We start from the raw sequence: 56530 nt of genomic DNA on the forward strand, positions 1-56530 counted from the left end.
GCGGTGCTCTTCGGCGACTGCGACCCGGGCGGGCGGCTCACCCAGTCCTTCCCGGTCTCCGACGAGCGCCACCCGGTGGCGGGCGACCCGCGCCGCTACCCGGGCGCCGACGGCGTCGAGGAGTACAGCGAGGGCATCCACCTCGGCTACCGCTGGTACGACGCGGCGGGCGTCGCACCCCTCTTCCCCTTCGGCCACGGGCTGTCGTACACGTCCTTCGGCTACGAGGACCTCGCCGTGCGCACCGAGCACGGCGGGCTCTCGGTGTCCTTCACCGTCCGCAACACCGGCCACCGCACCGGCACCACGGTCGCGCAGGTCTACATCGGCCCCGCGCCTCACCTGCGCCTCGACCAGGCCGAACGCGCGCTCGCGGGCTACCGGCGCCTGGAGCTGCGCCCGGGCGCGTCGCGCCGGGTCACCGTGACGCTCCTGGCCCACGCGCTCTCGTCCTGGGACCCGACCCGGCACGGCTGGGTCCTGGGCACCGGCCGCCGCCGGGTGGAGGTGGGCGCCTCCGCGCGCGACATCCGGCTCACCGGCCACGGGGAGGTCCGGCGGTGAACCGGGGCGGGACAGACGGACAAGCCGTCGCGGCGGGCTGAGCGGGTAGGCTTCCCGGCGTGCGCCAAGGGGGGCGCACGCCGGGCGTCGGCCCGTCGCGATCGGGAGGAAACGGGCGTTGCACATCCAGGAGTGGCTGGAGAACATCCCCGCCGTCAGTGTCTACCTCCTGGTGGGGCTGGTCATCGGTTTGGAGAGCCTCGGCATCCCGCTGCCGGGCGAGATCGTCCTCGTCAGCTCCGCGCTGCTGGCGTCCCAGCAGGGCCACATCAACCCGGTGATCCTCGGCGCCGCCGCCGTGGTGGGCGCGGTCGTCGGTGACTCGATCGGCTACGCGATCGGCCGCAAGGGCGGCAGGGGGCTGCTGGCCTGGCTCGGCGCCAAGTTCCCCAAGCACTTCAGCGCGGGCCATGTCGCCATGGCCGAGAAGTCCTTCCAGAAGTGGGGCATGTGGGCGGTCTTCTTCGGCCGCTTCATCGCGCTGCTGCGCATCTTCGCGGGCCCGCTCGCCGGTGTGCTGCACATGCCGTACTGGAAGTTCCTCATCGCCAACGTGCTCGGCGGCATCTGCTGGGCGGGCGGCACGACGGCCGCGATCTACTACATCGGCGTGGTCGCCGAGTCGTGGCTGAAGAACTTCTCGTACGTGGGTCTGGGCCTGGCGGCCGTGCTGGGCGTGGTCTCGATGCTGGTCGTCAAGAACCGCGCGAAGAAGGCGTCGGCGGAGATGGAGGCGGCCGCCCCGGCGGCGGCCGAGAACGTGCCCGCCGCGGAGTGAGCCCGGCCGCCCGACGCGTGCACCGCCGGCTCACGGCGTGGGCCGCGAGTCTGATCAGCCCCTGAGGATCCTGGTCAGCGCCCGGCCGAAGACCAGCCGTCCGGCCCGGGCCGTCACCGGGTCGAGCAGGTGCGGCAGCCGCCACACCCGCAGGTCCTCGCGCCACACCAGCAGCGCCCCGGTGCCCTCGGGCCCGGGGCGCACCTCCATCTCGGCCCAGCCGGTCACCACCCGCCCGCGCTTCTCCAGCCGGCAGCGCCCGGTCCCTTCCCCCTCGGGCGGCTGCCACTCCACGACCTCCATCGGGTCGTCGAACGCGAGGCGCCCGACGCCCGTACGGGCCACGAAGACCGTGCCGACGCCGGTGGGCGGGGGAGTGCTGACGGTGATCCGGGTCAGGGGCACGCTTCCCGTGTGGCGCGGCCAATCGGTGAGCCGCAGCCAGACCTCGGCGGGACCCGCCTGCGTACGCCGGTCGATCCGGAAGAGTGCCATCCGCTGATCGTACGGGCCACCCGGGCGTACGTCCTCGCGGTCCGTCGCCTACCGTGCCCCTGGGTGCGACGAGAACCGTACGAAGGAGTGGCGCATGGCGGAGCAGGCGTTGGTCGTGGGTGTGGGCGGGAAGAAGCCGCAGGTCGACCCGGCGGCATTCACCGCGCCCACGGCCGTGGTGCTCGGCGAGGTGACCCTGGCCGCGGGGGCGAGCGTCTGGTACCACACGGTGCTGCGGGCCGACTGCGGCCCGATCGTGCTCGGCGCCGACAGCAACATCCAGGACAACTGCACGGTGCACGTGGACCCCGGCTTCCCGGTGACCGTGGGCGAGCGCGTCTCGGTCGGGCACAACGCGGTGCTGCACGGCTGCACCGTCGAGGACGACGTGCTCATCGGCATGGGCGCGACCGTCCTCAACGGGGCCGTGATCGGGGCCGGTTCGCTGGTCGCCGCGCAGGCGCTGGTGCCGCAGGGCATGGTCGTTCCGCCCGGCTCGCTGGTCGCGGGCGTGCCCGCCAAGGTCCGGCGCGAGCTCTCGGCCGAGGAGCGCGAGGGCATCAAGGTCAACGCGCTGATGTATCTGGGCCTGGCCAGGGACCACCGCGAGGCGCACGGCGGCTGAGCGGTTGGGGCGGGACCCGGCCTGAGCCAAAGATCACAGGTCTCCGCGCTGACCAGCGGAGTCGGCGGTGAGTACCGTGTGCGGGTGCCGAAGAACAGAAACACGTTCTCCTCGCTGACCGCCTGGCGGCGCCGACTGGCCGCGGGCGCGGTCCAGCGCGGCTGGCAGTGGGTGCAGCAGGCGGGGGCGATCACCGCCGAGCACCCCGGGCGGCTGCGGTTCCGCCGGATCGGCGCCGGCACCCGGCTCGCGTTCCCGCAGGGCACGGTCTTCGGCGAGCCGTGGATCGAGCTCGGCGATCACTGCATCATCGGCGAGCAGGTCACACTGACGGCCGGGATGATGCCGGGCCTCGACCTCGGCGCCGAGCCGATCCTCACCCTCGGGGACGGCGTGGTGCTCGGCCGGGGCAGCCATGTCATCGCGGACACCACGGTGGCCATCGGCTCGAACACCTACTGCGGCCCGTACGTGTACATCACCTCCACCAACCACAGCTACGACGACCCCCACCAGCCCGTGGGCAAGCAGTGGCCCCGGATGGAGCCGGTGGAGATCGGGCCGGGCTGCTGGCTCGGCACCGGCGCCGTCGTCCTGCCGGGCGCCCGGCTCGGCCGCAACGTGGTCGTGGCGGCGGGCGCCGTGGTCCGGGGCGAGGTGCCCGACCACGCCGTGGTGGCCGGGGCGCCCGCCCGGGTGGTACGGACGTGGGACCGCGAGAACGGCTGGCAGCCGCCGCTGCGCACGCCGGCCCCGGTGCCGATCCCCGAAGGGGTCACTCCGGAACAGCTGCTCGCCGTCGCGGAGTTGGCGGCGGACGAGGCCTAGGGCCTGTCGTCGTATGCGCGCGGGCGGTCAGCCCGTGGCCAGCAGCAGTGTGCCCAGCAGGGCGATGCCCGCGCCCGCCGCCTGCACCCCGCGCAGCCGTTCCTTGAGTACGCCCCGGGCCGCCAGCGCCGTCACCACCGGGTAGAGCGAGGCGAGCACGGCCGCGACGGTCACCGGGCCCTGCTGGGCGGCGATCGCATAGGTGCCGTTGGCGGCCACGTCGGCCAGGCCCACGAAGGCGAGCGCGGGCAGCGCGGCGCGCACCACGCCCGCCCCGCCCTGCGGCAGCGCGGCCGCGCCGCGCTTCACCGACACGTACAGCGCCGTACCGCCGACGGCGACGTTGGTGACGCGCTGGACGAACAGCGCCAGGAACAGACCGGTGACCGTGGTCGACGCCTGCGAGATCAGCGCCATCACCGCGCCGAAGCCGAACGCCGCGAGCAGGGTGAGCACGATCGCCTGACGCCGGACCGGCGCGCCCCGGAACTCCGGGCCGCCCGCCATGAGGATGCCGAGCACGGCCACGGCGATCCCGGCGAACTGGAGCACTCCGGGCCGCTCGCCCAGGACCAGGCCGACGCCCACCGGCACGGCCACGCCGAGCGAGCCGAGCGGCGAGACCACGCCCATCGGGCCGAGCGCCAGCGCCTTGTAGAAGCTCAGCATCGCGACCGGGCCGACCGCGCCCGCCGCCACCGCGAACCAGAGCCCGGGCCCCGCCTCGTGCCAGCCCCCGGTGGCCACCACGACCGCGCCGAGGACGGCCACGGCGATGGTCTGCGAGACGACGACCACGGTCAGCGCGGGGACGCGCCGGGTGAGCAGCCCGCCGCCGAAGTCGGCCAGCCCCCACAGCAGGCTGGTGGCCAGGGCGAAGAGTGCCGTCATCAGAGTGCCTCGCAGTACAGTGCGGTGAACGGTTCGGTGCACCGGACCGTAGTTCACTATATTAAACTTGTCATCCAAAATATTAGCCTGCCGCCCTGGGTGGCCCCCATCATGGACGGAATGTGTCGGACCTCGATCTGCTGACCCAGTCCCTGGCCCGCAACGTCAAGCGCTGGCGCACCGAGCGCGGTTTCACCCTGGACGCGCTCGCCTCCCGCGCGGCGGTCAGCCGCGGCATGCTCATCCAGATCGAGCAGGCCAGGACCAACCCCAGCGTCGGCACCGTGGTGAAGATCGCCGACGCGCTCGGCGTGAGCATCACCACCCTGCTCGACTACGAGAGCGGCCCCAGCGTGCGGATCGTGCCGCCGGACCAGGCCGTCCGCCTCTGGTCCACCGAGCGCGGCAGCTCCAGCACCCTGCTCGCGGGCACCGAGGCCCCGGGGCCGCTGGAGATGTGGCGCTGGCATCTGATGCCCGGCGACGGCAGCTCCTCCGACCCGCACCCGGCGGGCACACACGAGCTCATCCATGTCACCGCGGGCACCCTGACGCTCGTCGTGGACGGCGCCGAACACCCCGTCCCGGCGGGCCACTCGGTCTCCTTCGAGGCCAGTACGAGCCACACCTACCGCAACGACGGCACCGAGCCGGTGGAGATGACCATGGCCATCTCGGTCCCGTTCGAGCGCTGAGAGCCTCGTCGGGGGCGGGTGGTGCCGCGGGGGCTCGTGGTCCGTACCACCGGTTCGGGCCGAGTGGCGCGAACTGGCCATCCATGCGCCGGAGTCGGACCGATCGGCGCGCTCCTGTGCGAGAGTGGCCGATGCGGGGAAGACAAGTGCGCAGAGGGTAACCACCCTTCCGCAACCAGGCACGCCCGCCGGTGGGGGGATTCATGGGACATCTCGTCACGGCCGCCGAACGACCTTGTCCGGCGCCCGACCGCCAAGGCCGTGAAAGGCCATCACTGCACACCCAGGCCGCCAAGGCGCGCGGCGGGGAACTCCCCGCGTCGGTCCAGCGCCTGATCGCCGCCGAGAACGCCTCGACGGTTCCGGTCGCCGCCTTCCAGTCGGCGCTCTAGCCGGAGGCCCCGCGCCATGGACCGGTCGCCTCCGGCGGTGTCGCAGGTCGTACTGAAGATGCACAGCCGGTGCGACCTGGCGTGTGACCACTGCTATGTGTACGAACACGCCGACACCAGCTGGCGCGGCCGGCCCAGGGCCGTCTCGCACGAGATCCTGGCCGCCACGGCGGCCGGGATCGCCGCCCACGCCCGGACCCACCGGCTGCCCGCCGTCCATGTGGTGCTGCACGGCGGCGAACCGCTGCTGGCCGGGCCCGCGCTGCTGAGACACGCGGCCGAGGAGCTGGGGCGCGCCCTGCGCGGCGTCAGCGCCCTCGACCTGCGCATTCACACCAACGGGGTGCTGCTCGACGAGGAGTTCTGCGAGCTCTTCCGGGAACTCGGCGTCCGCGTCGGCGTCTCGCTCGACGGCGACCGGGCCGCCAACGACCGCCACCGCCGCTACGCCGACGGCCGCAGCAGCCACGCCCGGGTCATCGACGCCGTCACCCTGCTCGGCAGCCCCCGCTACCGGGAGCTGTTCGCCGGGCTGCTGTGCACCATCGACCTGGCCAACGACCCGGTCGCGGTGTACGACGCGCTGGCCGCACTGCGCCCGCCGCGCGTCGACTTCCTGCTGCCGCACGCCACCTGGGACCACCCGCCGCCCCGCCCCGGCGGCTCGCCGACGCCGTACGCGGACTGGCTCGACGCCGTCTACCGGCGCTGGGACGGGCAGGGGCGCCCGGTCCCCGTACGGCTCTTCGAGTCCGTCCACCGCACCCTGCGCGGGGGCAGCAGCCTCACCGAGTCCCTCGGGCTCGCCCCCGCCGACCTGGTGGTCGTCGAGACCGACGGCACCTTCGAGCAGGCCGACAGCCTCAAGACGTCCTACGACGGCGCCCCCGCGACCGGGATGAACGTCTTCGAGCACAGCCTCGACGACGTGCTCACCCACCCCGGGATGCTGGCCCGCCAGAAGGGCATCGAGGCGCTGTGCGCGCAGTGCACCTCCTGTCCCGTGGTCGCGTCCTGCGGCGGCGGCCTCTACGCCCACCGCTACCGGACCGGAACCGGCTTCGACAACCCGTCCGTGTTCTGCCCCGACCTGATGGCGCTGATCATGAACATCCGCAGGCAGGAGTCGCTCCCCGAGCACCCGGCGCACGCCCGGGCCGGTGAGCCCGTCCCGGCACAGGAGTCCGCCCGGCCCGAGCCCGAACAGGCGCTGGAACCGGCCGACTTCGAGGAGCTGGCCGCCGGACTCGGCGGCGCCGACACCGTCGCCCGCCTCGCCCTGGCCCAACTCGACCTCAACCGCGGGCTGCTCGCCGCCGTCGGCGGCCGCGCCGACCCGAAGGACCGCCGGGCGACCGCCGCCTGGGAGCTGCTGCTGGACCTGGACGCGGCGGCGCCGCACGCCCTGGAGGCCGCCCTCGCCCACCCCTACTTCCGGCCCTGGGCGCTGGGCGTCCTCGGCGGCCGGGAACCCGGCGCGCTCGCGGGCGGACTCGCGGAGCTGGCGGCGTCGGCGGCGCTGCGGGCCCGGCGCGCCGACACCGTGGTCGTACCCCTGCGTGAGGGCACCCTGCGGCTGCCCGGCATCGGCCGGGCGCTGCTGGGCGGCGCCGAGGAGGCCGAACTGACCGCTCAGGCCTACGGCTTCACCGTACGGGCCGGGGGCCGGCGGATACAGATGGGCTGGGGCGAGGGCCTGGACGGGCGCACCCCGCACTGGCAGCCCGTACGGCTCTTCGAGGCGGGCGGCTGGACGGTCGCCCTGGAGGACACCGACCCGCTGCGCGACCGCTACCCCTGGCCGGCCGAGGAGCGGCTGCCGGCGTCCGGGGCGCGCGCCTGGGCCGACGCGCTGGCCGGAGCCTGGTCCCTGATCCAGCGCCGGCTGCCGGCGTACGCCCCGGGCATCGCCGCCGGACTGCGCTCCATCACCCCGCTGAGCCCCCGGGCGGGCGGCGACACCAGCGCCACCTGCCGGGACGCCTTCGGGGCCGTCGGCGCGGCCCGCCCGGCCGCCCCGGCGCCGCTCGCGCTGCTCATCGTCCATGAGTTCCAGCACGTGAAGCTGGGCGCGGTGCTCGACAGCTGCGATCTGTACGACCCGCAGGACACCGACCGCTACTACGCCCCCTGGCGCGACGACCCGCGACCGCTCGGCGCCCTGCTCCAAGGGGCCTACGCGCATCTGGCGGTCACCGACTTCTGGCGGGTGCGGCGCTCCACGGCGGAGACCCCGGCGGCGCGCGGACGGGCCGAGCGGGAGTTCGCGCGCTGGCGCCGGCAGACCTCGGAGGCGATCGACACCCTGGCCCGCAGCGGCGCGCTCACCGGCCCCGGCAAGCGCTTCGTCGCCGGCATGGGGGAGACGGCCGCCGCCTGGCGGGCGGAGCGGGTGGCACCCGAGGCGCTCGCCGCGGCCGGCGACTCCGCCCGGCGCCACCGGGACGCCTGGCGGGCCCGCAACGCGCCGCGCGGGTGACCGACCGCCCCCGAAACGGCGCGTACAGGCGGTTCCGCCATGGATCGCTCGCTTTCTACACTGGGGACCCACCCACTCGGACCGGGAGGGAGCGGTGCTGCACTCAGCCGCGCGGGGCGGGGGGCACGAGCCGAGGCCGTACTTCTTCCTGAGTTACGCGCACACGCCGAAGAACGATCCCCGGGACAAGGGCCCCGACCTGTGGGTGCAGCGTTTCTTCCGCGATCTGTCCGCCCACGTCATGCAGCTGACCGCGCTGCCGGACGGGGTGCCCGCCGGGTTCATGGACCAGCATGTGCGTCCCGGCGAGGACTGGCAGGAGCAGATCACCGAGGCGCTGGCGCACTGCCGGGTCTTCGTGCCGCTCTACTCGCCGCGCTACTTCCTGAGCGAGCAGTGCGGCCGGGAGTGGTTCGCCTTCGCCGGGCGCGACACCCTCCACCAGTCGCGCAGCGAGCACCGCTCACCCCCGGCGATCATCCCCGCGCTCTGGATCCCGGTCCTGCCGCACCAACTCCCCGAGGCCGCCCGCAGGTTGCAGTTCGTCCACGCGGACTTCGGCGAGGAGTACGCCGACGAGGGCTTCTACGGGATGATCAAGCTCAGCTATCTGCGCGACCACTACGAACACGCCGTCTACCGGCTGGCCAAGCGGATCGTGAGCGTCGCCGAGCGCACCAAGGTGGCCGACGGCGACCCGCTCCAGGACTACGCCACGCTCACCTCCGCCTTCGGCCCCGTCCCCGGGCCCGGCCGCGACCTGGAGGTGACCGTCCTCGCCTGCTCCCGCGACGGACTGCCGCGCGGACGCGGCCCCGACTGCTACGGCCCCCGGCCCAGCGACTGGAACCCCTACCACCCGCTCTCCGCGCGGCCGCTGGCCCGCCACACCGCCGACCTCGTGGTCAACCTCAACTACTCCGTACGGCTCGCGGAGTTCGAGGAACGCGCCGACCGGCTGCTGCGACCCGGCCCGCCCGACGCCCCCGGACTGCTGCTGCTCGACCGCTGGGCGCTGGACTCCCCGCGCCACCGGGAGCTGGTCCGGCTGCTCTGCGCCGAGCCCCGGCCCTGGCTCAGTGTGATGGTGCCGTGGAACCGCGCGGACCCCGAATCGCCGCCGCGCGAGGCCGAGTTGCGCCATGTCGCCGACGAAGTGCTCGGGACCAGGCTGCGGCAGAGCCCCGGGCACCTGACGCAGGGCGGCGGGCTGCCTACTCTGGAAGCCTTCAGCCAGGAGCTCCCCAGGGCGGTCCGGTCGGCGGTCAGGCACTACGAGAGCGCCGCGCGCACCGGACGGCCGGCCGGGCCCGGCAGTCCGCTGCCCCACGTCCTGCCGGACGGGGTCGGGCTCGGCCGGGCCGCCCGCGGCCGCACCGGGGACCAGCGAGAACAGCGCGCCCCCGGGAAGAGACAGGCCGACCAGGTGGAGGGCCCCCCAGATGGCCGAGAACCGTGACGGAACCGTCATCACGTTCTACTCGTACAAGGGCGGCACCGGACGCACGATGGCGCTCGCCAACTGCGCCTGGATCCTCGCGGCCAACGGCCACCGGGTGCTCGCCGTGGACTGGGACCTGGAGGCGCCCGGCCTGCACCGGTTCTTCCACCCCTTTCTGAACCTGCGCGACCTGGAGGCCACCCCGGGGCTGATCAACCTGATCACCGAGTACCAGGAGGAGGCCCGGCGCCCCGGCGAGCGGGCCGCGGACTGGCACCGCGCCTACGCGCGCGTGCGCCCGCACGCCGTCACCCTCGACTGGTCCTTCCCCAGCGGCGGCAGCCTGGACTTCCTCTCGGCGGGCCGCCGCAACCGCGACTACTCCTCCGTCGTCGGACGGATGGACTGGGACCACTTCTACGAGCACTCCGGCGGCGGCCAGTTCTTCGACGCCATGGGCGACGACATGCGCCGCCACTACGACTTCACCCTGATCGACAGCCGGACCGGCCTCAGCGACATCGCCGACATCTGCACGGTCCAGATGCCGCAGGTCCTCGTCGTCTGCTTCACCCTCAGCGACCAGAGCATCGACGGCGCCTCGGCCGTCGCCCGCTACATCGAGGAGCGCTACCACCAGCGGGGCATCCGCATCCTGCCGGTGGCGACCCGTATCGACGACGGCGAGAAGGAGAAGGCCGACGCCGGACGGGCCCTCGCCCGCGAGTGCTTCGAGGGCTTCCCCAGCGGACTGACGGGCGAGGCGGCCGACCTCTACTGGGGCTCGGTGGAGATCCCCTACCGGCCCTTCTACGCGTACGAAGAGGTGCTGGCGACCTTCGGCGACCCGCCGGGGATCGGCAGTTCGCTGCTGTCCGCCTGTGAACGGCTCACCTCCGTGCTCACCGAGGGCCAGGTCACCGGGCTGCCCCCGATCGACGAGTCGCTGCGGCTCGCCCACGTCGCCGCCTTCACCCGGCGCCGGCCCTCCTCACCGGCGAACATCGTGCTCAACCACGTCTCCGAGGACCGGATGTGGGTGGACTGGATCACCGCCGTCCTGGGCACGGCGGGCTTTCGGACCTTCCCGGTGGACGTCCGCGCCCCCGGCTCCGCGCTGTTGGAGGAGGAGCCCGGCGAGGAGGCCCACCGGGTCCTGCACATCGCCTCGCCGCCCTACCTCAAGTCCCGTGCCGGGCGCGGGCTGTGGGACAGCGGACCGTTCCAGGACCGGGCCGGCGGCCGCCGCCAGGTGCTGCCCGTGCGCGTCGGCGACGTACGGCTGACCCCGCCGCCGGGCGGGCTGCGGGCGGTGGACCTGGTGCGCGTGGACGAGGCCGAGGCGGCGTCCGCGCTGCTGGGCGCGCTCGGCCGGGGCGAGGCCGCCGCCGCGCTCCCGTGCGCCCCCGACCGGCCCCGCTTCCCCGGGAACGCGCCGCGCGTGTGGAACGTACGGCCGCGCAACAGCTGGTTCACCGGCCGCACCGACCTGCTCGACCGGATACGCGACCAGCTGCGCGGCGACAGCCGCTCCGCCCAGCGGCTGCCCCAGGTCCTGTACGGACTCGGCGGCGTCGGCAAGACCCAGGTGGCGCTCGAATACGCGCACCGCTTCCGGGCCGACTACGACCTGGTGTGGTGGATCGAGGCGGAACGGCCCGACCTGGTGGTGGCCTCGCTGGCGCAGCTCGCCGCCGAGATGGGGCTGCGCGCGGGCGACGTGGTGGCCGAGGGCGCCATGGCGGCCCTCCACGAGCTGTGGCGCGGTGAGCGCTATCCGCGCTGGCTGCTGATCTTCGACAACGTGGAGGACCCGGACGAGGCGCTGCGCCGGCTGCCCCAGGCCATCGGCCCGCTCCCCGGCTCCGTCTACGGGCACCTCCTCGCCACCTGCCGCAACAAACCGGCCACCCAGCGGGTGGAGATCACCCAGGTCGAGGTCTTCGACCGGTTCGAGAGCGTGGAGCATCTGACCTGGCGGGTGGCGGGCCTGCCGCCCGAGGACGCCGACCTGGTCGCGGCCGCGGTCGGCGACCTGCCACTGGCGGTGGAGGTGGCGGCGGCCTGGCTCGCCGAGACGGCCACCCCCGTGGACGCGTATCTGGCCCAGCTCGCGGAGCGCAGCACCACCGTCCTCTCGCTGGGCTCACCCGAGGGGTACGGGCTGCGGTTCAACGCCACCTGGACCCTCTCCATCAGCAGGCTGCGCGAGGAGTCCCGGGCGGCGGTGCGCCTGCTGGAGATCTGCTCGTTCTTCTCCGCCGAACCCGTCTCGATGCGGCTCATCGGCAGCGACGCGTTGCTGGACGCGCTGCTGCCGTACGACGCCGATCTGCGCGAGCGGTACATGCTGGGCCGGGTCATCCAGACGCTGCACCGGTTCGCCCTGGCCAGGGTGGACCCGGCGGACAGCAGCATCCAGGTGCACCGCCTCGTCCAGGCGGCCGTGCGCGAGGCGCTCACCGCCGAGGAGCAGACCGAGACCAAGCGGGTGGTCCACCGCATCCTGGCGCAGGCCCGGCCGACCGAGGGCGTCGACCGGGACGACCCGGTGAACGACCCCAAGAGCTGGCCCGCCTTCGAGCTGATCTGGCCGCATCTGAACGCCTCCGGCATCGCCGACAGCGACGACTCCAGGGCCCGTGAGCTGATGATCGACCGGATCCGCTATCTGCTGGCGCGCGGCGAACTGGAGAGCGCCCGGGCCTTCGCCACCGAACTGGACCGGCTGTGGACGCGTCGGCTCGGCGAGGACTCACTGCAGACCCTCAACGTCCGCTTCGAGCTGGCCAACGCCCTACGGGCGCAGGGCAGGTACCAGGAGGCGCTGGCGATGGACGAGGACACCCTCGCCCGCCAGCTGCGCCTGTTCCACGACGACCACCCCGCCGACGACCACCCCCGCGTGCTGGTCGTCACCGGCAGTCTCGCCGCCGACCTGCGTGCCGTCGGCAGGTTCACCGAGGCGCTCGAACGCGACCTGTGGGTCTACCGGGGTATGCGCGGCCTCTTCGGAGACTCCCACCGGCGCACCCTGACCGCCGCGAACAACCTCGCCGTCGACTACCGGCTGACCGGGGACAGCGAGGCCGCGCGGCGGCTCGACGAGCGGACCGTGGAGCGCCGCGCCATGCTGCTCGGCGACGAGCACCCCTACACCCTGTTCACCAAGGCCAACCTGGCCGGGGACCTGCGGGAGACCGGCGAGTACGCGGTGTCGGTCGAGGTCCTGCGGGAGGTGGTGGACGGTCTGCGTCGGGTCCTGGACCCGCACGCCCCCGAGGTCCTGCGCGCGGTCAAGAGCCTCGCCGTCTCCCTGCGGAAGGCCGGGCACCCGCACGAGGCGATGCGGTTGACGGGCGAGGCGTACGAGCGGTTCCGCGACCGGTACGGACCCGTCTCGCCCGACACCCTGGCCTGCGGGGTCAGCCTCGCCGCCGACCTGGCGGCCACCGGGGACCCGGGGCACGCCCTCGACCTGGCGCGGCAGATGCTGCACGGCTACCGGGGCACGCTGGGCGAGTCCCACCCCTACAGCCTGGCGTGCCGGGCGAACGTCGTCGTCCATCTGCGGGCGACCGGCGGCGCCGAGGAGGCGGCCGAGGACGCCGAGGAGGTCCGTGACGCCCTGGAGCACGCCCTCGGCCCCCAGCACCCCTTCGCCCTGTGCGCGGCCGTCAACCTGGCCAATGTCTACGGCGACCTGGGCCGCGCGGACCTGGCCGAACGGTGGGAGTACGCCGCGCTGGAGGGCCTGCTGGACAAGCTCGGCCCCTGGCACCCGGACGTCCTTGTCTGCCGCTCCAACCTGGCGATCACCCTGCGGGCGGCGGGCCGGGGCGAGGACGCGGCGGGAATGCGCGCGGCGGTCATAGAACCGGCGGCCGAACGCCTGGGAGTGGACCACCCCATCCCCGAGGCGGCACGGTCCTGGATCCGCTTGGACCGGGATATCGAGCTCCATCCGGTGTAGGGGCAGCACTGTGGCTGATCCGCGTGACGGTCGTCGGCTGCGCTCATGACGCTCGTGGGCTGCGCGGACTGTCCCGCAGGCCCGCACCCCCCAGGGGCGCGGGGAACTGCGCGACCAGCCAGGGCCGGTCCGCAGCCGAAAAGACCGCACTCCCGCGAAGCGTCACGCGGGGAACTGCACGCCCGGCCACGGCGGGCCCGCAGCCGAGACGACCGCCTCAGAATCGGTCCACAGCCCAGCACAAGGCCCGAGTGAACACCGCGAGCGCCCCGAAGTGCGCAGCATCCCGCGGCACTTCGAGCCGCGCGCCCGGAATACGCGAGGCCAGCCACCGGGCGTGCGGCGCGGGGGCGAACACATCCTGCGCGCCATGCCACAGCAGCACCGGCGTACGGATGTCCTCCGGCCGGAACGCCCACGGCGCCGCGAACGCCAGGATGTCGTCGACCCACCCGTCGGCCGAACACCGCAGCCCCTCCGCGAAGTTACGCACCAGCAGCGCCCGGATCGCCGCGTCGCTCAGCACCTTCCGGTCCGGCCCCGGCACCATCGCGTGCATCGCGCTGACCGTGGCCCGGGGATCCGCCCGTATCTCGTCCGCCCGCTCCTCGAAGACGGCCGTCACCGCCTCCGGCCCGCCCGCCGCGATGGTGTACGCCCGGACGTTGTCCTCGGTCATGCCCTCGAACCAGTCGAGCCCGTCAGCGTCACGCGGCGCCAGTGGTACGAGCGCCACCGTGCCCACCACCCGCCCCGCCGGCAGCGCGGCACACGACAGCGCGTGCGGCGCGCCGCCCGAGCGCCCCACCACGGCGAACTCGCCTATGCCCAGGGCGTCGGCGATGGCCACCACGTCCTGCGCCGCGTGCACGACCCGCCGCCCCGGCCAGCGGTCGGAGTCCCCGTACCCGGGGCGGTCGAACGTGAGCAGGCGCACCCCCATCCGGTAGAGCACGGTGCTGCGGGGGGCCGGGCCGAGCCTGCTGCCCGGAGTGCCGTGCAGCAGGAACACCGGCCTGCCCAGGGGGTGCCCCCGGCTCTCGACCGCCAGGTTCCGGCCGTCCGGGGTGCGGATGAGCTTCGGCAAGGGGCGCCTCCCGTAAGTCCGTTCGGCCCGGGGGATGGCGCCAGTATGAGCGCGCCGGAACGCCCGGTACAGCGGACGACGGGGTATGAGGCGGGGATGCAAGGCGCCCGTAGGCCGGGTCGGGGCCGGGGGCGGGCGGAACCTGGGGCGCGTTCAGCTCAGCTTCGTGCGGGCTCAGCCCAGCTTCGGTATCTCGATCGCCGGGCACCGGTCCATGACCATGTCGAGCCCCGCCGCCCGCGTCCGCTCGTACGCCGCGTCGTCGATCACCCCGAGCTGGAACCAGACCGCCTTGGCGCCGGCCGCCACGGCCTGGTCGGCCACGTCCCCGGCCAGCTCGCTGTTCACGAACACATCCACGACGTCCACCTTGAAGGGAATCGCGTCCAGCGACGCGTACCCCTGCTCACCGTGGACCGTCTCGGCCTTGGGGTGCACGGGCACGATCCGCTTGCCGAACCGCTGAAGCACCGCCGCCACCCCGTACGCCGCGCGGCGCTCGTTGGACGAGAGACCCACGACCGCCCAGGTGTCCCCGGTCTCGGTCAGGATCCTGCGAATGGTCTCCTGCTCGGTGCTCACTCCGTGCCTCCTGCGGACCACAGGTCCGTTAGTTGTGCTCCTCTCCCGCAGAACGAGCGACGGCCTCCGGGAATTCCCGCTCGTCAGGCACCGTTTTCCGGCACCGTGCCCACTGCCAGCACGTTTCCTTCGCTGATGTATCCGTCGGGCCCGTCGAGCGGATGGTCCGCCGCGTCCGGGTCCGCGAGGCGGTGCCACTCGTCGCTCAGCCCCAGCGCCAGGGCCTGCTCGGCGAGCCGGGCGCAGGTCGGTGCGTAGAACGCCCTGGCCTGCGGGGTCAGCGGGGCGAAGTGCTCGATCAGCACGGTCCGCTGCCGCACCTCGACCAGGCCTGCGGCCCTCAGATGGCGGTAGAGGTCACGGGTGCGCAGTAGCTGGGCCGCGTATCCGGGGGTCCGTCCGGCCGCACGGAAGAAGTCGGAGAAGAGATACGGGTCCACCGGCCGGGCCGTGATCAGATGGGCGTCCAGGTCCTTGACCGCGATGGTGCCGCCGGGCCGCACCACTCGTCTCAACTCACGCAGCGCCAGGGCCAGTTCGGAGTCGCTCAGATACTGCACGGTGTTGGCGCACCAGACCGCGTCGAACGTGTCGTCCGCGAAGGGCAGTTCCAGCAGATCCGCGCGGCGGACGTCCACGGGGCACGCCGGGGACCACTGGGCCAGCCGCTCGCCGGCCAGCGCCACGTTCTCCTCGGCCAGGTCCACCGCCGAGACCCGCCCCGCAGGGCCCACCAGATCGGCCAGCCGGGGCAGGAAGTCCCCGCCGCCGCAGCCCGCGTCCAGGACATGCGCCCCCGGCTCGATGCCCGCCTGCCCGAGCAGACCGAGATAGACCTCCCGGCACGCCTCGAAGTGGGCGTCGACAATGGTGTGGTGGGTGAAGCCCAGGCCGGTGGAGGTGGTGAACCCCCAGGCCCGGTGGTCCTCGGTCAGCATCAGCGCACCTCCGTTTCCGCCGTGGACGCTTCCAGCTCCTCGATGAGGGCCTCGAGCTCGGCCTGGACGGCATCCGGTGCCTCCAGCGGCGGCAGATGTCCCGAGCGCGGGACGACCACCAGCCGCCCCTGCGGCAGCGCCTCGACCGTGGCCCGCGTGTCCGCCTCCGTCACCAGGCCGTCCTCCTCCCCGAGGATCACCACGGCCGGGATGTCGGTGCCGCGCAGCACGTCCATGGCGTCCGGCCGCCCCGAGATGGCCCGCTGGGCCCAGGCCAGCGACGCGGGAGCCGCCCGGGCCACGGCGCCGCGAACCCGGTCCACGACCTCCGGGTGCTCGGCCCGAGTGGTGACGCCGACCAGCTGGGGAGCCGTCGCCTCGATCACCGCCGGGCCCTTCACCGGATCCGCCATGAGGGCCACGAAGCCCTCCCGTGCCGTACGCGCCGCCTCGTCGTCCGCCTCCGCCCGCGTGGACACCAGGGCGAGCGCCAGCGCCCGGCCGGGGTGCCGGCGCAGGAAGGCCATCGCCACATAGCCGCCCATCGACACCCCGGCCAGCACCGCGCGCTCGACGCCGCGCCGGTCCAGCTCCCGGGCCAGGTCGTCGGCGACCGTGTCCAGCGAAGGGGGCCCGTCGCCTAGCGGAACGGCGCCGAAGCCACGCTGGTCGGGAGCGATGACGAGGTGGCCGCGCCGCTCCAGCGCCTGTCTCTGCGCGTCCCACATCGAGGAGTCGAGCGCGAGCGCGTGCAGCAGGACCACGGGCGCCTTGCCGTTCGCCGCCGTCATCGCGCCGTGCTTCCGCTCTCGGCGTCCGCGACGAACCTGGCCGTGTGCGCGGCCGGTTCGGGCTCCCGCAGCCAGGCCAGGGAGACCGGCGCGGGCGGCAGGTCGGAGATCGGGATGACCTTCATCAGCGGCGGCGCGACGGCCTCCAGGGACTGGAACGTCAGATGCACGGCATCGGTCCCGGAGAGCGTCCCCATCAGCCCCTTCACCGTGCCCATCTCGTACGCCCGCCGGATCCTGCGGCCCTTGGGGGTGCGCGGCGGCACCACTTCGTCCCACACGTACTCCGGGAAGGCGCCGGGGCAGCGGAAGCCTTCGTAGGCGGCGACTTCCTCCACCGACACGGACGCGTGCGTGGCGAGCGGGTGGTGGGCGCCGACGATCACCGCGCGCGGGTCGAGCGCCACCGGCCGGCTCACCACCAGGTCGGGCTCCTGGAGTCCGTACTTGACGATCATGACGTCCAGCTCCTTGGCCCGCAGGCCCCGGAACGGGTCGGCCACGTCGTAACCGACCAGCTCGACCTCGCTCTCGTCGCGGCCCGCCGCACGGACGATCGCGGTGGCCAGGTCGGGCGAGCCATGGATGCCCAGGCGGATCCGCGGCGTGGCCGGGGCGCCGTCGGCGGGGGAAGTGGCGGTGGGATCAGTCATCAGGTGTCTCCTCGGTCAGTGCGGCGAAGGCGCGGAGCCGGTCGGGACGGGTGCGGTCGACATCGACGCGGAGCGCGGCGAAGGGCGCGGTCGCGCCGGTGAGGCCGGGGACGGAACGCAGGGTCAGCCGGTCGCCCGGCGTGATCAGGCCGTCCAGGGCCGCCTCGACCACGAGGTGGTTGAGGTGGACGAGCGCCTCGGGCACGGGAACCCCCGAGGCGGCCAGATAGAGGTCGCGGTGGCTTCCGGCCCTCGGCGGGGGGCCGGACGGCGGCGCGGCCGACCGGGGCGGCGCGTGCCGGTGCGGCCCTGGTGCACCCCGACTGGCGGTCGGGGCCGGGACCGTGACCGTTCTCGGCGGGCCCACCGGGAACGCGGCCGTGGACTGGAACAGCTTGAGCAGGCGGCGCAGCCCCGCACTGCTCCCGGCCGGTGCCGGGCCGCACCAGCCGACCGACCCGTCCTCGGCCAGGCGGTCGAATGAGTAACGCCCCAGCAGGTTCGCGGGGTTCCCGGCCAGGTACACCGTTCGGGTGAATGAGCGACGCCAGGCCGTCGCCGCGTCGGGAGTGAGCCCGAGAGCGAAGGCGGACGCGTCGCGGATCCAGGCCGCGGGGTCGAAGTGCCGCACGACCGCCACCGCCTGGACGGCGTCGGCGTCGGGCCGCTCGGCCACCCGTGTGCGCGCCGCCAGGAGCGCGGCCAGATCCGACTCGCCCTCGGCGGGCGCCAGTTCGGGACGGATCCGCTGGAGCCGACGGAAGGCCTCGGCGTGCAGCCGCTGCTGGGTCAGGGGCACGGCGAGGCGCGCGGACGGAACCCGGTGCCCGGTCACCGCCACGGGACGACTCGCCGGGGGAGCCGGGTGAGGGGTCAGGGGCACAGGAACACCCCACTCAGCAGATCGCGCGCGGGTGCGGTCCGGCGCCGCCCGAGCAGGCTGGTGGTGAGGCGGTACGGGTCCACATAGGTGTGGTCACGGCGGTGGACGCCCAGCCGTTCGGGCAGGTCCGCGTCGGCCGTGTCGGGCGCACCGGCCAGCAGCCGTCCGGCGCGCCCGAGGCACTGGTGCAGCAGATCGGGCCGATGGGACTGGGACTGGCCCGGGCCCAGCGTCGCGATGAAGTAGAGCCGCATGCCCAGCTGGATCGCGGCCTCGTCGTGGTCGGCGGCGGCCGCCTCGATCAGCGAGGCCGCGTCCAGGCCCCGCCAGCCGCCCGCCCGGGCCGAGCGGATCTCGCCGTCCACGGGCACCCGCCCGACCGGCACCCGGTGGACCACCGGGCCCAGCGGCGCGAGCACGCGCGCGAGGAGCTGGTAGTCCGGGTCGAGATCGCGGTCGTACAGGAACACCAGCTCGTCGTAGTCCGGCGCGAGCGGCAGGAGTTCGCGCAGTGCGCAGGCGAGGTAGTTGGGGCGGCCGTCGGCCGTGACGATCTGCCGCAGCGGCAGGCCGTGCCGCGTCAGGTCGAGGTAGACCGGGCCGCCGAGCCCCCGGTGGTCCAGGCACAGGCCACGCGCGCGTAGCCGCTCCAGCGTCTCCTCCAGGCCGAGGCCCGGCGGCTGGTGGGCGAGCAGCCCGGGATCGTACAGCCCCAGGCGGGCGTACTGCCCGCGCCACAGTTCCAGCACGCGGGTGGCCGCCGGGTGCACCCAGCCGTGGTGCTCGACGGCGTCGGCGTACGGCCGCAGCGCGGCGGCCGGGGCCCGGTCCGCCGCTGCCCGGTGGCGTACGTACAGCGAACCGATGTCGTCCTCGGTCAGCTCCGCGTAACCGGTGTCCCCCTGCGTCCGGTCCAGGAACTCCCAGAAGGCCAGGGTCTGTTCGGTGAGGTGGTACGTGGAGTGGCTGAACCGGTAGTCGACGTCCGCCAGACACGCGGTCGCCCGGTACATGACGTCCGTCCAGAACAGCCCCTTCAGGTGGGACGGGGTGAGCGGCTTGGAGGGCGTGATCGTGACCGGGGCCAGCAGCACCCGGCGGCGTGTTCCCTCCACGGGCCGGGAGCCGGGCGGGGAGACGGCGGCGGGGGCGGTCACGGGCGCCCGCCTTCCGCCCGGGAGGCGGCACGGCGACAGAAGGACGTCACGAGGGCGCTCCTTCCGCCGCCGCGAGGGCGCCCAGGAGGACCTGGCGCGGCAGGGGCGCCGTGCTCGCCGGAACCGTGGCACGGGGCGCCTGGGCCACCCGGTGCCGGAACTTCTCGTCCCCGAACACCTCGTCCGGGGTGCTCAGCCCCATCAGGACGCGCGTCAGCCCGCGCCACACCGTGCCGTCCTGGGTGGCGGCCGCCCGGATGGACGTGTTGGGGCAGCCGGCGTCGGCAGGCGGCAGCGGCCGGCCGTGCACGACGGCGCTCCAGCGGCCGATCCGCTCCCGGTCGACGCTCGCCGCGTGCTCGTACCACGGCCGCAGCAGCACGTCGGCGAACTCGGCGGCGGCCTCGGACCGCTGGCCTGCGGGGTGCGTGGCCAGCGTGTCGGCGAGGCCGAAGGCCTGCGCGAGTGCCAGCGACATCCCGCGCCCGTAGAGCGGGTTGGTGACGCAGGCGGCGTCCCCGACCGGGAACAGGCCCGCCACGGGCGGGCGTACGGCGGTGGCGCGCAGCGCGTTGGCCGGGCCCGCGATCACGTTCACGGCGGAGATGGGCGCGCTGACGGCGTCGTCGAGCCAGGCGGTCAGGCCCGGAGTGGCACGGGCGACGGCCGTGAAGGCGTCGGCCTGGCGCAGCCGGTCCAGTTCCGTGTCGCCGGGCAGGGTGCCCAGGGCGATCGCGAAGGTGCCCGCGTCGCCGGGGTGCAGCACGCCCGCGTAGTGGCCGAAGATGTCACCGGCCGCATGGCCCCGGCCCAGCGGGCCCGGCAGCGAACTGCTTCTGAGCCGGTAGAAGCGCGTGAAGCCGCGCAGCCCACCGGGACTGGTCAGGTCCGCGGCCACCGGAACCCCGGCGTCCGTGAGCCAGCCACGGGCGGCCGCGCGGCGGCCGGTGGCGTCCACGACGACATCGGCGGCCAGATGGGTGCCGTCCGTGGTGACCACACCGCGCACCGACCGCCGGTCGGCGCTCAGCCGCAGCCCGCGCACGGTCGTGCCGTGCCGGATCTCGACCTGCGGCAGGGCCTCGACCGCGCGGTACAGGACGAGTTCGAGCGTGGTGCGCCGGCAGCCGAGCGCCACCAGCATGTCGTCCCCCACCTCGCGCGCGCGGTCGGTCGCACCCTGCGGCAACGCGCGCGTGAGGTCGAACATCGGGGCGCCGGCGGCGACGAGGCGCTCCAGCACCTCGGGCGCGCGAGTGCGCAGAGTGCGCACACCGAGCGAGGTCAGCGTGTGGGAGTGCTGGGCCTGCGGCACGGTCGGCCGCTGCCAGCGGGTGTGCAGATCGGCCATCGCACCCCGGGGCGGCGGGGCGGAGCGCTCCAGGACCACGACCCGCCGACCGGACCCCGCCAGGGCGAGCGCGGAGGCCAGGCCCGCGACACTGCCCCCCACGACCAGAGCATTCGCCATCTCAGCGCCGCCGACCGTGGATGAAGAACACCCGGCGCACATCCGCCTCCTGGCGCGGCGGGACCGGATCCGGCCAGCGTCCGAAGTCCGCGCCCGGTTCGCCCGGTTGCAGCGCCTGCACCGAGAACCCGAAGCTGTCGAAGAGCGCCTCGGGCTCATCGGTACCGAAGAGCCAGGGGCAGCCCCACCCCGCGAAGATGTCCAGCAGACCACGCATATGAGGGAGCGTCAGGGCTGCCGAGTTGACGATGTCGGCGGCTATGCGGCTGCCGGGCGCCGAGATCGCGGCGACGCGCTCCAGGATGCGGTGGGTGTCGTGTTCGGGGATGTAGTAGAGCAGCCCTTCGAGCAGCCAGGTGGAGGGCAGGGCGGGGTCGTAGCCGGCGGCGATCAGGTCCCGCTCCCAGTCGGGCGAGGTGAGGTCGACGGCGACCGTGCGGTGGTCGGTGCGCGGCTCGACACCCGCCAGCCGCTCCTTCTTGTACGCCAGCACCGCGGGCCGGTCGACCTCGTAGTAGCGCAGCCCCTCGGGCCAGTTCAGCCGGTAGGCGCGCGAGTCCATCCCCGCCGGGGCGAGCACGATCTGCGTCATCTGAGGGTCCCGGGCCGCCTCTTGGAGGTAGTCGTCGAAGAACCGGGTGCGGATCGCGTTGTAGTCGGGCGTGCTGGGGAGCGTACGGGAGGCGTCCGCCGGGAACGTCGCCTTCCGGATCTCCGCGAGCAGCTCCGGGCCGATCTCCCCGCAGAGCGCGTCCGCGTACGGATCCTGATAGATGCGATCGGGCCGACGCGTCTCCGCGGCGCGCAGGGCGGCGGTGAGCAGGGCGGTGCGTTCGACGGCGTCGAGCAACTCGGTCACGGGCTCTCGTCTCCTTCGGTCGGATGGGTGGAGTGCGGGGCCCGCAGCGGGGGACGGGGCCGCGCCTGGAGGGTCAGGAACCCTTCCCGTCGGTGAGTCGTTGCCAATGCGCCGGGTCTTGGCGGAAGAGCCGGTCCTTGACCTGGGTGGGGCGTACACCGGTCGCGACGGTGGCGTGCCAGTCGTCGAGGAAGGCGTCCGGGTGCAGCCGCAGGGCTGTGGGGGCGCCCAGGCGGAGCCGGGTGCGCGCCTGGTGGTAGCCGGGGGATTCGCGAGCGAGGGCGTGGTCGAGGCGCGTCAGGAAAACGTCGGTCTCGGCGTCGCTCCACGGGATGGCCGGGGCGAGGGCGAACTGGTAGGCGGGGGTGCCATGGTGGTCGGGGGTGACCACCCGGCAGGCGGCGTTGCGTAGTTCGAGGCCGCCTGCGGTGAGGGCGGTGGTGAGGGCGCGCAGGACGTGGGCGTCGCGCAGGCGTTCTCCGGCAACGTTGGAGAGGGTGCTGCGGCCGGTGTATTCGAGGCGTGGCACGCCGTCCTCGTGGTCGACGACGCGGACGACGTCGCCCACGGCGTAGCGGTAGAGGCCGCCGACGTGGCTGAAGACCGTGTGGTAGTCGCGGCCGGGCTCCAGCTCGTCCGGTCGCAGGGTGGGCGTGTCCGGGGTGAGGTCCTGGTCGGCGTCGGCGAACTCGTACAGGGAGGCGGTGACGACGAGGCTTCCCGCGGTCGGGTGCCGGTCGAGGGCGACACCGGTGGGGCCCTCCGAGGCGGCGACGGGGGCGGGCAGGAGCGTGACGCCCGGCCCGAACTCCTCGCGCAGCCGGGGGAGATAGAGCGAGGCCAGGCCCGTGGTCCAGCAGAACAGGGCGCGCATGTGGGGCCAGATGTGGGCAGGCCGTACTCGACCGAAGTGCGCGGCGAGGCGGTCGAGTTCATGGGCACGCTCGGGGTTGGGCGAGCGGAACGGATGCCCGCCCAGGGTGCCGTCGCGCACCTCCCGGACGATGCGCTCCCACCAGAGGTTCAGCTGGTGGGGGAGGGCGGCGACCATGGCGGGGTTGATGCCGATGATGCAGCGGATGTCGCTTTCGACGGCCATGCGCAGGCGGAGGTACGTCTTGTCGAGGTGGGCGTCTGGGGCGAGGGGTGTGGGGAGGGTGGCCCAGGGGGCGTGGGTGCCGGGTTCGGCGGAGAGGGGTTCGCCGAAGCGGGTGCCGAAGTCGGCCTGGCTGGCGCCGATGTGGGGTTTGCCGGAGGCGGTGGTGGGCGGGGTGGTGAGGGGGTCGTGTTTGAGGTTGAGGACGGCGTCGGGGCGGGCCAGGACGTCGGGGAAGTGGGTGATCAGGGGGGCCCAGGCGGCGTAGTAGAAGGGGAAGAAGGTGGTGTGCATGAAGCGGGGGGTGACGGGGATCTTCTTGTGGCTGCCGGTGGTGCCGCTGCTGGTGAAGAAGAGGGCGGGCCTGTCGGCGGTGAGGACGTTGTCCTCGCCGGCGGCGGCGCGTTCGATCCAGGGGGCCAGGGCGCTGTAGTCCTGGACGGGCACGGCCTTGCGCCAGTCGTCCAGGGTGCGCACGCGTCCGAAGTCGTGGGCGCGCCCGTAGGCGGTGTCGGCGTTGAAGGCGAGCAGGTCCGCGAGGACGCGCCGCTGCTGTGCGCCGGGGTCGGTGAACGCGGCGCGCAGCCTGTCCCGCTCGGCGAACACCCGCGCCCGGTACCGCCCCACCCGCTCCGGATCCGGCCAGGACCGACCGTCCCCGAGGGGCTCAGACGTAGTCATGGCAGACCGCCTCCCGTACGGCGTCGGCGGTCAGCTCGGGGGAGCTCTGCTGCTCCACGACCGTCACCGGGAGGGAGCGGATCTCGTCCCACATCAGCTTTTCCAGGTCGGTCTGGTACCGCTCGAACGACGTCCGGTTCGGGCGCTCGCCGTAGTGTTCGAGGGAGTTGAGCCGCGTTCCCCGGCGGCTGCGGCGCCAGGCCTCCTGCGGCGCGACCTTGAGGAAGACGACGTGGCGCGGCTGCGGGAAGGAGCGCCACCAGTCGTACATGGGGTTCTCGCGCACTCCCGCGAGGCGGCACTTCGCGAGGATCTTGTAGTAGTACGAGTCGACGAGGAGTGGCTGTCCGTCGGCGGCGTCCGCCGCCGTGAGGAGCTGGTCGCGCAGGTGCACCACGGCGGTCTGGAGCATGCTGGCCATGAAGTCCGGCGAGTAGGCGCCGTCCGGGGCGGCCACGTCCTTGACCACATCGCGCCGCAGCCGGCCGATCAGCGCGTGCCGGTCGGCGAGGAAGCGATCGTCCACCGAGACGATCCGCACGGGCTCCGGGCCTCCCGCGAGCCTGGACATCGCCGATGACTTGCCCGCGTAATCGCCTCCCAGGAGGACGGAGAATAACGGGAGGTTTGATGACATATCGGGTTGCTCCTTACGAACCGGCGCACTCTCTGCTGTGGCACGACTCCTCCCCGCAGCCTGCGTGAGGTGCCTATAGGGAGAGTTGAGGATCAAGGGGGAGGGGCGAACGAAGGTTCAGCTGGTGTCCACCGGGTCGTCGCTTGGGTCGTCACCTGGGAGTCCACTCGGTCGTCGCCCGGGTGTGCCGTCCGACATCCATCAGGCTGTGCCCGGGTATGCCGTCCGAGGCCCGCCGGCCCGGCCCGGGACCGCGCCCCTCGCCTCCCGAGGCTGCCCCGCGCCCCCCGTGGCTGGTGACATCCGTCACCCGCGCCCACGGGACGACCCCCGGATCCTCGCCCTCGGGCCGTGGCCCGGCCGCGACCCGCAGGTCGAGGGCGCGCCACCGCATAGGGTGGCCGTATGCAGGAGCAGTACCGGACGATCGCCCGCGAGGGCGTGCACGAGACCGAGGTCAACCGATCGCGGTTCCTCTGCGCGCTCGCGCCCGCCGCGACCGAGCAGGAGGCGCAGGACTTCATCGCGCGCGTCCGCGCGGAGCACCCGACGGCGACCCACAACTGCTTCGCGTACGTCATCGGGGCCGACGCCTCCGTACAGAAGGCCAGTGACGACGGCGAGCCGGGCGGCACCGCCGGAGTCCCGATGCTCCAGATGCTGACGCGCCGCGAGGTGCGGTACACCGTCGCCGTCGTCACCCGCTACTACGGCGGGGTGAAGCTCGGCGCCGGCGGGCTCATCCGCGCCTACGGAGGAGCGGTCGGCGAAGCCCTGGACGCGCTCGGCACCGTGGTGCGCCGGCGCTACCGGCTGGCCACCGTCACCGTCGACCACCAGCGCGCGGGCAAGCTGGAGAACGACCTGCGGGCCACCGGCCGCGCCGTGCGCGAGGTGCGCTACGCCGAGGCCGTCACCATCGAGGTCGCCATCCCCGAGGCGGACGTGGAGTCCCTGCGGCGCTGGCTCGCGGACGTCACCGCGGGCACCGCGACGCTGGAGCTCGGCGGAGAGGCGTACGGGGACGCGTGAGCGCTGCGAGCCGTACCGGTAAGGCAGTTGCCACCCGGGATGTCCGACCCCACCGATACCCTCGGGGATCATGAGATTCCTGCACACGTCGGACTGGCACCTGGGACGGTCGTTCCACCGGGTCGCCCTGCTCGACGCCCAGGCCGCGTTCCTCGACCACCTGGTGGCGACGGCGCGCGAGCACGACGTGGACGCGGTCCTCGTGGCAGGCGATGTCTACGACCGGGCCGTGCCGCCGCTCGCGGCCGTCGAGCTCTTCGACCGCGCCATCCACCGGCTCGCCGACGAGGGCGTGCCGACGGTGATGATCTCCGGGAACCACGACTCGGCCCGGCGGCTCGGCGTCGGCGCGGGGCTCATCGAGCGGGCGGGCATCCATCTGCGCACCGACCCGGCGGCGTGCGCCACCCCGGTGCTGCTGTCCGACGCCCACGGGGAAGTGGCCTTCTACGGGCTGCCCTACCTCGAACCGGCCCTGGTCCGCGACGAGTTCAAGACCGCCAAGGCGGGGCACGAGCAGGTGCTGGGCGCGGCCATGGAGCGGGTCCGGGCGGATCTCGCGGCACGCGCGCGAGGCACCCGGTCCGTCGTCCTCGCCCATGCCTTCGTCGCGGGCGGCGAGCCGAGCGAGAGCGAGCGGGACATCACGGTCGGCGGGGTCGCGGCCGTGCCCGCGGGCGTCTTCGACGGCGTCGACTATGTGGCGCTCGGCCATCTGCACGGCAGCCAGACCCTCTCCGACCGCGTGCGCTACTCGGGCTCCCCGCTGGCGTACTCGTTCTCCGAGGCCATCCACCGCAAGTCGATGTGGCTGGTCGACCTCGGCGCCGACGGAGCCGTCGCCGCCGAGCGGATCGACTGCCCGGTCCCGCGCCCGCTCGCGCGCATCCGGGGCCGGCTCGACGATCTGCTCGAAGACCCCGCCCTCGAACCCCACGAGGACGCGTGGGTCGAGGCGACCCTCACCGACCCGGTCCGCCCGGACGACGCGATGGCCCGTCTCGCGGTCCGCTTTCCGCACGCGCTGAGCCTGGTCTTCGAGCCGGACCGCGCCCCCGAGGACCCGCTCGCCTCGTACGCGCGACGCCTCCAGGGCCGCACCGACCAGGAGATCGCGGAGGACTTCGTGGCCCATGTGCGCGGCGGCAGCGGCCCGGACGAGCGGGAGCGTGCGGTGCTGCGCGGCGCCTTCGACGACGTACGGGTGGAGTCGGCGCTCACCCGGGACCACGCGCGCGAGGGCGCGTCCGCGCGCGGCGCCGGGCGGGAGGGGGCCCGATGAGGCTGCACCGGCTGAGCGCCACCGGCTTCGGCCCCTTCGGTGACACCCAGGAAGTCGACTTCGACGCGCTCTCGGCCGCCGGGCTCTTCCTTCTCCACGGGGTGACCGGAGCCGGCAAGACCTCCGTCCTGGACGCCGTCTGCTACGCGCTGTACGGAGCGGTCCCCGGCGCCCGCCAGAGCCCCGGCGCCGTCCTGCGCAGCGACCACGCGGCGCCCGACACCGTCACCGAGGTCCTGCTCGACCTGACCGTCGCCGGCCGGCGGCTGGAGATCACCCGGCGCCCCCAGCAGAACCGGCCCAAGAAGCGCGGCAGCGGTTTCACCACCGAGAAGGCGCAGACCTGGCTGCGCGAGTACGACGCGGCGACCGGCGACTGGGAGGCGCTCAGCCGCTCCCACCAGGAGGTGGGGGAGGAGATCGGGCAGCTCGTCGGGATGAGCCGCGAGCAGTTCTGCCAGGTCGTCCTGCTGCCGCAGGGGGACTTCGCCAGGTTTCTGCGCTCCGACGCCGAGGCGCGCGGCAAGCTGCTGGGCCGCCTCTTCGACACCGGCCGTTTCGCCGCCGTCGAAGAGCGCCTGGCCGAGCTGCGCCGCGCCGCCGAACAGCAGGTCAGGGCCGGGGACGCGCGGCTTCTCAACCTCGCCCAGCGCATGGCGCAGGCCGCCGGGGACGGCCCGGACGCGCGCGACTGGCCACTGCCCGACCATCGCCCCGGGGATCCGGGCCTCGCCGAGGCCGTCCTTGAGTGGGCCGCCGTCGCGCGCGCCGGGGCCCGCGAGCGGCTCGCCGTCGCGGAGTGCGCCCTGGCCGCGGCCGAGAGCCGCCAGGCCGCCGCCCGTATCGCGCTCGACGACGAGCGCCGCCTCGCCGAGCTCCAGCGCCGGTACGCGGACGCCCGCCGCCGCGCCGACGAGCTGGCGGCGGCCGAGCCCCGCCGCGCCGCCGTGAGGGAGCGGCTGGAGCGGGCCCGCAAGGCCGACCTCGTCGCCCCCGCCCTGGCGCTGCGCGCGGAGACCGAGCGCGAGCACCACACGGCGGCCGCGGCCCGCGAGCGCTCCCGCGCCCTGCTCCCCGCCGACCTGGCCGAGGCCGGAGCGGAGCAACTCGGCGCGCTGGAGCGGCAGATGCGCCAGGAGCTGGGCGCGCTCGACGCCGCCCGCCGGGCCGAGGCCCGCAGCGCCGAGATCACCGCCGAGCGCGCCGAGCTGGAGCGCCAGGCCAGGGCCGACGAGCAGCTGCTCCTCGACGCCGCCGGCTGGCTGGCCTCCTGGGAGGGCGAGCGCAGACGGCACCAGGAGCGCGTCGAGGCCTCCCACTTGGCCGCCACCCGCACCGAACAGCTGGCGGGCCGGCTGGAACCGGCCCGGCGGCGCCTGGCGGCGGCGCGCGAGCGCGACGCGCTCCAGCTGCGGGTGGCCACGGCCGAGGAACGGCAGAACTCCGCCCGGGAGCAGGCCAACACCGCCCATGAGTACTGGCTCGCCCTGCGCGAGGAGCGGCTGCGCGGCATCGCGGCCGAGCTCGCGGCAGGGTTGCGCGACGGTGAGGCGTGCGCCGTGTGCGGCTCGCCCGAGCACCCCGCCCCCGCGCGCGCCACCACCGGCCAGGTGGACCGTACGACGGAGGAGGCCGCCCACGAGGCCTACCGGCAGGCCGAGGAGGCCCGCGCCGAGGCCGAGCGCGCCCTCGCCTCCGTACGGGAGCGGTTCGCGGCGGTGAGCGCGGAGGCGGGCACGGAGCCGCTCGCCGTGCTGGACGGCCAGGTGCGGGAGTGGGAGGCGGAGTTCGGCGAGAGCCGTGCGCTGGCCGCCGGGCTGCACGCCGCCCGGGAGGCCTTCGAGAGCGCCGAGCGCGAGCACGAGCGCCGTCTGGCGCAGCAGCGCGAGGCCGACAAGCGCGTGTCGGCGCGTACGGCACGGCGCGAGGAGATCGACCGGGAGCAGGCCGGTCTGGAGCGGGAGTTGGCAGCGGCCCGGGGCGAGGCGCGCACGGTCGCCGAGCAGGCCGCGCTGCTCGATCACCGGGCCGGGCTGCTCGCCGCGGCGGCCGAGGCCGTCCGGGAGGTCGAGGTGAGCGCCCAGCGGCTCAAGGACGCCGACGGACGCCTCTCCGAAGCCGCCTTCCGCGCCGGGTTCGACACCCCTCGGGCAGCGGCGGACGCCTTCCTCGACGACCGGCAGCAGAGTGAGCTCCAGCACCGGCTCGACGACTGGCAGCGCGAGGAGGCGGCCGTCGCCGACCGGCTCGCCGAGCCCGACACGGTCGCGGCAGCCGCCCGCCCTGCCGCGCGCACCCAGGAGGCCGAGGCCGCCCACGCGCGCGTGGAGCGCGCCCTGCGCGAGGCCGCCTCGGTGCTCGCCGCCGCGCGCGCCCGCTGCGCCGAGCTCGGCAGGCTGGGGCGCGAGGCCGCGGCGGAGACACGCCGGATCGGGCCGTTGCGCGAGGAGTACGACCGGGTGGCCCGCCTCGCCGGGCTCACCGCGGGCACCTCCGCCGACAACGAGCGCAAGATGCGTCTGGAGTCGTACGTACTGGCCGCCCGTCTGGAGCAGGTAGCGGCGGCCGCGACGGCCCGGCTGAGCCGGATGTCCGGCGGCCGTTACACCCTGGTGCACTCCGACGCCCGGGGCGGACGCGGCCGCTCCGGGCTGGGTCTGCATGTGGTCGACGCCTGGACGGGCCGGGAGCGGGACACCGCCACGCTCTCCGGCGGCGAGACGTTCTTCGCCTCGCTCGCGCTGGCCCTGGGCCTGGCCGACGTGGTCACCGACGAGGCCGGGGGCGTACGCCTCGACACGCTCTTCATCGATGAGGGCTTCGGCAGCCTCGACGACCAGGCCCTGGACGAGGTCCTCGACGTCCTGGACTCGCTGCGCGAACGGGACCGCAGCGTCGGCATCGTCAGCCATGTCGGCGATCTGCGCCGCCGCATCCCCGTCCAGCTGGAGGTCGTCAAGGAGCGCGACGGGTCGCGGGTGCGGCACCGGAACGCGGGGGCGGGGGACTGAGGGCCTGTCTTCGGGCCCCCGCCCGCCGTGAAGTCCCGCTCCCGGGCGCTCAGCGGCCTATCGCGCGGCGGGGCAGCGGCGAGGAGTAGACGACGCTGGTCGTCACCGACCCCAGCGCGCCGATCTTCCCGGAGATCTCCTCCAAGTGGCTCATCGAGCGCGCGCCGACCTTGATCACAAAGCAGTCGTCGCCCGTGACGTGGTGCGCCTCCATGATCTCGGGAGTCGCCTCCACAAGGTCGTGGAACGGCTTGTAGTTGCCGTTCGGATACCGCAGCCGTACGAAGGCGAGGATGCCCCGGCCGAGCCTCTCCTGGTCCACGACCGCCGTATAGCCCGAGATCACCCCCGCCTCTTCGAGCCGCCGCACCCGCTCCGTCACGGCGCTCGGGGACATGGCGACGGCGCGGGCCAGCTCCGCGAAGGTGGCCCGGCCGTCCCGCTGGAGGGCGTCCAGGATGCGCCAGTCGGTGGCGTCCGGGGAATACTCGGTCATGGCTGCCAGACAACAGTGAAATCCCCGGCGAATCAAGAGATGTTCCGGGGATCGGACCTTCCGACGGTTGATCATGAGCCGTAGATTTCTGGCCATGACAACAACGCAGCTCGCCACCGCCGCCAACCCCGTCCTGCGCGTCGCCCCGGCCGCGCCCGCCGACGCCGCCGCCTACTTCCGCGCCAGCCTGGTCTTCCACGCCGATGTCTCCGACGTGGCGTCCGTGCTGGCCCAGGGCGGCGAGCCGGGCTTCGTCGTCCTGGACTCGCGCTCCACGGAGGCCTGGGACCAGGGCCACGTCCCCGGCGCCGTGCACCTGCCCACCGCGCTGATCGCCGAGCAGGCCGAGCAGCTGCTCGACAAGTCCGTGCCGGTCGTCACCTACTGCTGGGGACCCGGCTGCAACGGCGCCACCCGTGCCGCCCTCGCCCTGGCCGAACTCGGCTACCAGGTCAAGGAGATGCTCGGCGGCTTCGAGTACTGGGTGCGCGAGGGCTTCGAGTTCGAGACCTGGGAGGGCCGCGAGACGCGCGAGTCCGACCCGCTGACCGCGCCCGTCGGCGCGGACAACTGCGGCTGCTGAGGCACCGGCCGCGGCGGCGACCCTGCGAGGCCACGGGGGCGGTGGGCCGGGCGCGGGCCCCCGCCCCCGTGTTGCCGAAGCCGCCCCCATAGGGGCCCCGCCCCGTGTTGCTGAAGCCACCCCCGCGGGCCCCCGCCCCCGTGTTGCCGAAGCCGCCCCCACGGGGCAGCCGTCAGAGCTTGGACAGCTCGTCCACCAGGTCGTCAAGGCCCAGCGGGCCCTGCGACAGCGCCGCCATGTGCCAGGCGCGGGCGTCGAACGCGTCGCCGTGGTGCTTCTTGGCGTTCTCGCGGCCCATCAGCCAGGCGCGCTCGCCCAGCTTGTACCCGATGGCCTGGGCGGGCACGGACAGATACCGGGTGAGCTCGCTCTCCACGAAGTCCGCGGGCCGTCCGCTGTGGTTGCCGAAGAACTCCTGCGCCAGCTCCGGCGTCCACCGCTCGCCGGGGTGGAACGGCGAGTGCTGCGGGATCTCCAGCTCCAGGTGCATGCCGATGTCGACGATCACCCGGCACGCCCGCATCATCTGCGCGTCCAGATACCCGATCCGCCGCTCCGGGTCGGGCAGGAAGCCCAGCTCGTCCATGAGCCGCTCGGCGTACAGCGCCCAGCCCTCGGCGTTCGCGCTCACCGTGCCGATGGTCGCCTGGTAGCGCGAGAGCCGGTCCGCCACGTGCCGCCACTGCGCGATCTGGAGGTGGTGGCCCGGAACGCCCTCGTGGTACCAGGTCGAGACCAGGTCGTACACGGGGAACCGGGTCTCACCCATCGTGGGCAGCCAGGTGCGGCCGGGGCGCGAGAAGTCCTCCGAGGGGCCCGTGTAGTAGGGCGCGGCGGCGCTGCCGGGCGGCGCGATGTGCGACTCCACCTTCCGTACCCGCTCGGCGAGTTCGAAGTGGGTGCCGTCCAGGGCCGCGATCGCCTCGTCCATCAGCGCCTGGAGCCACTCGCGGACCTCTTCCACGCCCTCGATGTGGGTGCCGTGCTCGTCGAGGTGGGCCAGCGCCTCCCAGGGACCCGCGCCCGGCAGGATCTTGTCGGCCTCGGCCTTCATCTCCCCGAGGATGCGGTGGTACTCGGACCAGCCGTACGCGTACGCCTCGTCCAGGTCCAGCGTCGTCCCGTTGAAATAGCGCACCCAGCGGGCGTACCGCTCACGGCCCACCGTGTCCGGCGCCCCGGCGATCGCGGGCGCGTACACCTCGCTCAGCCAGTCGCGCAGCGCGACCAGCGCCTCGCCCGCCACGCGCGCGCCCTCGTCCAGTTCGGCGCGCAGGGCCTCGGGGCCGGGCGCCACGAACTCCTGGAACCAGTTGCGGTCCGTGCCGATCCACTCGGAGAGCTGGCCGACGAAGGTCGCCGTGGCGCGCGGGCCCGCGAACAGCTTGCGGTCGAGTCCCAGCTGGAGCGAGGCGCGATAGCCCTCCAGGGCCGCCGGGACGGCGGTGAGCCGGGCCGCGACGTCCGCCCAGTCCGCCTCGTCGGCGACCGGCATCATGGTGAACACCTGGCGCACCGAGTGGACGGGCGAGCGCAGGTTGCTGATGGAGCGCAGGCCCTCCTGTGCCTCGTGCACGGCGAGTTCGGACGTCAGGCGCTCCCGCAGCAGTCTGGCGCAGCGCCGCTCCGCGTCGCTGTCGGCGCCCGGTGTCCGCTCCGCTTCGTCGAGCCGCGCCAGCGTCGCACGGGCGAGCGCGGCCACGGCCGCCTGCCCGGCGGGCGTGAAGTCCGGAAGCAGCCGGGCGCTCTTGCGCACACCCAGATAGGTACCGGTGATGGGGTCGAGTTCGATGAGCGCGTCGACATGGGCGTCGGCGACCTGGCGGGGCAGCACGCTGCTGGAAGTGTCTGGCATGGACCACATACTCGTACGCGCACGGGCCCCGCGTCACCAACAGGCGACGTTCAGCCACCGGAGACGGAAGGGGAGAGAGGGGACGAAGCGGAAGTTGACACCGGTGTCGACGAGGGGGGCAGCAGAGGTCCGCACTCCCACTGCTGGAAGATCAACCGCGTCTCCACCCGGGCGACTTCGCGCCGCGAGGTGAACTCGTCGATGACCAGCCGCTGGAGATCGGCCGTGCCCGTCACCGCCACGTGGACCAGGTAGTCGTCCGGTCCGGCGAGGTGGAACAGGGCTCGCGACTCCGGCAGCGCCCGGACGCGTTCGACGAACGGACCGATCAGTTCACGCCGATGTGGTCGCACCTGTACGGACAGGAGTGCCTCCAGGCCACGGCCCATCCTGGCCGGGTCGAGACGGAGCTGGTGGCCCAGGATGACCCCGGAGCGGCGCAGCCGGGTGACCCGGTCCAGGCAGGTGGAGGGCGCCACCCCCACCTGGGCCGCGAGATCGCGGTAGGTGGTCCGGGCGTCGTTCTGCAGCAGGCGCAGAATGTCCAGATCCACCGGGTCCAGTACGACAGAATCGGCCATTGGCCGAACGTAGCACGGACCTTGCCGCTCATTTCCGGTCATGGCGCCACTGTGCCGCCATGGACACCGACACGCAGGACCGCGCTCAGGCCGCACCCCGTGCCCTGGCCACCGAAGCCGTCCACGCCGGCCGCGACGACCTCGCGGGACTCGGACTGCACGCCGCGCCGATCGACCTCTCGACGACCTACCCCTCGTACGACAGCGCGGCCGAGGCCGCCCGGATCGATGCCTTCGCGGCCACCGGAACGCTGCCCGACGGGCCCCCGGTGTACGCACGCCTGGACAACCCCACCGTAGGCCGTTTCGAGACAGCGCTCGCGCGGCTGGAAGGCGCCGAAGGCGCCGTGGCCTTCGCCAGCGGCATGGCCGCCCTCTCCGCGGTGCTGCTCGCCCGGGCCTCGGCGGGCCTGCGGCACGTGGTCGCCGTCCGGCCGCTGTACGGCTGCAGCGACCACCTCCTGGACGCCGGACTCCTCGGTACGGAGGTGACCTGGGTCGACCCCGCGGGCATCGCCGACGCGCTGCGGCCCGACACCGGTCTGGTGATCGTGGAGACCCCGGCCAACCCGACCCTCGCCGAGGTGGACATCCGGGCCGTCGCCCACGCGTGCGGCTCGGTGCCGCTGCTCGTCGACAACACCTTCGCCACGCCCGTGCTCCAGCGGCCACGGGAACTGGGCGCCAAGATCGTGCTGCACAGCGCCACCAAGTACCTGGGCGGCCATGGTGACGTCATGGGCGGCGTGGTCGCCTGCGACGACGCGTTCGCGCGGCAGCTGAGGCAGGTGCGGTTCGCCACCGGTGGCGTCCTGCACCCGCTCGCCGGCTATCTGCTGCTGCGGGGCCTGGCGACGCTTCCGGTACGGATGCGGGCGGCAGCCGCAAGCGCGGCGGAGCTGGCCCGGCGCCTGACCGACGACCCCCGGGTGGCCCGGGTGCACTACCCGGCGGTGGGCGGGGCGATGGTCTCCTTCGAGGTGCACGGCGACCCGCACGCCGTGATCGCGGGCGTCTCGCTCATCACCCCCGCCGTGAGCCTCGGCAGCGTCGACACCCTCATCCAGCACCCGGCCTCCATCAGCCACCGCATCGTGGCCGAGGGGGACCGGCGGTCCGCCGGGGTGAGCGACCGCCTGCTGCGGCTCTCGGTCGGACTGGAGGACGTGGAGGACCTGTGGAGCGATCTGAGCGCGGCGCTCAGCGCTCGGCCTGCTCGAACGACGACCGCGCGAGCGACGGGTCCTCGAACGACGACCGCTCGAACAGCGGACGCTCGAACAACGGCCGTTCGCACCCTTGCGGATCGTCCGACGGACGGTCGAGCGAACGGCGGTCGACCGACGGACGCACCGCCGCGCGAGCCTTCGGCAGCCGCGCGGTGACCACCAGGGTGCCCTCCTCGATCTGGTAGTCGAGGGGCAGCCCGAGGCCGCGCATCGCCGCCACCATCCCGGTGTTGGAGGACTGCGTCACCGCGTACACGCTCTCGCAGCCCGCCTCGACCGCCAGCGTCACCAGGCGCTCCAGGAGCTCGGAGCCGACGCCCCGGCGCTGCCAGTCGTCCTCGACGAGCAGCGCCACCTCGGTCTCGTCGCCGTCCCACAGCAGATGGCCGAGGGCGACCAGCCGGCCCGAGGCGGTCTGGGCGGCGAGGGTGCGCCCGTACCGGGGGCTGAGCAGGTGGTTGAGGTAGCGGTCGGCGTCGCCGACGGGGCCGTGGTAGCGCAGGCTCAAGGTGCGGTCCGAGCAGCGCTCGTGCATGGCCTTGGCGGCCTCGACGTCGTCCTGACCCGCCCGGCGGATGGTGATCTCGTTGCCCTCGGGCAGGGTGAGGACGTCCTGGCTGCGCGGGATGCGCGGGCCGAGCCGCGCGTCCAGCTCGACCAGCGCGCGCGCCCGCGCGAACTCGGTCGGGGTGAAGGGGAGGTGGGGCCGCTCGACGGTGATGACCCCGCCGCTCGGGTCGCGCAGCCGCATGGCGGTCGACTCCAGTACGCCCTCGACCGGGGCCGTCTCCCCGGTCGGGCGGCCGGAGAGGGACACGGCGGGCAGTGAGTGGATGGTGCACCGGCCCAGCAGCTGCCGCAGCGCCAGCGGCAGTTCCGCGGCGTCCAGCGCGGTGCGGGTGGCCAGTCCGAGCACCCGGGTGGGGCCGTCCACCAGGTCGTGCGCGTCCGCGCGCTCCAGCCAGATGTCGGCGCCGCCGGCCGCCGCGATCTCCCGGGTGAGCCGGGCGGCAGGGAGATCGGCGGGGGCCCGCAGCAGGAACTCGTCGACCGTGCCGTCGGCCAGCGGGTGGGTCTGGAGGGTCAGGATGTCGACCCGGCTGTGGGCGAGCGCGGTGCACAGGGCGGCCAGGCTGCCCGGCTCGTCCCGCACGGTGGCCCGCATCCGCCACAGCGCGGTCTCGCGCGCGACCGGGCCGTCGTCGGCGGTCTCGTCGGGGGCGGCGTCGGCGGGGCCGGGCGCCGCGCCCGTATCGACGGGGGCGTCCGCCGGGGGTGCGTGGCTGTGGCGGCGGGCCCACCAGGTGTGGAACGCCGCCGTGGCCACCAACGCGACCGCCGAGGCGATCAGCAGGAACGGTCCGTCGGGGCCATGGGCGACCGTGTTCGCCACGACGTCGGCCACTGCCACGGCCGTGAACAGCGCGGCCAGCTCGATCAGGTCCCGCCGCCAGTGGTGGCGGCGGGCGCTCTTGCGGGAGGCGGTCAACTCAGGCATCTCAGTCATGCCTTCACTGTGGCCGAGCGGTGTTGCGTGATCACGAACGCTTTGTGACTGATGGGTTAAGTGTGATTCTGGCGCTTTTTTGGCCGTTTCTTACGGTTTGTGGCGCGGAACGACCGCCTCACTGCCACAGTCCGTACGCCATCGCCAGGGACACGCGCCACTACTGGCCCACCAGCCCCGGCTTGAGCACCTTGGTGAAGAGTACCGAACCGCCCTGGGCGCGCAGCCGCACCGTCAGCTCGCCGCTGGCGCCGTCGATCTCGATCTCGCCGAAGTTCGGCGGGGTCTCCATGGGGGAGGCGTTGGCCTTGGCCGGGGCGTGGACGAAGACCTGGTCCGGACCGAAGGTCGCGTCCAGCGCGTTCGCCGGGAACCCGCCCGCGGCCAGCGGACCCGACACGAACTCCCAGAACGGGGCGAAGTCCTTGAACGCGGCCCGCGACGGTTCGTAGTGCTGGGCGGCCGTGTAGTGCACATCGGCCGTCAGCCACAGCGTGCCGGTGATCCGGCGGTGCTTGATGAACCGCAGCAGCTCGGCGATCTGGAGCTCGCGCCCCAGCGGCGCACCCGGGTCGCCCTGCGCCACGGCCTCGTAGTTCGCCGGGCCGTCGGAGACGACCAGGCCGAGCGGCATGTCCGCGGCGATCACCTTCCACACCGCCCGGGAGCGCGCCAGCTCCCGCTTCAGCCACTCCAGCTGCTCCGCGCCGAGGATGCCCACGGTGTCGTCGGCCTGCCGGCCGGGGGAGTTGGCATCGCGGTACGTACGCATGTCGAGCACGAACACGTCGAGCAGCGGGCCATGGCGCACGACCCGGTGCACACGCCCCTCCCGGCTGCCCGGCCGCAGCGTGGACACGGGGAAGTACTCGCTGAAGGCCCGCAGCGAACGCGCGGCCAGCACGTCGACGTTCTTCTCGGTGTAGCGGGCGTCGTCCAGGATCTGGCCGGGATACCAGTTATTGCGCACCTCGTGGTCGTCCCACTGGACGATGGAGGGCACCTGGGCGTTGAACCGCCGTACGTTCTCGTCGAGCAGGTTGTAGCGGAAGTTGCCCCGGTACTCGTTCAGCGTCTCGGCGACCTTGGACTTCTCCTCGGTCGTGATGTTCCGCCACACCCGTCCGTCGGGCAGCGTCACGCTGGGCAGGATCACCCCGTCCGCGTAGATGTTGTCGCCGCTGGACAGGAAGAAGTCCGGGTTGAGCCGCCGCATCTCGTCGTAGACGCGGAAGCCGCCGATGTCCGGGTTGATGCCCCAGCCCTGCCCGGCGATGTCACCGGACCAGAGGAAGCGCACGTCCTGGTGGCGTGAGGCGGGCGCCGTGCGGAACGTGCCGTACACCGGCTTGCCGGTACGGCGCGGGTCGTCGGGGTCGGCGAGTGTGACCCGGTAGTGGATCTGCTCACCGGCCGGCAGTCCGCGCAGCTGCGTCGTACCGGTGAAGTCGGTGCCCGGGCCGAGCAGCGAGCCGTGCCATCTGCGCGGGCGGCGGAACGATTCGGTGGCGGAGGTCTCCACGACCATCCGGGCGGGCCGGTCGGACCGGGCCCACACGAGCCCCGACGACGCCGTGATGTCACCGGCCTGCACACCCCAGTCGGCGCTCGGCCGCCCGGCGAGCGCCAGCGCGGGCGCGGCCGTGGCGAGCCCGGCGGGCAGAGCGAGCCCGGCCGAGGCGGCGAGTGAACCCTTCAGTACGGTACGGCGGTTGGGCGAGGGGATCCGAGGGCGGTACGGCATCGAGGCGCCTTCCTGGGACGTGGGACGGGCAGAGCGGGAGGACCCGGTGCGTCCGGATCCGTGCCATGCCTACTGCCCGGCTGCGGCGCGGGCGCGAACCCCAGGTGAACAACCGGAGGTTGGGCCCCGGACGGCCGGGGGCGCGTCGGCCTAGGGCGAGCGGCCGGGGACCAAAGGACGATCGACCCGATGATCTTGAGTGGGTACGGTGCGGGAGTGGTCGCAGTGGTGGTGACCCGGCACGTCAGCGGCAGCATCAGCGACAACATCAGTAACAGTGAGAGCACAGGGAGCGCCCATGCCCGTCGGAGGCCGTTCACACATCCGTATCGCCCGTCCGTCGCGCGATCTGGCCGCGGCGGAGCGCTTCTGGGTGGAGGGCCTGGGGCTCGACGTCGTGTGGCGGCACGACGCGGAGGGCGTGGCCCCCGGCGAACACGCGCTGCTGATGGTGGGCTGGCCCGACGCCGACTGGCACCTGGAGCTGGTCCACGAGCCGGCCGCCCTCGTCGAGCCCCGGCCGACCGAGGAGGACCTGCTGGTCATCTACGCGGACGAAGAGGTTCCACAGGATCTGGTGGCCCGGCTCGAGGCGCACGGCGGCAAGCGGGTGCAGTCGCCCAACCCATACTGGAACGAGTGGGGTGTGACGATCGAGGACCCGGACGGGTACCGGCTGGTGCTCTGCATGCGGGGCTGGTCCAACTCCTAGGGCCCGTGGCCCCATCCGCCGCACCCTAGGCGCCGTCCGCCCGTACCGCCTCCGCCAGGAGTCGCACCCCGCGCGCGATGTCGGACGGGGTGAGATGCGCGTACCCGAGCACCAGTGAGACACCGTCGTCCGCTTCGGCCGCCCGTGAGCTGTAGTACGAGAGCGGGCGCACGGCCACGCGCGCGTGGGCGGCGCGTTCGAGGAGGCGGGGCTCGGAGCCGTAGTGCTGGGGCAGCCGGGCGATGATGTGCAGCCCGGCCGCGATGCCGCTCACCTCGGTGCCGGGGAAGTGTTCGTGCAACGCGTCGACCAGTGCGTCCCGCCGCTCCCGGTAGGCGCGTTGGCACCGGCGCAGCTGTCGGTCGTACGCGCCGCCGGTGACGAAGTCCGCGAGCAGTGCCTGGTCGAGGGCCGGGTTGCCGAGATCCATGGTGCGTTTGCGGGTGACGACCGAGGCCGTGAGCCGCTCCGGAGCGAGCAGCCAGCCGAGCCGCAGCCCCGGAGCGAGCGACTTGCTGACCGACCCGGTGTACGCCACATGCTCCGGGTCGAGCCCCTGGAGGGCCCCGACCGGAGCCCGGTCGTAGCGGAAGTCGCCGTCGTAGTCGTCCTCGACGACGAGCCCGCCCACCGCCCGCGCCCAGTCGAGGAGTTCGGTGCGGCGCCGCGCGGAGTAGGCGATTCCGGAAGGGAACTGGTGGGCCGGGGTCGTCATCGCGACCCGCACCCCGCTCGCGTACAGCGGGGCCATCGCCAGGCCCTCCTCGTCCAGCGGCAGCGGCCGTGTCCGTACGCCGGTGGCCGCGAACAGCGCGGTGTGTTCGGGGCTGCCCGGGTCCTCGACGCCCACGGTCCGCTCGCCGCGCTCCCCGAGCGCGAAGCCGAGCAGCGTCGTCGCCTGGGCCACGCCTGAGCACACCACGATCCGCTCGGGGTCGGCGACCACACCGCGCCGCCGGGCCAGCAGCGCGGCCAGCGCGGTCCGCAGTTCCGGCAGCCCGCGCGGATCGGGGTAGCCGAGCGAGCGGTGCGGCAGCCGCTCCAGGACGCCCTTGTGCGCGGCGGCCCAGGCGGCACGGGGGAAGAGCGACAGGTCAGGGGTGCCGGGCAGGAAGTCGACCAGGGCGCCCGGGTCGCGCGGAGCCAGGTCACGCGCGCGTGGCGCGTCGGCGGCGCGCGCCGCACCGCCCACCCAGGTGCCCGCGCCCCGGTCGCTGCGCAGATAGCCCTCGGCGGTGAGCTGCTCGTACGCCTCGGTGACAAGGCCGCGAGAGACGCCGAGGTCGGCGGCGAGCTCACGGCTCGACGGCAGCCGCGTCCCGGCCGCGAGCCGCCCCGACCGCACGGCCTCCCGGAACGCCGACTGGAGCATCCGTCCGCGCTGCCGGGCCGGCGCCGCGGCGGCCGGAATCAGCAGTTCCCAGGCCGCGTTCCAGGACGGCCGCGCGTCGTCGCCCTCCGGCGCGGAGGGCGAAGTGGTCCCCGATGACGTCATGGAAGTGGACCTTAAACAAGACCACCGGGCTGCCTAGCGTCGGGCCCATGAACGTGTCACAGCTGCGGGGCGCGGCGTTCGCCGCCGTCGCCTGCTTCCTCGTCGGCGGCTCCTTCACCGCCAACAGCGTCCTCGGCGACTATCCGCACGCGGGCGGTCAGGCCCTGCGGTACGGCCTGGCCTGCCTGCTGCTGCTCCCGCTGCTCGGCCGGGGCGGCGCCGCCCCGCTGCGGGGCCTGCGCGCGGGGCAGTGGGGCCGGCTGGCGCTGGTCGCGGCCGTCGGGATGGTCGGCTTCAACCTGGCGGTGCTGGCCGCCGAGCGCACGGCCGAGCCCGCCGTGCCCGGGGTGTTCGTCGGGTGCGCGCCCATCGTGGTGGCCGTCCTGGTGCCGCTGCTCGACGGGCGGCGGCCGACCCGGCCGGTGCTCTGCGGGGCGCTGCTCGTGGCGGCCGGGGCCTTCACCGTGCAGGGCTGGGGCCGTACCGACGCGGTGGGCATCGCCTGGTCGATGGGCGCGCTGCTGGGAGAGGTGGGGTTCGCGGTGCTGGCGGTGCCGGTGCTGCGGCCGCTGGGCCCCCGGCTGCTCTCGGCGGCCGTGTGCGGTGTCGCGGCCGTCGAGTCGGCCGTGTTCGCCCTGGCCCTGGACGGCCGTGCCGCGCTGCGGCTGCCGGACGCCGGTGAGACGGCGGCCCTGGTGTGGCAGGCCGCCGTCGTCACCGTGGTCGGCTTCGTCTGCTGGTACATGGGCGTGCAGCGGATCGGCGCCGAACGGGCGACGCTCTTCTCCGGCCTCATCCCGGTCTCGGCCGCGCTCACCGCCCCGCTGGTCGGCGCCGGGGCGTACGGCATCGCGCAGGCGGCGGGCAGTGCGCTGGTCGGCGCGGGGGTCGCGCTGGGCGCCGGGGTGCTGTGCCGGCGCCCCGGGCGCGGCGGGTCAGCGGCTGGTGTCGAGGATGACGCGCGCGACCAGGGCGGGGTCGTCGTTCATGGGGACGTGGCCGCAGCCGGGCAGCCGCACCAGCCGGGCGCCGGGCAGGGTGTGCTTGGCGCGGACGCCCTGGCGGCGCAGCAGCAGCCGGTCCTTGGCGCCCCAGGCGACGGTGACCGGGACTCCGGCCACGTCGTCGGCGAACCGGACGTCGATGCCGGCGGCCAGGGTCTCGTCGAAGCCGGTGGCGTTGCGCAGCGCGAGCGTCTCGGCGACGACGGCCTCGGGTGAACGGCGCCCGGGGCGCGCGTAGATGGTGCTCGTGAGCGCCGCACGCCCTGGAGCGCTCCTGGACAACCGCTCGATGGCGGGCAGCGGCAGCAGTTTCGCCCCCTGCCGCATCGCGGTCAGCGTCGCGAAGGCGTAGCGGCGCTCGGCCTGGGTCCAGAACCCGGCGGGGGAGAGGGCGGTCACCGACCGTACGAGCTTCTCGCGCCCCAGCTCCAGGGCCAGCAGCCCGCCCAGGGAGTTGCCCGCCACATGCGGCCGCTCGACGCCCAGTTCCTCGCAGAACGCGCCCAGCACCGGCACGACCGTGGACAGGTCGTACGCGAGGCCCTGCGGCAGCGCCGGGGACTCGCCGAAGCCGGGCAGGTCCACGGCTATGACGTCGCGTTCGGCTGCCAGGACGTCGAACACCGGGTCCCAGGCCTGGCGGTGGTGGCCGATGCCGTGCAGCAGGAGCAGCGGGTCGCCGGAACCGGCCCGCCGATAGGAGACGGTGACGGTGTGGCTGCCCCGGGGGGAGCCGATCGTGAAGGAGACCTCTTCGGCCATGCTGCTGCTCCCGGTGGTGGACGGACGGCGCCGCGGGACGAGGGTAGACACGCTGTCAGCAACAATTACCCTTCAGTAGCTTGGAGTTCAAGAGGCGGGACCCGGACACCGCGCAGGGGGCGAAGAATCGAACAGCGCGGGTTCTCCTTCTGGACAGCCGGTTGCCGGTCGGCTGGGATGGAGCGGTGACTTCCCCCACCGCCGCCGATCTCTTCGAAGACCACAGGTCCGTTCTCATGGGCGTGGCCTACCGCATGCTGGGCCGGGTGACCGACGCCGAGGACGTGGTGCAGGAGGCGTGGCTGCGCTGGTCGGCGCGCGACCGCGACGGTGTGCGCGACCCGCGGGCGTTCCTCGTACGGATCACCACCCGGCTCGCCATCGACCGGCTCAGACAGATCCAGGCGCGCTGCGAGGCCTATGTGGGGCCCTGGCTTCCCGAGCTGATCGCGACGGATTTCGGGCCCGTGGTGCCCGACACCGTCGAACAGGCCATGCTGGCCGATTCCGTCTCGCTCGCCGTACTGGTCGTCCTCGAATCGCTCTCGCCGCTGGAGCGGGCGGTGTTCGTGCTGCGTGAGGCCTTCGGTTTCCCCTTCGCGGAGATCGCGGCCACCCTGGACCGCTCGGAGCCCGCGGTGCGCCAGCTCGCCGGGCGCGCCCGGCGCCATGTCGAGGAGCGCAAGCCCCGCTACGACGTCGACCCAGCCCACCGCCGCGACCTCACCGAGCGGTTCATGGCCGCCGCGGGCGGCGGCGACCTGGACTCCATGCTCTCCCTGCTGGCCCCCGACGTACGGTTCATCGGCGACAGCGGCGGCAAGTCCAAGGCCCCCACGCGGATCATCGAGTCCGCCGACAAGGTCGGGCGCTTCCTGTTCGCGGTGTCGCAGGAGGGCGGCCCCGACGGCGACTTCCGCATCACCGAGATCAACGGCGGCCCCGCCGTACTGGTCCTCCACGACGGCAAGCCGGACAGCGTCCTCCAGCTCGACATCCTCGACGGCCGCGTCCACCGTGTCTACGTAGTACGGAACCCGGACAAACTCACCGCGCTCTCCTGTGGGGAGTACGTGGACCAGTCGCCCGGTTAGTCCCACGCGCCCCAGGGGTCGCGACCCCCGTGCCCGGATCCGGGCACGGGGACTTTGCTGCGCCCTGTTCACCGGACCGCGAACGTCGTGTGAACGCTCTGGGCCAGGGCTCGGATTCGTTCCGTAACGGAACGAGGATTGGTCTTGACCAAGGGGGTGTGCCGCCCTATGGTCGCAGAGTTAGTGCAGGAACCTTTAATAAACAAGGGCGCAGAAAAGCCGCCGGGGCACGGCGATTGCGGAGGACAGGGTGGGGACCACGCAGCTGGAAACGGTGCCGGAGCCGAAGTACTGGCACCTCAAGACCGTGCTGAGCGAGGCGCTCGACTCGGACTTCGCGGTGGGAGAGATCCTGCCCAACGAGCGTGAGCTCGCCGCCCGTTTCGGTGTCGCGCGCGCCACGCTCCGCCAGGCTCTGGAACAGCTCGAACTCGAAGGCAGGCTGCAGCGCCGCCGTGGCGTCGGCACGACCGTCGCGCCGCCGCGCGTGGGCGTCTCGGTCGGCACCGAGCAGCACGACTGGCCCGGCACGGCCGGTGACGCCTGGCAGGCCGTCGACTGCGCCGTGGGCGCCCCGCCGCTCGCGGTGGCCCGGCTCTTCGACGCCGAGGCGCTCGACGAGGTGCACACCGTCCGCCGGATCCGCACCACGCACGGCCAGTCCGTCGCCGCCGAGCTCCTCTACGTACCGGCGTCCTCCGTGCCGGACCTCACCGCGATCGACGCGCCCTCCGGACCGGCCCGCGCCCGCAGCGTGCTGCGCGAGCTCCAGCGCCTCGACCTGGAGGGCCAGGACCGCGCCGTGGAGCTCGGCTCGGCCCGCGCCGACGACGCCAAGGAGCTCGACCGGCTGCCGGGCGCGCCCGTCCTCGTCGTCACCACGCGCTACTTCTCCCTCGGCCGGACCGTCGCCGTCTCGGTGGCGACCTACCGCGCCGACACCTGCCGCCTCACCTTCGGCGACTCGGGTGACGTGCAGATCAGCCACGACGGCCACCGCCAGGCTTCCTGACACCCGTCCCGCCCGCCGCCCCGGCCCGCCGCTCTCGTCAGCGGCGGGCCGTTCGCATCGGGCGGCCGGCGGGTCGCTTACGTGCGGGTGGTGACAGGCCGTGCGTCCGGGAGAGCAGCGGGTGCGCCGCGTCCGGGAGGACAGTGTGTGCGGCGCGTCCGGGAAGGCAGCGGGGCCGGCCGCGGAGAGAGGTCCGGCCGCGGATGATCGGCCCGCGTGGCCCGCTCGCCCGCTCAGCGCCGAGCCGTCACCGTGCCCTCGACCGCGAACAGCTGCTCCTCCACATGGTCGAGCGCGAGCCGCAGCGCACCCGTGGCCACCGCCGCCTCCCCGAGGAGGGAGAGGGCCACGCGCGGCGGCCGCAGGCAGTACCGCGCCAGCTCCTGGCGCAGCGGTTCGAGCACGCCGTCGATCCCGGCCGCCCAGCCGCCGACGACCACCAGCTCGGGGTCGAGCGCGAGCACCAGGGCCGCCACGTCGTGGACCAGCCGCTGGATGAACCGCTCGACCGCCTCCTGCGCGCCGCTGTCGCCCCGCTTGGCCAGCGCGAAGACATCGGCGACCGCCTGCTCGTCCAGCGGGTGCAGCGGCTCCCCGGTCGTCGACAGCAGCTTCTCCGGTGTCACGTCGCGGCCCAGCAGGTGCAGCGCACCGATCTCGCCGGCCGCGCCCCCGAAGCCCCGGTGCAGCCGCCCGCCTATCAGCGACCCGGCCCCCGGGCTCAGCCCGGCCAGCACGAAGACGATGTCGTCGGAGTCGGTCGCCGCGCCCTTCCAGTGCTCGGCCACGGCGGCCGCGTTGGCGTCGTTCTCGACCAGCACCGGGCAGCGGAACGACCGGCGCAGCCGCTCGCCCAGGGCCAGCCCGGTCCAGTCGGGCAGCGCCGTCCCCAGCCGTACGGTGCCGTCGGCCTCCACTATGCCGGGGCTGCCGACCCCGACGGCGCGGAGCGAACTGCGCGCCACCCCGGCCCGCCGCAGCAGGTCGGCGACCGTGGCCCTGACCCGCTCCAGCCGCTCATCGGCGGAGGCCGTCTCCGACACCTCGCGGGATCCGGCGCCCACGATCCGCCCGTCCAGCCCGGACAGCAGCGCCGCCACCCGATGCGGGCCGATCTCGATGCCCAGCAGATGGCCCGCCTCGGCCCGGAACCGGAACCGGCGTGCGGGACGCCCCTGGCGGCGCGCCTCGCCCTCCTCGGGGGCCGACTCGACGACGAGCCCGCCCTCCATGAGCCCCTCGACCACGCCCTCGACCGTCGGCCGGGAGAGGCCGGTGATCCGGGTCAGATCGGTCAGAGTGGGAGATTCCGCCCCACGCAGTGCATGGAGAACCACTGCGGAATTGATCCGCCGCAGCAGAGAGGGATCCCCGCCGGTCAGCCGCCCCAACGTGTGTCCTCCCAGCTCGTACGCGTGTCTGCCGGATCGTACTCGCTGGTCAGGTATACGGCGAGTGGCGCATGGTCACGGAGACGCATCAGCTCGGAGCCACGAATCCCGACTCGTACGCCGCGATCACCGCCTGCGTCCGGTCCCGGGCACCCAACTTCGCCAGAACGGCGCTGACATGGGTCTTCACCGTCTCGGTGCCGACGATCAGCCGGGCGGCGATCTCGGCGTTGCTGAGCCCGCGAGCCATCAGCCGCAGGACGGCAGCCTCACGCTCGGTGAGCGCCGCCTTGTCCAGCGCCGCCCGGGCGTCCCGGTTGCCGTACTCGGCCGCGAGCGAGCGGACCGCCGCCGGGAACAGCAGCGACTCGCCCTCCGCGACGAGCCGCACCGCGTGCACGATCTCGGCCGGCCGGGCCCGCTTGAGCAGAAACCCGTCGGCGCCGGCCCGCAGCGCCTCGTACACGTACTCGTCGTTCTCGAACGTCGTGACCACCAGGATCTTCGGCGGATCCTGCACCGTGCGCAGCACCGCCCGAGTGGCCTCTATGCCGTCGAACAACGGCATCCGCACATCCATCGCCACCACATCGGGGCGCAGCTGGCGCACCAGCGGAATGACGGCGGCGCCATCGGCGGCCTCACCCACCACTTCGATGTCGGGCTGCGCCTCGAGAACAGCACGCAGACCCGCGCGGACCAGGGGTTCGTCGTCGACGAGCAGAACGGTGACCGGCATCCCGTCAGCCTAGGTGGTCTTTCATCGCAGCCCGTCCAGCGGTAGCCGCACGCGCACCCTCCATTCCCCTTCCTTGGGACCCGACTGGGCCTCGCCACCCAGCAGTGCCGCCCTCTCCCTTATCCCGCGCAGGCCGCTGCCGCCCTGCCCTCTCGGTATCGAGCCCGACAGCGGATTCGTCACATCGAGCTCCAATCGCTCACCCAGCACAGCTATCCGCACCCGCACGGGCACCGGCCCGGAGTGCCGCAGCACATTGGTCAGCGCCTCCTGGAGGATCCGGTACCCCTCCCGGGACACGGGGCCCGGCACCAGCTCCAGCGGGCCGCTGAGCTCGGACTCCACCTTCGCCCCCGATGCCCGCGCCGATTCGAGCAGCCGGTCGGCCTCGTCGAGCGTCGGCCGCTGCCCCACCGGCCCCCCGCTCTCGCGCAGGACCAGCAGGACGCGCTCCAGGTCGTCCAGCGCCGTCCGGCCCGTCTCCTCGATCGCGGCCAGTGCCCTGGCCGTGAACTCCGGATCTCCCGCCGCCCGGGCAGCACCTGCCTGCACCACGGCGACGGTCAGCGCGTGCCCGATCGAGTCATGGATCTCGCGCGCGATCCGATTGCGTTCGAGCAGCCGCTCGGTCCGCTCCTCCAGCTTGGTCAGCCGTTCCTCCTTCGACGGGCCCAGCAGCTGCCGCGCGATGGTGGCGTTCAGCTCGCCGAGGGCCGCGACACAGCCGAGCATCATGAAGAGGGGCAGCGGAGCCAGCGCCCACCACCACCAGTGCGGCGCCGCATCCCGCAGGACGGGGACCTCGCTCGTCCCGCTGTCCATCGGCATGGCCACCAGCTCGTAGGTGATCATGGGAAGCCATACGGATATCCCCATGGTCACCAGCGCGAGCGCCAGACGTATCTCCAGCCACGCCACGGTCCGCCAGCGCTCGCCCCAACTGGCCGACGAGGCCGCGGAGACCGTCGCGTCATGATGGCCCCGCTCCTTCGGCACGACGAGCAACTGGGCCTGTATTCCCTCGGCCAGGCGCACAGCCGGTATCAGCCCTATCAACAGCAGGGCGAGAAAGGGGACATAAGGCTTCTCCATGTCGATGAAGAGCCAAATGCCGTACACCGCGACGGGCATCGACAGATGCAGCCATCGCGTGTACGTCACGGAGCGGCCCAGCGGGCGGAGAAAGCGGAACATGTCGCCATCGTGCCAGCGCCCGAATCGCCGCGGCTCCCCCGCACGGGGGAGATCATCCCCACGCTCGGGGGAGGCCCGGGACCTGGCGCGACGGCGAAGGTTGAGACATGACCAGCATCGACGTCCAAGAACTCACCAAGGAGTACGGAACCACCCGCGCCGTGGACCGCCTGACTTTCAGCGTGCGGCCTGGCCAGGTCACCGGCTTCCTCGGCCCCAACGGCGCCGGCAAGTCCACGACCATGCGCCTCGTGCTCAGCCTGGACCGGCCGACATCGGGCACCGCCACGATCGGCGGGCGCCCGTACGCGGAGTACGACGAGCCGCTGCGCCACGTCGGCGCGCTCCTCGACGCCCAGGCCGCGCACGGTTCGCGCACCGCGCGGAACCATCTGCGGGCGCTCGCCGCCAGCAATCGAATACCGGCCCGCCGGGTCGACGAGGTGCTGGAGGAGGCGGGCATCGCCGCCGTGGCCAACCGGCGCGTCAAGACCTTCTCCCTCGGTATGCGCCAGCGGCTCGGGATCGCCGCGGCGCTGCTCGGCGACCCCTCGGTGCTGATCCTCGACGAGCCCTCCAACGGTCTGGACCCGGAAGGGATCATCTGGATCCGGGAGTTGATGCGCGGCCTGGCGCGGCAGGGCCGAGCCGTGCTGGTCTCCAGCCATCTGATGAACGAGACCGCCTCGTTCGCCGATCACCTGGTCGTCCTCGGCCGGGGACGGCTGCTCGCCGACACCCCCATGCAGGACTTCATCGACTCGCGCATCCAGCCGCGGGTGCGTCTGCGGACCACCGAAGGCAGCCGCCTGCGCACCCTCCTCACCTCCCGGGGCTTCGCGCCGGTCCAGGGTGAGGACGGTCGCTGGATCGTCGAGGGCGCGCGGGTCGAGGACGTGGGGCCGATCGCCGCGGCGGACGGCATCCCGATTCTCGAACTGGCGACAGAGGAGGCGACGCTGGAGCAGGCCTATCTCGACCTGACGGCAGGCGAGGCGGAGTTCGCGTCCGGTTCACCCGGCAGTCCTGACACCCTCACCCGTTCCCTCCGCACCACATCCGACCAGGAGGCATGAGCCGTGTCGTTCCCCGCAGTTCTCCACGCCGAGTGGATCAAGGTCCGCTCGCTGCGGTCCCTCGTCGGCTCGTTGACAACCGTCTTCCTGGCCACAGCCGGGCTGACCGTGCTCGTCTGCGCCACGCTCGGTCGCCCGGAGCCCGACAGCACCGACTTCGACCCCGTCCTCTTCTCGTACTACGGCCTGAACTTCGGCCAGCTGGCGGCGCTCACCTTCGGAGCGATAGCGATGGCCGCGGAGTACAAGAACGGGGGGATACGCGTCTCCCTGGGCGCCGTGCCCGACCGCGGGCTGTTCTACGGGGCGAAGCTGGCCGTGATCTGCGGCCTGGTCTTCTCGGTCGGCCTTGTCACCAGTCTGACCTCGTTCCTGTCCGGGCAGGCGCTGATGGACAAGGGCTTCGGCATAGGCATCGGCGACCCCGGGGCGCTTCAGGCGGTGGTGGGCTGCGCCTGCTACCTCGCCCTGCTGAGCCTGCTTGCCGCGGGCCTTGCGGCCCTGCTGCGCAGTGTCACCGGCGCCATGAGCGTGCTCGTCCCGCTGTTCCTGATCGTGCCGTTCGTGGTCGGGGACGTGTCGCAGGGCGGTGGCGCGGCCGACTTCATGCCGGACCGGGCGGGGCGGCAGATCCTCCTGCTCCACCCGGAAGGGCCGTTGGGCGCCTGGAGCGGTATGGCGGTGCTCGCGGCCTGGAGTGGGACAGCCGTGGTGGCGGGCTGGTGGGCGCTGCGGCGGCGGGACGCCTGAGAGGCCAATTGTCAGTGGCGGCGGGTTTACTGACTGCATGACCACCGCACGGCATCTCGAAGTGATCGACCTGCTGCGCGTCCGCGACTTCCCCGCGGAGCGCGGCAGGTCGGGGGCGATCACCAGCGGCCCCGGCTACCACCTGGTGGAGCTCAGCACCAGCGAGGACCTCTGGGACGACGACGGCAGCAGACGCGTCGAAGTGGAGGAGCAGTACGGAGCGGAGTGCGACGCCCTCGCCCAGCTGCTGAGCGAGCGCTGGGGCGAGGCACAGATGGTCAGCCTCTGGAGCGTGATGACCCGGAGCATGGAAGGAGAGGAGATAGCCGAGCCGTGGAGCGGGTTGAGCCAGAGTGTCCGCTACCTCCACCTCTGGCAGCCGGACGGGCGCTGGGTCGCTGTCGGGGTCTCGCAGTGGGGCACGGAGCTGGAGTTCCAGCTGATGGCGGTGGTCACGGAGGTGGATCCGCCGTAGGGACCGGCGCAGGGTGCGCGGACGCTCTGCCGGAACGTGTCCAGCCCTTTCGACCTGCCGCAGGAGGGGGAGTGGCGCCGCCGGGCGCGCCAGGACGGGGGGACTACGGGACGGCGGGACTGCCGACCTGCGGGACTTCGGGCGGCCGTGGCGTAACGTCCTGACGCGTCGCCGTCTCCTGTCGGCGGGTGAGGAGATCGTGATGACATACGCAGTGGCGGACCTGGGCGGCGGTACGACAGAGGTGTCCGTCGTGGGGGACGGGGTGGTCCGGCTGACCGGCTACGCGGGCGCTGCTGAGGCCTCGGTCGGCGAGTTCACTCCCGCACGGGCTAGGGAGCTCGCGGCGGCGCTGGTGCGGGCGGCGGACGAGGCGGAGAACGTGGCGCCGAGCGAGCCGGTGTCGGTCAGGGCGCAGGATCTGCGGCGCGGTGACGTACGGGACGGCGACCGGTCGATGACCGTCGACCGGGTCAAGGTCGACCAGGCCATCTCGACGGCCCACGTGACGTGGAAGTCGGATGCGGGCCGCACCTGGACGCAGAGCTATGCGATGGACACGGACATCCGTCTGCGGAGGCGGGGGCCGGAAGCGGCGGGGTGACGAAAGGGGGACTTACGGAAGGGGACTCGGGGAAGGGCGACTCACGGGAGAGGGAGCAGGCTTCGTGGGCACGGGGATTCTCGGAGTGCGCAGGGTGCAGGACGGTGGGGCGCTCGCTCGGCGGCCGCGCCGTTCAAGTCGGGTGCGGTCCGATCAGGCGGGGACGTAATCTCGGCCGATGAGCGGTTTTGCGACACATCGTCAACGGGTGCACGACACAGGGCTGTCGGTGCGTGCGCGGCACGCGAGCCTGCGGACGTGTGTGGTGATGTTCGCACCGTACGGGTTTCGGGCGACCTATCACCATCTGTGCCGCAGTGCGGAGGTGCCCGCGCGGCTTGAGGCAGATCCGGAGGCGCTGGTGCGGGCGGTCGAGGAGTTGCAGACGGCCCGGGCGCTGTGGCTGGGGGACGAGGCGGCGTATATCGCGCGGCGGCGCAGGGAGAAGGCGGCCGGGCGGCGGAGCACTCGGGCGGACGGGAGTTGGCGGGACGCCGGGCGGGGGAGCGGCGGGAGTCTCGTGTACTGCCCCGACCCCGGGTTCCATCCCACCGACCCCTTGCCGGTCGTGGTGGAGAGGGTCCTCGGCTCCAGGATCGTCCCCGGGGCAGTCGAGCGATGCCGGGCTTGTGTGGGGGAGAACGGGGTGGTGCGGTGGTTCGACGGACGGGAGGTGTACGAGCTCTGCCGGGTGTGCGGGGTCGCGCTGGACTCCTGTGAAGCCGAGCCGGACCCCGTGGTGCTGCGGGAGAGGCAGGAGCGCTGGGCCGGGATCTGGAAGCGGGCGCTCTAGGCTTGCGCTGCGGCGCGGAGCCGGGCGTACTCCTCGGCCATCGTCTGGGCCGTCCAATGGGCGTTCAGGCCACTGGGGTTGGGGAGGGCCCAGATGCGGGTCTCGCCGATGGTGCGGGTCTGGGGGCCTATCTGCGCCTTGCGGTCGTCGAAGGCGATGCGGTAGGCGGTGACGCCGACCACGGCGAGGTAGCGCGGGCGCAGGCGTTCGACCTTGGCGGTGAGCAGACGGCCGCCCTCGCGGAACTCCTCGGGGGTCAGCTCGTCGGCTCGGGCGGTGGTGCGGGCGACGACGTTGGTGATGCCGAGGCCGTAGGACAGCAGCTCGTTCTGTTCCCAGGGCTTCAACTGGCGCGGGGTGAAGCCCGACAGGTGCAGGACCGGCCAGAAGCGGTTGCCCGGGCGGGCGAAGTGGTGGCCGGTGGCGCCGGACATCAGGCCCGGGTTGATGCCGCAGAACAGTACGGAGAGACCGCCCGCGACCACGTCGGGGATGACGTTGGCGCGGGCGGCCTGGAGCTCCTCGGGAGTCATCGAGCGGTTCCGGTCGTCACGGGGTTTCCGGTTGTCACGGTGTTTCCGGTCGTCGTGCTGCTTCAGGTCACGGTGCTTCCGTTCGTCACGGTTTTTCCGGGGGTATCGATGGTTCCAGGGTTGGCGTCCGTGGTGCGGGGCGGGGTCAGAGGATCGACCCGGGGGCGTACGCGGCGGCGGCCGGGTGCTGCTTGACGATCTCCTCGATACGGGAGACCAGCACGGCGACCTGGTCGCCGGCGGCGCCGGTGAAGGACAGCTTGTCGGCCATCAGGGCGTCGAGCTGGGCGCGGTCGAGCGGCATACGGTCGTCGGCGGCCAGCTTGTCCAGGAGCTCGTTGCGCTCGGCGCCCTGCTCGCGCATGGCCAGGGCGGAGGCGACGGCGTGCTCCTTGATGACCTCGTGGGCGGCCTCGCGGCCGACCCCGGCGCGCACCGCCGCCATCAGCACCTTGGTGGTGGCGAGGAACGGAAGGTAGCGGTCCAGCTCGCGGGCCACGACGGCGGGGAAGGCGCCGAACTCGTCGAGCACGGTGAGGAAGGTCTCGAGCAGGCCGTCGAAGGCGAAGAAGGCGTCCGGCAGGGCGACACGGCGGACGACCGAGCAGGAGACGTCGCCCTCGTTCCACTGGTCGCCGGCGAGCTCGCCGGTCATCGAGGCGTAGCCGCGCAGGATGACCATCAGCCCGTTGACGCGCTCGCAGGAGCGGGTGTTCATCTTGTGCGGCATCGCGGAGGAGCCGACCTGGCCGGGCTTGAAGCCCTCGGTGACCAGCTCGTGTCCGGCCATCAGCCGGATCGTCTTGGCGACCGAGGAGGGCGCGGCGGCGAGCTGTACCAGGGCGGTGACGACGTCGTAGTCGAGCGAGCGAGGGTAGACCTGGCCGACGGAGGTGAAGGCATGGGCGAAACCGAGGTGACCGGCGATGCGCTGTTCGAGCTCGGCGAGCTTGGCGGCGTCGCCGCCGAGCAAGTCGAGCATGTCCTGGGCGGTGCCGACCGGGCCCTTGATACCGCGCAGCGGATAGCGGGCGAGGAGCTCCTCCAGCCGGCCGTAGGCGACGAGGAGCTCGTCGGCGGCGGTGGCGAAGCGCTTGCCGAGGGTAGTGGCCTGGGCGGCGACGTTGTGCGAGCGGCCCGCCATGACCAGCTCCGCGTACTCGCCGGAGAGTTTACCGAGACGGGCGAGGACGGCGACGGTCCGGTCGCGCATCAGCTCCAGGGAGAGCCGGATCTGGAGCTGCTCGACGTTCTCGGTCAGGTCGCGGGAGGTCATGCCCTTGTGGACCTGCTCGTGCCCGGCGAGGGCGTTGAACTCCTCGATCCGCGCCTTCACGTCGTGGCGGGTGACCTTCTCGCGCTCGGCGATCGACGCGAGGTCGACCTGGTCGAGCACGCGCTCGTAGTCGGCGAGGGCGGCGTCCGGCACCTCGATCCCGAGGTCCTTCTGCGCGCGCAGCACGGCGAGCCAGAGCTGGCGCTCCAGCTTCACCTTCTGCTCGGGGGACCAGAGGACGGCCAGCTCCGTGGAGGCGTAGCGGCCGGCCAGGACATTGGGGATGCGAGGCTTCGCAGACACAGCAGTCACGTGTCCAGATTCTACTGGCGATTTCTGCAGGCCAGCGCCCCGGTCCGGTTTGTGGCTTGCTACGAGAGCGCGGTCACGTCGCCGGACGCCGTCCCAGGGTCCCCGTTCTCGGGCGGGGTGATCTCGTACGGCAGCAGCTCGGGGCGCTTCGCCGGGCGGCCGTCGCCCGAGGACCTGCCGGTGAGACGGCGGGCGATCCACGGGGCGAGGTGCTGGCGGGCGAACCGCGCGTCGGCCACGCGGCGCGTCGCCCAGCGCGGCCTCGGCCCGTGCCCCAGCGGGGCGAGCCAGTCGTCCTCCGGCGGGAGCCCGAGCTTCTGCCAGACGGCCTCGGCCACCCGGCGGTGCCCCTCGCCGGTCAGATGGAGCCGGTCGACGTCCCACAGCCGCGGATCGCCGAGCACGGCCGCGCCGTACAGGTCGACGACGAGGGCGTCGTGCTTGGCGGCGAGGTCCTCGATGTGGGCGAAGAGCTCTTCCATACGGGGGCGGAAGCGTTCCATCACCGGGCCGTTGCGGCCGGGGCTGCGCATCAGGACGAGTCGGCCGCAGGACGGCGCCAGCGTCTCCACGGCCTCGGTGAGGAGCCCGCGCACCCGGCCCATGTCGCACTTGGGGCGCAGGGTGTCGTTGAGTCCGCCCACCAGGGTGACCACGTCCGCGCGCATCGCGGCCGCGGGCCCGACCTGCTCGTCGACGATCTGGCCGATGAGCTTTCCGCGTACGGCGAGATTGGCGTAACGGAAGCCCGGCGTCCGGGCGGCGAGCCGGGTCGCGAGCAGATCCGCCCAGCCGCGGTACGAGCCGTCGGGCAGGAGGTCGGACATGCCCTCGGTAAAGGAATCACCGACTGCGACAAAGCTTGTGTAGCTGGCATTCATCTCCATGGCGGAGCGATCGTACCGCGCGGTAGTGTCACGCGGTCCGGGTGGAGACGGCGAGGGGGAAGCGGATGAGCGAGGCGCTGGAACAGGCGCTGGCGGAGGCGCTGGCGGGGCTGGTCACCGCGGTGGACACCTGCGAGGACGACGTGCTCGACCCCGACACCGCCGTCAAGTGGCTGGAGGGCAGCGCGTACGTCCTGGACCGGCTCGCCCCGGCGGACCGGCGTCGGCTCGCCGCGCTGTTCCGGGCGGCCGCGCTGCGCGAACCGGCCGGGCCCTGGCGCGATGACCTCCTCAAGGTCGGGGACGGCTTCGGACTCGACGAGGACCAGCACGAGCGGTACTGCGACGCGGTCGGGGCGCGGGTGAAGCGGTTCGTCGAGACCGTACGGGGAGTCGACCCGGCCACCGGGGTGCCCAGTTGCCCGGGCTGGACCTTCGCTGACCTCACCCGCCACCACGGCACCACCCACCGCTGGATCGCCCATCTCGTACGGCACCGGGTCACCGAGCGCGTCTGGTCGCGCGATGTGCCGCTGGAGCTGCCGGACGAGGAGAAGGACTACCCCGACTGGCTGGCGACCGCCGCCGAGGAGTCGCTGCGGGTGCTGCGCTCGGCCGACCCCGAGACGCCGATGTGGTCGCACGGCGCCGATCAGCACGTGCGGTTCTTCGCCCGGCGGCTGCTGTTCGAGGCCGTGGTGCATCTGGCCGACGCCGAGCTCGCGCTGGGGCGGGTGCCGCACGTCGAGGCGTGTACGGCGGCGGACGGCATCGAGGAGTTCCTGGAGAACCTGCCGTTCTTCGGGCCGCTCGCGCAGTCCGTCGCCGCGCTCGGCCGCGACGGCGCGGTGCTGCGGCTGCGCGCCACCGACACGGGCGCCGCCTGGACGGTCGTCCTCGGCGGCGAGAACGGCTTCCGCTGGGAGAACACCGCCGACGGAGCCGACCGGGCGGCCGGGGCGGCCGGGGCGGGCGGCCCCACCGCCACCGAGGCCGAGACCGGGGCCGCTGTCACCGTCGAGGGCGTGGCGGGTGAACTGCTGCTGCTCGTGTACGGCCGACGGGCGCCCGGCGACGAGGAGTTGTTCACCGTCACCGGCGAGCGCGCGCTCCTCGACGCCTGGCTGGCCGCGACGGCGTTCTGACCCGCGCCCGCGCACCCCGTCGACGTCCCCGGCCGCTGCCCGGAGCACGCCCCGAGGCACCCGCTCCCTCCGTACCCCGCCGACGTTCCCAGCCGTTGCCGGGGGCACGCCCCGGCGGAACCCCGGCGGCGATTCAGGCGGTCCGAGCCGCACGGGACCTGTCGGTGGGGGGCGTTCCGCGGTATGCCGGGAACACCTCAACTCCCCGCGCCCCTACGCTGGCCGACGCAACTCCCCACACCTCAACGTCCCCTGTGGTCAGAGCACTTGACCGCGCACGAGAGAGCGAGCGTTCCATGTTCACCAAAGCCTTCTGGAAGGCCACCGCCGAGCGGGCCATCCGTACGTTCGCTCAGTCGCTCGCGGCGGTCCTGACGGCCGGGGCGACCAACCTGTTCGACGTGGACTGGAAGGCGGCGCTGGCCACCGCCGGCCTGGCGACGCTGGCGTCCGTGCTGATGGCCATCGGCTCGTCGGGGCTGGGGCGGCCGGGCCCGGGCCTCACCGAGACCACGGAGCCCGAGGCCCCCGCCAAGCCGGCCACGGCGACGGCGACACCGGGGACCGAGGGCGCGGCCAAGCCCGCCATATAGCCGTACAGAGCCGTACAGCCGTAGCGGCGGCGTGCGGGCCGTACAGGCGGAGGCTCAGTGCCCCGCCCCGCCCCGCCCGGCGCCCCGCCGCGCCCTCCGTCCTACGCCGTGTCCGGTCTGCCGACCAGCTCGCGCAGGACGTCCTCCATCGTGACCAGCCCCGCCAGCCGTCCGTCCTCGTCGAGCACCGCCGCGAGGTGCGTACGGCTGCGGCGCATCGCGGTCAGTACGTCGTCGAGCGGCGTCGACGCGCGGACCCGGGCGATCGGCCACACGGCCGTCACCGGGAACGGCACATCGCGCGGCATCGCGTCGAGCGCGTCCTTGACGTGCAGATAGCCCAGGATGCGATTGCCCGTGTCCACGACCGGGAAGCGGGAGAAGCCCGACAGGGCGGCGAGCCGCTCCAGCTCCTCCGGCGTGGTGCCGACCGGCGTGTGCACGACCTTCTCCAGCGGGACCACCACGTCCCGGACAGGGCGCCGCCCCAGCTCGAGGGCGTCGTGCAGCCGCTCGGCGGCCCGGTCGTCGAGCAGCCCGGCGTCACCCGCGTCCCGGACCATCCGGGCGAGCTCGTCGTCGGAGAACGTCGCCGCGACCTCGTCCTTGGTCTCCACCCGCAACAGCTTGAGCAGCGTGTTGGCGAAGGCGTTGATCGCGAAGATCACCGGGCGCAGCGCCCGGGCGAGCGTCACCAGCGGCGGGCCGAGCAGCAGCGCGGTCCTGGCCGGTTCGGCCAGCGCGATGTTCTTCGGCACCATCTCGCCGAGCAGCATGTGCAGATAGGTGGCGAGCGCCAGCGCGATGAAGAAGGAGACCGGGCGCGCCGCCCCGTCGGGCACCCCGACCAGGTGGAACACGGGCTCCAGCAGATGCTCGATGGCGGGCTCGGCGACCACGCCGAGCACCAGGGTGCACAGCGTGATGCCCAGCTGCGCCGCCGCCATCAGGGCGGAGACGTGCTCCAGACCCCAGATCACGCTGCGCGCACGGCGGTTGCCCTGCTCGGCGAGCGGTTCGACCTGGCTGCGGCGGACCGAGATCAGCGCGAACTCGGCGCCGACGAAGAAGGCGTTGACGACCAGCGTCGCCAGACCGATCAGCAACTGGATGACGGTCATCGGCCGGCCCCCTCGTCGTCGCGGCCCTGGTCGCCGTCGCGGTCGCCCGCCCCGTCGCGTCCGGCCGAAGCCCCGTGATGGCCACCCCGTCGGCGCCGCGCGCCGCCGTGCTCGGGTCGCCGGTGCTCCCTGCGCCGGCGGTGCCCGACGCCCTCCTCCTCGTCCTCGTCCCCGTCGCCGGGCAGCGGTGCGTGCAGTAGGACGCGGGCGGCGCGGCGGCCGGACGCGTCGACGACGTCGAGCCGC

General features: G+C 73.4%; 51 protein-coding genes and 2 pseudogenes (2 of these 53 cut by a window edge). 25 read left to right on the plus strand and 28 right to left on the minus strand.

The features are described from left to right. A protein-coding gene (locus ABD236_RS04160) for a beta-glucosidase family protein (RefSeq protein WP_344070220.1) crosses the window boundary here: on the plus strand, positions 1 to 564 show its 3' portion. Its footprint begins 1920 nt before the window's first position; 564 of the gene's 2484 nt are visible here — the last part of the coding sequence; its start codon lies off the left edge, out of view; it ends in the stop codon at positions 562 to 564. 118 nt (positions 565 to 682) lie between these two features. Continuing rightward, entirely contained in the window at positions 683 to 1342 is a 660-nt protein-coding gene (locus ABD236_RS04165) for a DedA family protein (protein WP_344070222.1), read from the plus strand. Between the two features lie 54 nt (positions 1343 to 1396). On the opposite strand, the gene ABD236_RS04170 is transcribed toward ABD236_RS04165, so the two are convergent. Further along, the gene (locus ABD236_RS04170; protein WP_344070224.1) at positions 1397 to 1837 is read right to left on the minus strand and encodes an SRPBCC family protein; all 441 of its coding nucleotides are present in this window, start codon (positions 1835 to 1837) and stop codon (positions 1397 to 1399) included. Between the two features lie 94 nt (positions 1838 to 1931). Between ABD236_RS04170 and ABD236_RS04175 the strand changes: the two genes are divergently transcribed. Together ABD236_RS04175 and ABD236_RS04180 are read left to right on the plus strand one after the other, a co-directional pair. Next, a complete protein-coding gene (locus ABD236_RS04175; protein WP_344070226.1) occupies positions 1932 to 2462 on the plus strand; it encodes a gamma carbonic anhydrase family protein in 531 nt (176 codons plus the stop codon). 84 nt (positions 2463 to 2546) lie between these two features. Then, positions 2547 to 3290 carry an acyltransferase gene (locus ABD236_RS04180; RefSeq protein ID WP_344070228.1) on the plus strand — a complete coding sequence of 248 codons (744 nt, stop codon included), beginning with the start codon at positions 2547 to 2549 and terminating at the stop codon, positions 3288 to 3290. Between the two features lie 27 nt (positions 3291 to 3317). Here the strand turns inward: ABD236_RS04180 and ABD236_RS04185 are convergent, their stop codons facing one another. Beyond that, entirely contained in the window at positions 3318 to 4181 is an 864-nt protein-coding gene (locus ABD236_RS04185; protein ID WP_344070230.1) for an EamA family transporter, read from the minus strand. Between the two features lie 122 nt (positions 4182 to 4303). On the opposite strand from ABD236_RS04185, the gene ABD236_RS04190 reads away from it, so the two are divergent. The 5 genes from ABD236_RS04190 (at position 4304) to fxsT (ending at position 13161) form a co-directional block, all read left to right on the plus strand. Continuing rightward, positions 4304 to 4876 (plus strand): helix-turn-helix domain-containing protein, encoded by a 573-nt coding sequence (locus ABD236_RS04190; protein ID WP_344070232.1) that lies wholly within the window; start codon positions 4304 to 4306, stop codon positions 4874 to 4876. Positions 4877 to 5079: 203 nt separating this feature from the next. After that, positions 5080 to 5268, plus strand: coding sequence for a hypothetical protein (locus ABD236_RS04195; RefSeq protein ID WP_344070234.1), 189 nt, complete (start codon positions 5080 to 5082; stop codon positions 5266 to 5268). Between the two features lie 16 nt (positions 5269 to 5284). After that, a complete protein-coding gene (locus ABD236_RS04200) occupies positions 5285 to 7747 on the plus strand; it encodes an FxsB family cyclophane-forming radical SAM/SPASM peptide maturase (protein WP_344070235.1) in 2463 nt (820 codons plus the stop codon). 94 nt (positions 7748 to 7841) lie between these two features. After that, entirely contained in the window at positions 7842 to 9206 is a 1365-nt protein-coding gene (locus tag ABD236_RS04205) for a TIR-like protein FxsC (protein WP_344070237.1), read from the plus strand. Beyond that, on the plus strand, positions 9190 to 13161 hold the full coding sequence (fxsT, locus tag ABD236_RS04210; protein WP_344070239.1) for an FxSxx-COOH system tetratricopeptide repeat protein: 3972 nt from the start codon (positions 9190 to 9192) through the stop codon (positions 13159 to 13161). The genes ABD236_RS04205 and fxsT overlap by 17 nt, the downstream gene beginning before the upstream one ends. A 217-nt stretch (positions 13162 to 13378) precedes the next feature. On the opposite strand, the gene ABD236_RS04215 is transcribed toward fxsT, so the two are convergent. The 11 genes from ABD236_RS04215 to ABD236_RS04265 form a co-directional block, all read right to left on the minus strand. Next, a complete protein-coding gene (locus tag ABD236_RS04215) occupies positions 13379 to 14248 on the minus strand; it encodes an alpha/beta fold hydrolase (RefSeq protein WP_344070241.1) in 870 nt (289 codons plus the stop codon). A 174-nt stretch (positions 14249 to 14422) separates the two neighbouring features. Beyond that, positions 14423 to 14830 carry a CoA-binding protein gene (locus ABD236_RS04220; RefSeq protein ID WP_344070243.1) on the minus strand — a complete coding sequence of 136 codons (408 nt, stop codon included), beginning with the start codon at positions 14828 to 14830 and terminating at the stop codon, positions 14423 to 14425. 83 nt (positions 14831 to 14913) lie between these two features. Next, positions 14914 to 15768 carry a class I SAM-dependent methyltransferase gene (locus ABD236_RS04225; protein ID WP_344070245.1) on the minus strand — a complete coding sequence of 285 codons (855 nt, stop codon included), beginning with the start codon at positions 15766 to 15768 and terminating at the stop codon, positions 14914 to 14916. Beyond that, complete coding sequence (locus ABD236_RS04230; RefSeq protein ID WP_344070247.1) at positions 15768 to 16559, minus strand: alpha/beta fold hydrolase; 792 nt, start codon at positions 16557 to 16559, stop codon at positions 15768 to 15770. The genes ABD236_RS04225 and ABD236_RS04230 overlap by 1 nt, the downstream gene beginning before the upstream one ends. Beyond that, complete coding sequence (locus tag ABD236_RS04235; RefSeq protein WP_344070249.1) at positions 16556 to 17212, minus strand: LysR substrate-binding domain-containing protein; 657 nt, start codon at positions 17210 to 17212, stop codon at positions 16556 to 16558. Before ABD236_RS04235 ends, ABD236_RS04230 begins: the two co-directional genes overlap by 4 nt. Beyond that, the gene (locus ABD236_RS04240) at positions 17205 to 18053 is read right to left on the minus strand and encodes a DUF6182 family protein (RefSeq protein WP_344070251.1); all 849 of its coding nucleotides are present in this window, start codon (positions 18051 to 18053) and stop codon (positions 17205 to 17207) included. The genes ABD236_RS04235 and ABD236_RS04240 overlap by 8 nt, the downstream gene beginning before the upstream one ends. A gap of 32 nt (positions 18054 to 18085) precedes the next feature. Continuing rightward, positions 18086 to 19252 (minus strand): hypothetical protein, encoded by a 1167-nt coding sequence (locus ABD236_RS04245; RefSeq protein ID WP_344070253.1) that lies wholly within the window; start codon positions 19250 to 19252, stop codon positions 18086 to 18088. Between the two features lie 46 nt (positions 19253 to 19298). Beyond that, a complete protein-coding gene (locus ABD236_RS04250) occupies positions 19299 to 20705 on the minus strand; it encodes an FAD-dependent oxidoreductase (protein WP_344070255.1) in 1407 nt (468 codons plus the stop codon). A gap of 19 nt (positions 20706 to 20724) precedes the next feature. Next, positions 20725 to 21582, minus strand: coding sequence for a class I SAM-dependent methyltransferase (locus tag ABD236_RS04255; RefSeq protein ID WP_344070257.1), 858 nt, complete (start codon positions 21580 to 21582; stop codon positions 20725 to 20727). A gap of 73 nt (positions 21583 to 21655) precedes the next feature. Next, entirely contained in the window at positions 21656 to 23359 is a 1704-nt protein-coding gene (locus ABD236_RS04260) for a GH3 family acyl-acid amido synthetase (RefSeq protein ID WP_344070259.1), read from the minus strand. Next, entirely contained in the window at positions 23346 to 23930 is a 585-nt protein-coding gene (locus ABD236_RS04265) for a hypothetical protein (protein ID WP_344070261.1), read from the minus strand. The genes ABD236_RS04260 and ABD236_RS04265 overlap by 14 nt, the downstream gene beginning before the upstream one ends. Before the next feature lie 471 nt (positions 23931 to 24401). Here ABD236_RS04265 and ABD236_RS04270 point away from each other — a divergent pair, with 471 nt between their 5' ends. The 3 genes from ABD236_RS04270 to ABD236_RS04280 all read left to right on the plus strand — a co-directional run bounded on the left by ABD236_RS04270 (position 24402) and on the right by ABD236_RS04280 (position 29321). Continuing rightward, complete coding sequence (locus tag ABD236_RS04270) at positions 24402 to 25028, plus strand: YigZ family protein (protein ID WP_344070263.1); 627 nt, start codon at positions 24402 to 24404, stop codon at positions 25026 to 25028. Positions 25029 to 25098: 70 nt separating this feature from the next. Continuing rightward, on the plus strand, positions 25099 to 26310 hold the full coding sequence (locus ABD236_RS04275) for an exonuclease SbcCD subunit D (protein WP_344070265.1): 1212 nt from the start codon (positions 25099 to 25101) through the stop codon (positions 26308 to 26310). Next, positions 26307 to 29321 (plus strand): AAA family ATPase, encoded by a 3015-nt coding sequence (locus ABD236_RS04280; RefSeq protein ID WP_344070267.1) that lies wholly within the window; start codon positions 26307 to 26309, stop codon positions 29319 to 29321. Before ABD236_RS04275 ends, ABD236_RS04280 begins: the two co-directional genes overlap by 4 nt. A 49-nt stretch (positions 29322 to 29370) precedes the next feature. On the opposite strand, the gene ABD236_RS04285 is transcribed toward ABD236_RS04280, so the two are convergent. Next, entirely contained in the window at positions 29371 to 29817 is a 447-nt protein-coding gene (locus ABD236_RS04285) for an Lrp/AsnC family transcriptional regulator (protein WP_344070269.1), read from the minus strand. A gap of 94 nt (positions 29818 to 29911) precedes the next feature. Here ABD236_RS04285 and ABD236_RS04290 point away from each other — a divergent pair, with 94 nt between their 5' ends. After that, positions 29912 to 30400 (plus strand): rhodanese-like domain-containing protein, encoded by a 489-nt coding sequence (locus ABD236_RS04290; protein ID WP_344070271.1) that lies wholly within the window; start codon positions 29912 to 29914, stop codon positions 30398 to 30400. Between the two features lie 172 nt (positions 30401 to 30572). Here the strand turns inward: ABD236_RS04290 and ABD236_RS04295 are convergent, their stop codons facing one another. Both ABD236_RS04295 and ABD236_RS04300 read right to left on the minus strand, forming a co-directional pair. Further along, entirely contained in the window at positions 30573 to 32255 is a 1683-nt protein-coding gene (locus tag ABD236_RS04295; RefSeq protein WP_344070273.1) for a DUF885 domain-containing protein, read from the minus strand. 50 nt (positions 32256 to 32305) lie between these two features. Next, on the minus strand, positions 32306 to 32836 hold the full coding sequence (locus ABD236_RS04300) for an Lrp/AsnC family transcriptional regulator (protein ID WP_344070275.1): 531 nt from the start codon (positions 32834 to 32836) through the stop codon (positions 32306 to 32308). Between the two features lie 59 nt (positions 32837 to 32895). Between ABD236_RS04300 and ABD236_RS04305 the strand changes: the two genes are divergently transcribed. Further along, complete coding sequence (locus ABD236_RS04305; RefSeq protein WP_344070277.1) at positions 32896 to 34221, plus strand: trans-sulfuration enzyme family protein; 1326 nt, start codon at positions 32896 to 32898, stop codon at positions 34219 to 34221. Here ABD236_RS04305 and ABD236_RS04310 read toward each other — a convergent pair. Both ABD236_RS04310 and ABD236_RS04315 read right to left on the minus strand, forming a co-directional pair. Continuing rightward, positions 34154 to 35572: pseudogene (locus ABD236_RS04310) on the minus strand (GNAT family N-acetyltransferase); the annotation flags it as partial. The gene ABD236_RS04305 and the pseudogene ABD236_RS04310 sit on opposite strands and share 68 nt — an antisense overlap. A 160-nt stretch (positions 35573 to 35732) precedes the next feature. Continuing rightward, positions 35733 to 37316: an alkaline phosphatase D family protein gene (locus ABD236_RS04315; RefSeq protein ID WP_344070279.1), complete on the minus strand. Its 1584-nt coding sequence runs from the start codon at positions 37314 to 37316 to the stop codon at positions 35733 to 35735. A 298-nt stretch (positions 37317 to 37614) separates the two neighbouring features. Here ABD236_RS04315 and ABD236_RS04320 point away from each other — a divergent pair, with 298 nt between their 5' ends. Continuing rightward, the gene (locus tag ABD236_RS04320) at positions 37615 to 38028 is read left to right on the plus strand and encodes a VOC family protein (protein ID WP_344070281.1); all 414 of its coding nucleotides are present in this window, start codon (positions 37615 to 37617) and stop codon (positions 38026 to 38028) included. A gap of 25 nt (positions 38029 to 38053) precedes the next feature. On the opposite strand, the gene pdxR is transcribed toward ABD236_RS04320, so the two are convergent. Beyond that, positions 38054 to 39523, minus strand: a complete 1470-nt coding sequence (pdxR, locus tag ABD236_RS04325) for a MocR-like pyridoxine biosynthesis transcription factor PdxR (RefSeq protein WP_344070283.1) — start codon at positions 39521 to 39523, stop codon at positions 38054 to 38056. Positions 39524 to 39570: 47 nt separating this feature from the next. On the opposite strand from pdxR, the pseudogene ABD236_RS35145 reads away from it, so the two are divergent. Next, positions 39571 to 39975: pseudogene (locus ABD236_RS35145) on the plus strand (EamA family transporter); the annotation flags it as partial. Between the two features lie 483 nt (positions 39976 to 40458). On the opposite strand, the gene ABD236_RS04335 reads toward ABD236_RS35145, so the two are convergent. Further along, the gene (locus ABD236_RS04335) at positions 40459 to 41289 is read right to left on the minus strand and encodes an alpha/beta fold hydrolase (RefSeq protein WP_344071189.1); all 831 of its coding nucleotides are present in this window, start codon (positions 41287 to 41289) and stop codon (positions 40459 to 40461) included. Between the two features lie 185 nt (positions 41290 to 41474). On the opposite strand from ABD236_RS04335, the gene ABD236_RS04340 reads away from it, so the two are divergent. Together ABD236_RS04340 and ABD236_RS04345 are read left to right on the plus strand one after the other, a co-directional pair. After that, positions 41475 to 42383, plus strand: coding sequence for an RNA polymerase sigma-70 factor (locus ABD236_RS04340; protein WP_344070285.1), 909 nt, complete (start codon positions 41475 to 41477; stop codon positions 42381 to 42383). 250 nt (positions 42384 to 42633) lie between these two features. Continuing rightward, positions 42634 to 43395: a GntR family transcriptional regulator gene (locus ABD236_RS04345; protein WP_344070287.1), complete on the plus strand. Its 762-nt coding sequence runs from the start codon at positions 42634 to 42636 to the stop codon at positions 43393 to 43395. Between the two features lie 233 nt (positions 43396 to 43628). Here the strand turns inward: ABD236_RS04345 and ABD236_RS04350 are convergent, their stop codons facing one another. The 3 genes from ABD236_RS04350 to ABD236_RS04360 all read right to left on the minus strand — a co-directional run bounded on the left by ABD236_RS04350 (position 43629) and on the right by ABD236_RS04360 (position 46719). Beyond that, the gene (locus tag ABD236_RS04350; protein WP_344070289.1) at positions 43629 to 44786 is read right to left on the minus strand and encodes an ROK family transcriptional regulator; all 1158 of its coding nucleotides are present in this window, start codon (positions 44784 to 44786) and stop codon (positions 43629 to 43631) included. Between the two features lie 88 nt (positions 44787 to 44874). After that, positions 44875 to 45525 carry a response regulator gene (locus tag ABD236_RS04355; RefSeq protein WP_344070291.1) on the minus strand — a complete coding sequence of 217 codons (651 nt, stop codon included), beginning with the start codon at positions 45523 to 45525 and terminating at the stop codon, positions 44875 to 44877. Between the two features lie 21 nt (positions 45526 to 45546). Further along, the gene (locus ABD236_RS04360) at positions 45547 to 46719 is read right to left on the minus strand and encodes a sensor histidine kinase (protein ID WP_344070293.1); all 1173 of its coding nucleotides are present in this window, start codon (positions 46717 to 46719) and stop codon (positions 45547 to 45549) included. Between the two features lie 107 nt (positions 46720 to 46826). Here ABD236_RS04360 and ABD236_RS04365 point away from each other — a divergent pair, with 107 nt between their 5' ends. From ABD236_RS04365 to ABD236_RS04385, 5 genes are all read left to right on the plus strand, one after another. Further along, entirely contained in the window at positions 46827 to 47795 is a 969-nt protein-coding gene (locus ABD236_RS04365) for an ABC transporter ATP-binding protein (RefSeq protein ID WP_344070295.1), read from the plus strand. Between the two features lie 3 nt (positions 47796 to 47798). Continuing rightward, a complete protein-coding gene (locus tag ABD236_RS04370; RefSeq protein ID WP_344070297.1) occupies positions 47799 to 48545 on the plus strand; it encodes an ABC transporter permease in 747 nt (248 codons plus the stop codon). A gap of 37 nt (positions 48546 to 48582) precedes the next feature. Further along, a complete protein-coding gene (locus tag ABD236_RS04375) occupies positions 48583 to 49020 on the plus strand; it encodes a hypothetical protein (protein ID WP_344070299.1) in 438 nt (145 codons plus the stop codon). Between the two features lie 202 nt (positions 49021 to 49222). Further along, positions 49223 to 49624, plus strand: coding sequence for a hypothetical protein (locus ABD236_RS04380; RefSeq protein ID WP_344070301.1), 402 nt, complete (start codon positions 49223 to 49225; stop codon positions 49622 to 49624). A 208-nt stretch (positions 49625 to 49832) separates the two neighbouring features. After that, positions 49833 to 50417, plus strand: a complete 585-nt coding sequence (locus tag ABD236_RS04385; RefSeq protein WP_344070303.1) for a hypothetical protein — start codon at positions 49833 to 49835, stop codon at positions 50415 to 50417. Here the strand turns inward: ABD236_RS04385 and mug are convergent. The 3 genes from mug to ABD236_RS04400 form a co-directional block, all read right to left on the minus strand. After that, positions 50414 to 50950: a G/U mismatch-specific DNA glycosylase gene (gene mug, locus ABD236_RS04390; protein WP_344070305.1), complete on the minus strand. Its 537-nt coding sequence runs from the start codon at positions 50948 to 50950 to the stop codon at positions 50414 to 50416. The genes ABD236_RS04385 and mug overlap by 4 nt on opposite strands. 145 nt (positions 50951 to 51095) lie before the next feature. Continuing rightward, positions 51096 to 52538, minus strand: a complete 1443-nt coding sequence (purB, locus tag ABD236_RS04395) for an adenylosuccinate lyase (RefSeq protein WP_344070307.1) — start codon at positions 52536 to 52538, stop codon at positions 51096 to 51098. A 59-nt stretch (positions 52539 to 52597) separates the two neighbouring features. Continuing rightward, positions 52598 to 53425, minus strand: coding sequence for an SGNH/GDSL hydrolase family protein (locus ABD236_RS04400; protein ID WP_344070309.1), 828 nt, complete (start codon positions 53423 to 53425; stop codon positions 52598 to 52600). A gap of 65 nt (positions 53426 to 53490) precedes the next feature. Here ABD236_RS04400 and ABD236_RS04405 point away from each other — a divergent pair, with 65 nt between their 5' ends. Next, positions 53491 to 54570, plus strand: a complete 1080-nt coding sequence (locus ABD236_RS04405) for a maleylpyruvate isomerase family mycothiol-dependent enzyme (RefSeq protein ID WP_344070311.1) — start codon at positions 53491 to 53493, stop codon at positions 54568 to 54570. Positions 54571 to 54866: 296 nt separating this feature from the next. Beyond that, positions 54867 to 55163, plus strand: a complete 297-nt coding sequence (locus ABD236_RS04410) for a holin (RefSeq protein ID WP_344070313.1) — start codon at positions 54867 to 54869, stop codon at positions 55161 to 55163. Between the two features lie 101 nt (positions 55164 to 55264). On the opposite strand, the gene ABD236_RS04415 is transcribed toward ABD236_RS04410, so the two are convergent. Continuing rightward, positions 55265 to 56284: a hemolysin family protein gene (locus tag ABD236_RS04415; protein ID WP_344070315.1), complete on the minus strand. Its 1020-nt coding sequence runs from the start codon at positions 56282 to 56284 to the stop codon at positions 55265 to 55267. Beyond that, positions 56281 to 56530, minus strand: partial view of a hemolysin family protein gene (locus ABD236_RS04420; RefSeq protein WP_344070317.1) — the final stretch only. 1238 nt of this gene lie beyond the right edge of the window; the window shows 250 of its 1488 coding nt (coding positions 1239-1488); the start codon falls outside the window, past its right edge; it ends in the stop codon at positions 56281 to 56283. The genes ABD236_RS04415 and ABD236_RS04420 overlap by 4 nt, the downstream gene beginning before the upstream one ends.

The sequence above is a fragment of the Streptomyces crystallinus genome (assembly GCF_039521265.1).
Classification (GTDB): domain Bacteria; phylum Actinomycetota; class Actinomycetes; order Streptomycetales; family Streptomycetaceae; genus Streptomyces; species Streptomyces crystallinus.

Coding starts and splice junctions, on each gene's coding strand:
- ABD236_RS04235 (WP_344070249.1), bottom strand. CDS start 17,212: ATGACTGATCCCACCGCCACTTCCCCCGCCGACGGCGCCCCGGCCACG.
- ABD236_RS04185 (WP_344070230.1), bottom strand. CDS start 4,181: ATGACGGCACTCTTCGCCCTGGCCACCAGCCTGCTGTGGGGGCTGGCC.
- ABD236_RS04380 (WP_344070301.1), top strand. CDS start 49,223: ATGACATACGCAGTGGCGGACCTGGGCGGCGGTACGACAGAGGTGTCC.
- ABD236_RS04225 (WP_344070245.1), bottom strand. CDS start 15,768: ATGCTGACCGAGGACCACCGGGCCTGGGGGTTCACCACCTCCACCGGC.
- ABD236_RS04260 (WP_344070259.1), bottom strand. CDS start 23,359: ATGACTACGTCTGAGCCCCTCGGGGACGGTCGGTCCTGGCCGGATCCG.
- ABD236_RS04405 (WP_344070311.1), top strand. CDS start 53,491: ATGAGCGAGGCGCTGGAACAGGCGCTGGCGGAGGCGCTGGCGGGGCTG.
- ABD236_RS04200 (WP_344070235.1), top strand. CDS start 5,285: ATGGACCGGTCGCCTCCGGCGGTGTCGCAGGTCGTACTGAAGATGCAC.
- ABD236_RS04270 (WP_344070263.1), top strand. CDS start 24,402: ATGCAGGAGCAGTACCGGACGATCGCCCGCGAGGGCGTGCACGAGACC.
- pdxR (WP_344070283.1), bottom strand. CDS start 39,523: ATGACGTCATCGGGGACCACTTCGCCCTCCGCGCCGGAGGGCGACGAC.
- ABD236_RS04400 (WP_344070309.1), bottom strand. CDS start 53,425: ATGGAGATGAATGCCAGCTACACAAGCTTTGTCGCAGTCGGTGATTCC.
- ABD236_RS04195 (WP_344070234.1), top strand. CDS start 5,080: ATGGGACATCTCGTCACGGCCGCCGAACGACCTTGTCCGGCGCCCGAC.
- ABD236_RS04295 (WP_344070273.1), bottom strand. CDS start 32,255: ATGCCAGACACTTCCAGCAGCGTGCTGCCCCGCCAGGTCGCCGACGCC.
- ABD236_RS04375 (WP_344070299.1), top strand. CDS start 48,583: ATGACCACCGCACGGCATCTCGAAGTGATCGACCTGCTGCGCGTCCGC.
- ABD236_RS04265 (WP_344070261.1), bottom strand. CDS start 23,930: ATGTCCAGGCTCGCGGGAGGCCCGGAGCCCGTGCGGATCGTCTCGGTG.
- ABD236_RS04355 (WP_344070291.1), bottom strand. CDS start 45,525: ATGCCGGTCACCGTTCTGCTCGTCGACGACGAACCCCTGGTCCGCGCG.
- ABD236_RS04300 (WP_344070275.1), bottom strand. CDS start 32,836: ATGGCCGATTCTGTCGTACTGGACCCGGTGGATCTGGACATTCTGCGC.
- ABD236_RS04175 (WP_344070226.1), top strand. CDS start 1,932: ATGGCGGAGCAGGCGTTGGTCGTGGGTGTGGGCGGGAAGAAGCCGCAG.
- ABD236_RS04275 (WP_344070265.1), top strand. CDS start 25,099: ATGAGATTCCTGCACACGTCGGACTGGCACCTGGGACGGTCGTTCCAC.
- fxsT (WP_344070239.1), top strand. CDS start 9,190: ATGGCCGAGAACCGTGACGGAACCGTCATCACGTTCTACTCGTACAAG.
- ABD236_RS04315 (WP_344070279.1), bottom strand. CDS start 37,316: ATGCCGTACCGCCCTCGGATCCCCTCGCCCAACCGCCGTACCGTACTG.
- mug (WP_344070305.1), bottom strand. CDS start 50,950: ATGACTCCCGAGGAGCTCCAGGCCGCCCGCGCCAACGTCATCCCCGAC.
- ABD236_RS04320 (WP_344070281.1), top strand. CDS start 37,615: ATGCCCGTCGGAGGCCGTTCACACATCCGTATCGCCCGTCCGTCGCGC.
- ABD236_RS04415 (WP_344070315.1), bottom strand. CDS start 56,284: ATGACCGTCATCCAGTTGCTGATCGGTCTGGCGACGCTGGTCGTCAAC.
- ABD236_RS04170 (WP_344070224.1), bottom strand. CDS start 1,837: ATGGCACTCTTCCGGATCGACCGGCGTACGCAGGCGGGTCCCGCCGAG.
- ABD236_RS04410 (WP_344070313.1), top strand. CDS start 54,867: ATGTTCACCAAAGCCTTCTGGAAGGCCACCGCCGAGCGGGCCATCCGT.
- ABD236_RS04230 (WP_344070247.1), bottom strand. CDS start 16,559: ATGACGGCGGCGAACGGCAAGGCGCCCGTGGTCCTGCTGCACGCGCTC.
- ABD236_RS04365 (WP_344070295.1), top strand. CDS start 46,827: ATGACCAGCATCGACGTCCAAGAACTCACCAAGGAGTACGGAACCACC.
- ABD236_RS04360 (WP_344070293.1), bottom strand. CDS start 46,719: ATGTTCCGCTTTCTCCGCCCGCTGGGCCGCTCCGTGACGTACACGCGA.
- ABD236_RS04335 (WP_344071189.1), bottom strand. CDS start 41,289: ATGGCCGAAGAGGTCTCCTTCACGATCGGCTCCCCCCGGGGCAGCCAC.
- ABD236_RS04290 (WP_344070271.1), top strand. CDS start 29,912: ATGACAACAACGCAGCTCGCCACCGCCGCCAACCCCGTCCTGCGCGTC.
- ABD236_RS04280 (WP_344070267.1), top strand. CDS start 26,307: ATGAGGCTGCACCGGCTGAGCGCCACCGGCTTCGGCCCCTTCGGTGAC.
- ABD236_RS04285 (WP_344070269.1), bottom strand. CDS start 29,817: ATGACCGAGTATTCCCCGGACGCCACCGACTGGCGCATCCTGGACGCC.
- ABD236_RS04305 (WP_344070277.1), top strand. CDS start 32,896: ATGGACACCGACACGCAGGACCGCGCTCAGGCCGCACCCCGTGCCCTG.